The organism is Catellatospora sichuanensis (assembly GCF_007483665.1).
Classification (GTDB): Bacteria; Actinomycetota; Actinomycetes; order Mycobacteriales; family Micromonosporaceae; genus Catellatospora; species Catellatospora sichuanensis.
On sequence record NZ_ML660187.1, the window covers coordinates 269,353 to 326,127 of the forward strand.

At 69.7% G+C, this 56,775-nt stretch carries 49 protein-coding genes, 11 tRNA genes and 2 pseudogenes (1 of these 62 only partly in view); 20 read left to right on the forward strand and 42 right to left on the reverse strand.

The genetic code is table 11. From position 1 onward, the window contains the following. Positions 1 to 85: 85 nt before the first annotated feature. Together FLL47_RS08445 and FLL47_RS08450 are read right to left on the reverse strand one after the other, a co-directional pair. A complete protein-coding gene (locus FLL47_RS08445) occupies positions 86 to 1,978 on the reverse strand; it encodes a hypothetical protein (RefSeq protein ID WP_144119879.1) in 1,893 nt (630 codons plus the stop codon). 94 nt (positions 1,979 to 2,072) lie between these two features. Beyond that, complete coding sequence (locus FLL47_RS08450) at positions 2,073 to 2,846, reverse strand: SGNH/GDSL hydrolase family protein (RefSeq protein WP_144119880.1); 774 nt, start codon at positions 2,844 to 2,846, stop codon at positions 2,073 to 2,075. Positions 2,847 to 2,950: 104 nt separating this feature from the next. Here FLL47_RS08450 and FLL47_RS08455 point away from each other — a divergent pair, with 104 nt between their 5' ends. Then, entirely contained in the window at positions 2,951 to 3,637 is a 687-nt protein-coding gene (locus tag FLL47_RS08455; RefSeq protein ID WP_144119881.1) for a DsbA family oxidoreductase, read from the forward strand. Positions 3,638 to 3,751: 114 nt separating this feature from the next. On the opposite strand, the gene FLL47_RS08460 is transcribed toward FLL47_RS08455, so the two are convergent. Next, positions 3,752 to 4,903 carry a WD40 repeat domain-containing protein gene (locus FLL47_RS08460; protein ID WP_144119882.1) on the reverse strand — a complete coding sequence of 384 codons (1,152 nt, stop codon included), beginning with the start codon at positions 4,901 to 4,903 and terminating at the stop codon, positions 3,752 to 3,754. After that, positions 4,900 to 5,424 carry a SigE family RNA polymerase sigma factor gene (locus FLL47_RS08465; protein WP_144119883.1) on the reverse strand — a complete coding sequence of 175 codons (525 nt, stop codon included), beginning with the start codon at positions 5,422 to 5,424 and terminating at the stop codon, positions 4,900 to 4,902. The genes FLL47_RS08460 and FLL47_RS08465 overlap by 4 nt, the downstream gene beginning before the upstream one ends. 185 nt (positions 5,425 to 5,609) lie before the next feature. Between FLL47_RS08465 and FLL47_RS08470 the strand changes: the two genes are divergently transcribed. After that, positions 5,610 to 6,896, forward strand: coding sequence for an MFS transporter (locus FLL47_RS08470; RefSeq protein WP_246157662.1), 1,287 nt, complete (start codon positions 5,610 to 5,612; stop codon positions 6,894 to 6,896). A 116-nt stretch (positions 6,897 to 7,012) separates the two neighbouring features. Next, the gene (locus FLL47_RS08475; protein WP_144119884.1) at positions 7,013 to 7,870 is read left to right on the forward strand and encodes a PIG-L deacetylase family protein; all 858 of its coding nucleotides are present in this window, start codon (positions 7,013 to 7,015) and stop codon (positions 7,868 to 7,870) included. Between the two features lie 31 nt (positions 7,871 to 7,901). Here the strand turns inward: FLL47_RS08475 and FLL47_RS08480 are convergent, their stop codons facing one another. The 12 genes from FLL47_RS08480 to FLL47_RS08525 form a co-directional block, all read right to left on the reverse strand. Then, entirely contained in the window at positions 7,902 to 8,837 is a 936-nt protein-coding gene (locus FLL47_RS08480) for a threonine/serine dehydratase (protein WP_144119885.1), read from the reverse strand. Positions 8,838 to 8,888: 51 nt separating this feature from the next. Beyond that, positions 8,889 to 8,962, reverse strand: a tRNA-Cys gene (locus tag FLL47_RS42740). 7 nt (positions 8,963 to 8,969) lie between these two features. Beyond that, positions 8,970 to 9,052: transfer RNA gene (locus FLL47_RS42745), tRNA-Tyr, on the reverse strand. An 18-nt stretch (positions 9,053 to 9,070) separates the two neighbouring features. Continuing rightward, positions 9,071 to 9,144: transfer RNA gene (locus FLL47_RS08485), tRNA-Glu, on the reverse strand. Positions 9,145 to 9,154: 10 nt separating this feature from the next. Next, positions 9,155 to 9,230 (reverse strand) — tRNA-Pro (locus FLL47_RS08490). Between the two features lie 7 nt (positions 9,231 to 9,237). Beyond that, a complete protein-coding gene (locus FLL47_RS08495) occupies positions 9,238 to 9,762 on the reverse strand; it encodes a hypothetical protein (RefSeq protein ID WP_144119886.1) in 525 nt (174 codons plus the stop codon). A gap of 68 nt (positions 9,763 to 9,830) precedes the next feature. Then, positions 9,831 to 9,904 (reverse strand) — tRNA-Arg (locus FLL47_RS08500). A gap of 11 nt (positions 9,905 to 9,915) precedes the next feature. Then, positions 9,916 to 9,988 (reverse strand) — tRNA-Ala (locus FLL47_RS08505). Between the two features lie 12 nt (positions 9,989 to 10,000). After that, positions 10,001 to 10,071 (reverse strand) — tRNA-Gln (locus FLL47_RS08510). A 62-nt stretch (positions 10,072 to 10,133) separates the two neighbouring features. Continuing rightward, a complete protein-coding gene (locus FLL47_RS08515) occupies positions 10,134 to 10,577 on the reverse strand; it encodes an HNH endonuclease (protein WP_144119887.1) in 444 nt (147 codons plus the stop codon). 31 nt (positions 10,578 to 10,608) lie between these two features. Then, positions 10,609 to 10,682 (reverse strand) — tRNA-Gly (locus tag FLL47_RS08520). A 17-nt stretch (positions 10,683 to 10,699) separates the two neighbouring features. Then, positions 10,700 to 10,770, reverse strand: a tRNA-Glu gene (locus FLL47_RS08525). Between the two features lie 693 nt (positions 10,771 to 11,463). Here FLL47_RS08525 and FLL47_RS08530 point away from each other — a divergent pair. Beyond that, entirely contained in the window at positions 11,464 to 12,231 is a 768-nt protein-coding gene (locus FLL47_RS08530; protein WP_144119888.1) for a class I SAM-dependent methyltransferase, read from the forward strand. 48 nt (positions 12,232 to 12,279) lie between these two features. On the opposite strand, the gene FLL47_RS08535 is transcribed toward FLL47_RS08530, so the two are convergent. From FLL47_RS08535 to gyrB, 8 genes are all read right to left on the reverse strand, one after another. Then, a complete protein-coding gene (locus tag FLL47_RS08535) occupies positions 12,280 to 12,759 on the reverse strand; it encodes a DUF4259 domain-containing protein (RefSeq protein WP_144119889.1) in 480 nt (159 codons plus the stop codon). 205 nt (positions 12,760 to 12,964) lie between these two features. Further along, positions 12,965 to 13,210, reverse strand: a complete 246-nt coding sequence (locus FLL47_RS08540; protein WP_144119890.1) for a hypothetical protein — start codon at positions 13,208 to 13,210, stop codon at positions 12,965 to 12,967. Positions 13,211 to 13,431: 221 nt separating this feature from the next. Next, positions 13,432 to 13,504: transfer RNA gene (locus FLL47_RS08545), tRNA-Ala, on the reverse strand. Positions 13,505 to 13,529: 25 nt separating this feature from the next. Further along, positions 13,530 to 13,658: a DLW-39 family protein gene (locus FLL47_RS43570; protein ID WP_222106000.1), complete on the reverse strand. Its 129-nt coding sequence runs from the start codon at positions 13,656 to 13,658 to the stop codon at positions 13,530 to 13,532. A gap of 24 nt (positions 13,659 to 13,682) precedes the next feature. After that, positions 13,683 to 13,756 (reverse strand) — tRNA-Ile (locus FLL47_RS08550). Positions 13,757 to 13,998: 242 nt separating this feature from the next. After that, a complete protein-coding gene (locus tag FLL47_RS08555; RefSeq protein WP_144119891.1) occupies positions 13,999 to 14,784 on the reverse strand; it encodes a DUF3566 domain-containing protein in 786 nt (261 codons plus the stop codon). 3 nt (positions 14,785 to 14,787) lie between these two features. Beyond that, positions 14,788 to 17,280, reverse strand: a complete 2,493-nt coding sequence (gyrA, locus tag FLL47_RS08560; protein WP_144119892.1) for a DNA gyrase subunit A — start codon at positions 17,278 to 17,280, stop codon at positions 14,788 to 14,790. 132 nt (positions 17,281 to 17,412) lie between these two features. Beyond that, positions 17,413 to 19,371 carry a DNA topoisomerase (ATP-hydrolyzing) subunit B gene (gyrB, locus tag FLL47_RS08565; RefSeq protein ID WP_246157663.1) on the reverse strand — a complete coding sequence of 653 codons (1,959 nt, stop codon included), beginning with the start codon at positions 19,369 to 19,371 and terminating at the stop codon, positions 17,413 to 17,415. A 450-nt stretch (positions 19,372 to 19,821) separates the two neighbouring features. Here gyrB and FLL47_RS08570 point away from each other — a divergent pair, with 450 nt between their 5' ends. Further along, the gene (locus tag FLL47_RS08570; protein WP_144119894.1) at positions 19,822 to 20,376 is read left to right on the forward strand and encodes a hypothetical protein; all 555 of its coding nucleotides are present in this window, start codon (positions 19,822 to 19,824) and stop codon (positions 20,374 to 20,376) included. Here the strand turns inward: FLL47_RS08570 and FLL47_RS08575 are convergent. From FLL47_RS08575 to dnaN, 5 genes are all read right to left on the reverse strand, one after another. Further along, positions 20,361 to 20,885 carry an EGFR-like transmembrane domain-containing protein gene (locus FLL47_RS08575; protein WP_144119895.1) on the reverse strand — a complete coding sequence of 175 codons (525 nt, stop codon included), beginning with the start codon at positions 20,883 to 20,885 and terminating at the stop codon, positions 20,361 to 20,363. The two genes, FLL47_RS08570 and FLL47_RS08575, sit on opposite strands and share 16 nt — an antisense overlap. 225 nt (positions 20,886 to 21,110) lie before the next feature. Then, the gene (locus tag FLL47_RS08580; protein WP_144119896.1) at positions 21,111 to 21,644 is read right to left on the reverse strand and encodes a DciA family protein; all 534 of its coding nucleotides are present in this window, start codon (positions 21,642 to 21,644) and stop codon (positions 21,111 to 21,113) included. Further along, on the reverse strand, positions 21,637 to 22,743 hold the full coding sequence (recF, locus tag FLL47_RS08585; protein WP_144119897.1) for a DNA replication/repair protein RecF: 1,107 nt from the start codon (positions 22,741 to 22,743) through the stop codon (positions 21,637 to 21,639). Before recF ends, FLL47_RS08580 begins: the two co-directional genes overlap by 8 nt. A 1-nt stretch (position 22,744) precedes the next feature. Further along, complete coding sequence (gene gnd / locus FLL47_RS08590) at positions 22,745 to 23,620, reverse strand: phosphogluconate dehydrogenase (NAD(+)-dependent, decarboxylating) (protein WP_144119898.1); 876 nt, start codon at positions 23,618 to 23,620, stop codon at positions 22,745 to 22,747. A 37-nt stretch (positions 23,621 to 23,657) separates the two neighbouring features. After that, positions 23,658 to 24,806: a DNA polymerase III subunit beta gene (gene dnaN, locus FLL47_RS08595; RefSeq protein ID WP_144119899.1), complete on the reverse strand. Its 1,149-nt coding sequence runs from the start codon at positions 24,804 to 24,806 to the stop codon at positions 23,658 to 23,660. A 647-nt stretch (positions 24,807 to 25,453) separates the two neighbouring features. Between dnaN and FLL47_RS08600 the strand changes: the two genes are divergently transcribed. Next, complete coding sequence (locus tag FLL47_RS08600) at positions 25,454 to 25,987, forward strand: SigE family RNA polymerase sigma factor (RefSeq protein WP_144119900.1); 534 nt, start codon at positions 25,454 to 25,456, stop codon at positions 25,985 to 25,987. Next, the gene (locus FLL47_RS08605; RefSeq protein WP_144119901.1) at positions 25,984 to 26,748 is read left to right on the forward strand and encodes a hypothetical protein; all 765 of its coding nucleotides are present in this window, start codon (positions 25,984 to 25,986) and stop codon (positions 26,746 to 26,748) included. The genes FLL47_RS08600 and FLL47_RS08605 overlap by 4 nt, the downstream gene beginning before the upstream one ends. Here the strand turns inward: FLL47_RS08605 and dnaA are convergent. After that, positions 26,745 to 28,379, reverse strand: coding sequence for a chromosomal replication initiator protein DnaA (gene dnaA / locus FLL47_RS08610; RefSeq protein WP_144119902.1), 1,635 nt, complete (start codon positions 28,377 to 28,379; stop codon positions 26,745 to 26,747). The genes FLL47_RS08605 and dnaA overlap by 4 nt on opposite strands. Positions 28,380 to 29,047: 668 nt before the next feature. Here dnaA and rpmH point away from each other — a divergent pair. The 9 genes from rpmH to FLL47_RS42750 all read left to right on the forward strand — a co-directional run bounded on the left by rpmH (position 29,048) and on the right by FLL47_RS42750 (position 40,940). Beyond that, the gene (gene rpmH, locus FLL47_RS08615) at positions 29,048 to 29,185 is read left to right on the forward strand and encodes a 50S ribosomal protein L34 (protein WP_144119903.1); all 138 of its coding nucleotides are present in this window, start codon (positions 29,048 to 29,050) and stop codon (positions 29,183 to 29,185) included. Positions 29,186 to 29,205: 20 nt separating this feature from the next. Then, the gene (gene rnpA / locus FLL47_RS08620; RefSeq protein ID WP_144119904.1) at positions 29,206 to 29,649 is read left to right on the forward strand and encodes a ribonuclease P protein component; all 444 of its coding nucleotides are present in this window, start codon (positions 29,206 to 29,208) and stop codon (positions 29,647 to 29,649) included. Next, positions 29,646 to 29,930 carry a membrane protein insertion efficiency factor YidD gene (yidD, locus tag FLL47_RS08625; RefSeq protein WP_144119905.1) on the forward strand — a complete coding sequence of 95 codons (285 nt, stop codon included), beginning with the start codon at positions 29,646 to 29,648 and terminating at the stop codon, positions 29,928 to 29,930. The genes rnpA and yidD overlap by 4 nt, the downstream gene beginning before the upstream one ends. Continuing rightward, a complete protein-coding gene (yidC, locus tag FLL47_RS08630) occupies positions 29,927 to 30,802 on the forward strand; it encodes a membrane protein insertase YidC (protein WP_144119906.1) in 876 nt (291 codons plus the stop codon). The genes yidD and yidC overlap by 4 nt, the downstream gene beginning before the upstream one ends. 140 nt (positions 30,803 to 30,942) lie before the next feature. Further along, positions 30,943 to 31,560, forward strand: coding sequence for a Jag family protein (locus FLL47_RS08635; RefSeq protein WP_246157664.1), 618 nt, complete (start codon positions 30,943 to 30,945; stop codon positions 31,558 to 31,560). An 11-nt stretch (positions 31,561 to 31,571) separates the two neighbouring features. Beyond that, entirely contained in the window at positions 31,572 to 32,303 is a 732-nt protein-coding gene (rsmG, locus tag FLL47_RS08640; protein ID WP_144119955.1) for a 16S rRNA (guanine(527)-N(7))-methyltransferase RsmG, read from the forward strand. A 520-nt stretch (positions 32,304 to 32,823) separates the two neighbouring features. Continuing rightward, on the forward strand, positions 32,824 to 34,095 hold the full coding sequence (locus tag FLL47_RS44695; RefSeq protein WP_281286677.1) for a ParA family protein: 1,272 nt from the start codon (positions 32,824 to 32,826) through the stop codon (positions 34,093 to 34,095). Positions 34,096 to 34,135: 40 nt separating this feature from the next. Further along, positions 34,136 to 35,182, forward strand: coding sequence for a ParB/RepB/Spo0J family partition protein (locus FLL47_RS08650; RefSeq protein WP_144119907.1), 1,047 nt, complete (start codon positions 34,136 to 34,138; stop codon positions 35,180 to 35,182). 5,605 nt (positions 35,183 to 40,787) lie between these two features. Continuing rightward, the gene (locus tag FLL47_RS42750; RefSeq protein WP_186315613.1) at positions 40,788 to 40,940 is read left to right on the forward strand and encodes a hypothetical protein; all 153 of its coding nucleotides are present in this window, start codon (positions 40,788 to 40,790) and stop codon (positions 40,938 to 40,940) included. Positions 40,941 to 41,167: 227 nt separating this feature from the next. Here the strand turns inward: FLL47_RS42750 and FLL47_RS08660 are convergent. Then, positions 41,168 to 41,720 (reverse strand): annotated as a pseudogene (locus FLL47_RS08660) (transposase); the annotation flags it as partial. A 165-nt stretch (positions 41,721 to 41,885) separates the two neighbouring features. Between FLL47_RS08660 and FLL47_RS45130 the strand changes: the two are divergent. Continuing rightward, positions 41,886 to 42,290 (forward strand): hypothetical protein, encoded by a 405-nt coding sequence (locus FLL47_RS45130; protein WP_425457664.1) that lies wholly within the window; start codon positions 41,886 to 41,888, stop codon positions 42,288 to 42,290. Here the strand turns inward: FLL47_RS45130 and FLL47_RS43575 are convergent. After that, entirely contained in the window at positions 42,281 to 42,457 is a 177-nt protein-coding gene (locus FLL47_RS43575) for a hypothetical protein (RefSeq protein ID WP_222106001.1), read from the reverse strand. The genes FLL47_RS45130 and FLL47_RS43575 overlap by 10 nt on opposite strands. Positions 42,458 to 43,490: 1,033 nt before the next feature. Here FLL47_RS43575 and FLL47_RS08670 point away from each other — a divergent pair. Continuing rightward, a pseudogene (locus tag FLL47_RS08670) lies at positions 43,491 to 44,084 on the forward strand (hypothetical protein); the annotation flags it as partial. Positions 44,085 to 44,272: 188 nt separating this feature from the next. Here the strand turns inward: FLL47_RS08670 and FLL47_RS08675 are convergent. After that, positions 44,273 to 45,256 (reverse strand): D-alanine--D-alanine ligase family protein, encoded by a 984-nt coding sequence (locus FLL47_RS08675; protein ID WP_144119908.1) that lies wholly within the window; start codon positions 45,254 to 45,256, stop codon positions 44,273 to 44,275. 7 nt (positions 45,257 to 45,263) lie between these two features. Next, the gene (locus FLL47_RS08680) at positions 45,264 to 46,526 is read right to left on the reverse strand and encodes an aminotransferase-like domain-containing protein (RefSeq protein WP_246157682.1); all 1,263 of its coding nucleotides are present in this window, start codon (positions 46,524 to 46,526) and stop codon (positions 45,264 to 45,266) included. A 265-nt stretch (positions 46,527 to 46,791) separates the two neighbouring features. Here FLL47_RS08680 and FLL47_RS08685 point away from each other — a divergent pair, with 265 nt between their 5' ends. Beyond that, positions 46,792 to 47,463, forward strand: a complete 672-nt coding sequence (locus FLL47_RS08685) for a GNAT family N-acetyltransferase (RefSeq protein WP_144119910.1) — start codon at positions 46,792 to 46,794, stop codon at positions 47,461 to 47,463. Between the two features lie 7 nt (positions 47,464 to 47,470). On the opposite strand, the gene FLL47_RS08690 is transcribed toward FLL47_RS08685, so the two are convergent. From FLL47_RS08690 to FLL47_RS08720, 7 genes are all read right to left on the reverse strand, one after another. Next, positions 47,471 to 48,754, reverse strand: a complete 1,284-nt coding sequence (locus FLL47_RS08690) for a DUF2786 domain-containing protein (protein WP_144119911.1) — start codon at positions 48,752 to 48,754, stop codon at positions 47,471 to 47,473. 2 nt (positions 48,755 to 48,756) lie between these two features. Then, on the reverse strand, positions 48,757 to 49,911 hold the full coding sequence (locus FLL47_RS08695; protein ID WP_144119912.1) for an N-acetylmuramoyl-L-alanine amidase: 1,155 nt from the start codon (positions 49,909 to 49,911) through the stop codon (positions 48,757 to 48,759). A 200-nt stretch (positions 49,912 to 50,111) separates the two neighbouring features. Then, complete coding sequence (gene trxA, locus FLL47_RS08700) at positions 50,112 to 50,435, reverse strand: thioredoxin (RefSeq protein WP_144119913.1); 324 nt, start codon at positions 50,433 to 50,435, stop codon at positions 50,112 to 50,114. A 135-nt stretch (positions 50,436 to 50,570) separates the two neighbouring features. Beyond that, the gene (gene trxB / locus FLL47_RS08705) at positions 50,571 to 51,494 is read right to left on the reverse strand and encodes a thioredoxin-disulfide reductase (RefSeq protein WP_144119914.1); all 924 of its coding nucleotides are present in this window, start codon (positions 51,492 to 51,494) and stop codon (positions 50,571 to 50,573) included. Between the two features lie 118 nt (positions 51,495 to 51,612). Next, positions 51,613 to 52,461: a hypothetical protein gene (locus FLL47_RS08710; RefSeq protein ID WP_144119915.1), complete on the reverse strand. Its 849-nt coding sequence runs from the start codon at positions 52,459 to 52,461 to the stop codon at positions 51,613 to 51,615. Continuing rightward, on the reverse strand, positions 52,461 to 53,099 hold the full coding sequence (sigM, locus tag FLL47_RS08715) for an RNA polymerase sigma factor SigM (protein ID WP_144119916.1): 639 nt from the start codon (positions 53,097 to 53,099) through the stop codon (positions 52,461 to 52,463). Before sigM ends, FLL47_RS08710 begins: the two co-directional genes overlap by 1 nt. After that, entirely contained in the window at positions 53,096 to 54,679 is a 1,584-nt protein-coding gene (locus tag FLL47_RS08720) for a protein kinase family protein (protein WP_425457665.1), read from the reverse strand. Before FLL47_RS08720 ends, sigM begins: the two co-directional genes overlap by 4 nt. A gap of 230 nt (positions 54,680 to 54,909) precedes the next feature. Here FLL47_RS08720 and FLL47_RS08725 point away from each other — a divergent pair, with 230 nt between their 5' ends. Further along, on the forward strand, positions 54,910 to 56,430 hold the full coding sequence (locus FLL47_RS08725) for a helicase HerA-like domain-containing protein (RefSeq protein WP_144119918.1): 1,521 nt from the start codon (positions 54,910 to 54,912) through the stop codon (positions 56,428 to 56,430). Between the two features lie 216 nt (positions 56,431 to 56,646). On the opposite strand, the gene murJ is transcribed toward FLL47_RS08725, so the two are convergent. Beyond that, positions 56,647 to 56,775: the end of a murein biosynthesis integral membrane protein MurJ gene (gene murJ, locus FLL47_RS08730; protein WP_144119919.1), read on the reverse strand. It continues 1,611 nt past the right edge of the window; only the last 129 of its 1,740 coding nucleotides appear in the window; the start codon falls outside the window, past its right edge — the gene reads right to left on this strand; it ends in the stop codon at positions 56,647 to 56,649.

A 56,775-nucleotide genomic window follows, 5' to 3' on the forward strand; every position in this document is an offset into this window, starting at 1 on the left:
GGGGCCCTCCACCCCCCCACCCCCCCCCGCTCCCGTGGGTTGGGGGGGCGGGCCGCCCGCCCGCCCCGCCTGCACTGTGCTCCCGTCAGGCGACGATGAAGGAGTGGTACCCGGAGTAGTCGCCCCGGGTGCCGTCGGCGCGCAGTGCGTACACCTCCAGGTTGTAGTACCCGCTGGCCGGCGGCGTCCACGTGATGGAAGCCGAGCCGTCGGCGCCTGCCGCGACGAAGATGGACTCACCGCCGTCGAAGGAGTACTCGTAACCCTTCAGCCCGACCCACTCCGGCCCGGCCGGCCGGGTGAAGGTGAACGTCCCGGGCACGCCGGGGCCGCCACGGGGCTCCCACACGTCGTAGACGTCCGAGGTCACCTCGGGCCAGGGGTAGAAGGTCAGGTCCCACCGCACCTCGTGCGAGATCCAGCCGTTGGCGCTGTGGCTGCGCACGGTCACGTTGTGCCCGTACTCGTTGCCGGCCAGGAACTGGATCGTCGCCGTGCCGTCGGCGGCCGCCGTCACGGTGCGCGGCTCGCCGAAGTCGACCCGGTACTCGTACTCGGTGGTGCCGGAGATGCCCTCACCGGGGCTGAACCGGAGCGTGACCTGCTCGTTCCACTGCGGTTTCGCGCCCACCACCGAGACCACGGGGGCGCCCTGCCAGGGCGCGAAGATCTCGTAGGTGACCTCGGCGGACCGGTTGCCCGCCAGGTCGATGGCCCGCACCCGCAGGGTGTTGTAGGCGCTCCGTTGCGGGCTCAGCAGGACCGTCGCCGAGCCGCCGAGCACGTCGGCGCGCACGATCTGCGAACCCTCGAGCGGGTCGGGGCACTCCAGCTGGCCCACATCGCCGCCGCCGTAGCTGCAACCCGGCACCCCCAGCATGTTCCAGGAGTATTCGAAGCCCGCCACGTCGGTGTTGCCACCGCCCGAGAAGGTGAACTCGCCGGGCTCACCGAGCGGGGTCATCTCACCGGAGTCCGCGTTCGGGTAGTTCGACGACGTGATCACGGGCGCCGACGGCGCTGTGCGGTCGTAGACGAAGTAGCACGTCCGGGACCACGCGGTGGTGTCCGCGCCGTCGCCGACCCGGTACTGCCAGGCGTACGTCCTGCCGTCGACCAGCACTCCGTCCGGCACGGTGCCGCCGCCGACGTAGCCGGCCGGGCCGGCCCGGCCGGCGAACTCGGTCCGCGCCGCCGCGTCGTCCTGCGGCCAGACGGCGAAGTCGTACGTGAGGTGCCGGGTGTCGTACTCGTCGCCGTCGACGCCCAGCGCCTGCAGCGAGTTGCCGAAGTAACCGAGGTGCGGATACGGCTGCGCCTCGACGCACGGGCGGCCGCCGTTGTACATGTGCTGGTCGCGCAGCTCCGGCACGGTGTTGTACTGGACGTTCAGGCTGACGGCCGTGTACCAGTACAGCTTGCGGCCGTAGCTGACGTCGCTCTCGTACTGCTCGGGCACGCGGATCTCGAAGGTGACCCGCGGCTTGTCCTGCGCGACCGCCTGCTGCACCGCGGCCGAGACGTCGAACGTGATGTTCGCCGGGCAGTACTCGTTGGTCAGGATCTCGTCCAGCTTCGACAGCGGATCGGGTGCCTGGTGCCACGAGGGCGTCTTGTTGACCGCCTTGGTGTGCCAGAGCTCGATGGCGCGCTTCGAGCAGTCGGCCACGTCCCGCTCGCGGATCGCCACGGTGCCGCCGAGGATGCGCTTGCCGTGGAACCGGTCGAGGTCGAAGGTCGCGTACACCCGCGACCGGTGGACGGTGCCGTCCTCTGCGGTCCGGGCACCGATCGGCAGGTTGACCTGCCCGCCCGCGTCGAACGCGGTCTTCGGGTCGGCCGAGTCGGTATAGCCGAGCTGGTGCACTTCGGCCCGCTCGTAGTGCGGTGCCGCCGCTGCGGGCGCCGCCGTGCCGAGCACGGCCAGTCCGGCGCCCATCGTGATGGCAAGCGCGGCGGTGAGGCCGCGTCTGCGCATTGATACCACCATTCTTCTGTTGTCCTCCCCGTCTCACCGGACACGGATGTGTCCGGCGCGACGTGAGGGTAAGACAGTTCTCGGGTGCCGTCGTTCAGATTTTCGGCTCGATCGGGCCGAGTTCCGGACGCTTGGCCGTGACAGTGTCACCGGATGATCGGCCGGTGAGGCGGCGCTTGATCCAGGGGGCGAGGTAGCGCCCCGCCCAGGCCAGGTCGTCGGCGCGGGCGGCGGGCCAGGACTTCACCGCCGGCCGGTCCGGCACGTCCCACCAGGTCGGATCCGCCGGCACGCCGAGCGCCGCGAGCACGTGGGCGGCGGTGCGGCGGTGCCCGGCCGCCGACAGGTGCAGCCGGTCGATGCTCCACAGCGCCGGGTTGGCGTACTCGTGGTCGTGCCACAGGTCGACCAGGCGGGCGCCGTTGCGGTCGGCGACCTCGCCGACGGCCTGGTTGAGGTAGCGGATGCGCGGGGCGACCAGGTTGTTGCCGGGCAGCCGGGACATCACGTCCGCGAACCGGAACAGCAGCACGTCGGCGCCGGTGTCCCGGAGCCGTGCCACGGTCGCGTCGAAGCGCGCCATCAGGGTCGGCGGGTCGCACTTGCGGCGCAGCACGTCGTTGGCACCGGCCGCGAAGCTGATCAGATCGGGTTTCATCGCCAGCGCCGGTTCGACCTGCTCGCCGACGATGCCGTCGAACAGCCGCCCGCGGATGGCGAGGTTCGCGTAACCGAACCCGGGCCCGGTCACCTCGGCCAGCCGCCCGGCGACCAGATCCGCCCAGCCCCGGAACACCCCGTCGGCGTACGGGTCGTCCATGCCCTCCGTGAAGCTGTCCCCCAGCGCCACATACCTGCTCCAACTCACCGCGACATCTTGCCACCGCCGGGCCTACCGGCGGGTAGTGCCCTTGCGCACACCCGCGCGTGGTGTGGGGAACAGAACCCGCCGTCGCCGTGTTGGATGAGCACGTGCAGATCGAGATCTACTCCGACGTCGTATGCCCCTGGTGCTGGATCGGCGAGCAGCGCCTGCTGACCGCCCTCGACGGCTTCGACCAGCCGGTGACGCTCACCTGGCGCGCCTTCCAGCTGGACCCGTCGGCCGAGTCCGCACCACTGGTGCAGTGGCTGGGCCGCCGCTACGGCGGCGAGGCCAATGCGCGGCGGATGTTCACCCAGGTCACCGAGGTCGGCCGGGGCGAGGGTCTGACCATGAACTTCGACCGTGCGATCAACGCGAACACGTTCGACGCGCACCGGCTCATCTGGTGGGCCGGGCAGCGCGGCGAGCAGCGTCCGATGGTCGAGGCGTTGCACCGCGCCCACTTCACCGACGGCGTCGACCTCGGTGACCGTGCCGCGCTGGCGACGGTGGCGGCCGGGCTCGGCCACGACGAGCAGGAGATGCGTACGCTGCTCGACTCGACCGAGGGCGTCGGCGAGGTGCAGGGCGAGCTGGCCATGGGCCGCGAGCTCGGCGTCACCGGCGTGCCCATGTTCGTCTTCGCCGGCAAGTACGCCATCAGCGGCGCCCAGGACCCGTCGACGCTGCGCGAGGTGCTCGACGAGGTGACTCGCCGCGAGGGCGGCTCACCACTGACCGTGCTGCCGACACCGCGCGGCGAAGCGTGCGACGACGACTCCTGCAAGATCTGAACGAGGTGCACCCACAAAAAGGCCCCCCGGTGGGGGGCCTTTTTTATCCCATTTGTCGATGTTTCACGTGAAACAAGATCGTCAGTCGTTGATGTGGCATGGTCCCCGCCGCGCTCAGCCGAAGGCGGCCTGGAACGGCAACATCTGGTTCTTGAGTTCGGCCCGGTCAACCGCGATCTCGGCGGCCACCTGCCCGTCCGCGTTTAGGCGGTAGAGCCTGTCGGGGTCGCCCGGCACGCCCACGACCAGCGAGCCGTCCGGCAGGAACCACACCCGGTCGACCTTTCCGACCGGGAACCCGACCGGCCGGCCCGTCGCCATGTCGATGACGGCGGCGACGTGCAGCTGCCGGCTCGGATCACCGCCACCTGTGCTCACCGAGGCGAACCGGCCATCCTGGGACACGGCGAGCACCGCCACGTCCGTGTCGTGCTCGGGCTGGTAGGCGACGGACCGAGGTACGGTGCCGTCCGCCTTGGTGACGGTCAGCCGACCGTCGTGGACCGTCCCCTGGTACGGCCCGGTGGCCAGCGTCTCCGCCTCCTGCCATGCCTTGGGTTCCATGGCACTGAACTTTCCGGTCGCCGCGTCGACCACGCCGACCGTCGCCGTGTTGCTGAGTTTGCCGACATACAGGCGGGTGGAGTCGGGCGTCCACACCAGGGCCCGGGTGCCGCCGCACATCACGCGCGTCCCCCGCTGCTGTGCCGTGCCGCCCTGGATGTCGGCGATCATCAGGTCGCCGCTGACGCCGCTCGGGTCGTCAGCGGTGACCACCCAGGCGACCCGGCGACCGTCGGGTGACACCGTGACCGAGTTCCCCGGGCAGCGCTCGTCGGCCGCATGGGTGATCGTCCGCAGCTTCTCGGTGCGGATGTCCGGTTCGCACTTTCCCGGTTCCGGCGTGCCGCACTCATACCTCTCGCGCAGCACGTAGAGCTCGAGCTTCGTGGCACCGACTTCCCGGTAGAAGTAGTAGTCGCCCGACACCGCCGGTCGTGCAGGCGGGGCCGACGGCGACGGCGGCGCGAGGGACGCCGTGGCCGTCGTAGCGGGATCGGCACCACCTCCACCGCCGCCGGTCATCGCGACTGCGGTGACGCCGGCGCCGCCCAGCAGGACCAGCGACAGCGCGGAGGTCAGTGCCGTGCGCCGCAGGCCGATCCGCCGCGAGGTCCGCAGCGCGCGGTCGCGCAGGTCCACCGCGGCGACGTCGTCGGCCAGGTGCGCCAGGCCGGACCTCAGGTTGTCCATCGGGGCGTTCATCGGGCGGCTCCGTTCGCGGCGTGGAGGTCGGACAGTTCGGGGGCGAGCGCACGCAGCCGGGCGAGCGCCTTGTTGGTCTGGGACTTCACGGTGCCGACCGAGACGCCGAGCACCTCGGCGGCCTCCGCCTCCGTGCGGTCCTCGAAGAAGCGGAGCACCAGCACCGCGCGCTGCTTGTCGGACAGCTTCAGCAGCGCGGCCCGCAGGCTGAGCTTGAGCGCCGCCGCGCCGGAGTGATCGCCACCCCGGCCGCGTTCGGGCAGCTCACCGGGCAGGACCTCGGCGACCTTGCCGCGGCGCCACCAGGCGACCTGCAGGTGATACATGACCTTGCGGGTGTACGCCTCGGCATTGCCGCTGTCGTGCAGCCGCCGCCAGGACCGGTGAGTCCGGGCGAGCGCGGACTGCACCAGGTCTTCGGCCAGATGCTGGTCGCCGGTGAGCAGGTAGGCGGCGCGGAGCAGCGCCGGTGAGCGGTGCCTCACGAAGCTCTCGAACTCCGCGGCAAACGAGTCGACCACGTATGCCCCCGTTGTTGAGGAGTGGCGGCAGGCGAGGTGTTCCTGCCGTAGTGACTTGGTGACGACATGCAAGATGTGTGCTCCGCGAAGAAGGTTGCCGCCGTCCTCGGAAACTTCTCCGCGGACCGGTTGCCTCGGTCACCAGCCCTGGTCCACAGATCGTTTGCTCGGCTAAGGTTCCCCGCGTGAGCGAGGTAGCCGAGAAGCAGGCCGAACCCGGCACGGCCGTTCCCGCGCCGCGCCGACGGTTCTTCATGGACACCCGGCCACTGCGGCACCGGCCGTACCGCCGGCTCTGGACCTCGACCATCGTGACCGCCCTGGGCAGCCAGCTGACCGCGGTCGCGGTGCCCAAGCAGATCTACGACATGACCGGGTCCTCGGTCTGGGTCGGCATCGCCAGTATCGCCGGGCTCGCCCCGCTGGTCGCGTTCGCGCTGTGGGGCGGCGCGATCGCCGACACCGTCGACCGCCGCCGGATGCTGCTGTTCACCAACTCCGGCATCGCCCTGCTGTGCATGCTCTTCTGGCTGCAGGCGGCGCTGGACGTGCAGTCCATCCCGCTGCTGCTGGTGCTGGTCGCCGTGCAGCAGGCACTGTTCGGCATGAACATGCCCGCGCGTACCGCCTCGGTAGCCCGGCTGGTGCCCGCCGCGGAGCTGCCCGCGGCCGGGGCGCTCAACTCGACCGTGATGCAGGGCGGGCAGATCGCCGGACCGATGCTGGCCGGCGCACTGATCCCGCTGCTCGGCCTGCCCTTGCTGTACCTGCTCGACGCCATCGCGCTGTGCGCCGCGCTGTACGCCGTGTGGCGGCTGCCGTCGCTACCCCCGCTCAGCGGCGTCGCCCGCCGGGCCGGGCTGGCCGACATCCTGGCGGGCTTCCGCTACCTGGCCACCCACCGGCTGCTGATGGTCTCCATGGCCGCGGACGTCGTCGCCATGGTCTTCGGCATGCCGCGGGCACTGTTCCCGCAGCTGGCCGACACCGCCTTCCCCGGGGTGGACGAGAACTTCGCGCTGGGCATGCTCTACGCCGCGGTGCCGATCGGCGCCCTGCTGGGCGGCCTGCTGTCCGGCGTCTTCTCGCACGTACGCCGGCACGGCCTGATGGTGGTCATCGCGGTCTGCGCCTGGGGCGCGGCGATCGCGGGCTTCGGCCTGAGCAGCTCACTGTGGCTGGCCGTGGTGTTCCTCGGCATCGCCGGCGTCGCCGACATGGTCTCCATGGTGTTCCGCGGCGCGATCCTGCAGGCCGCGGCGACCGACGAGATGCGCGGCCGGATGCAGGGCATGCACACCGTCGTGGTGGCGGGTGGACCCCGGCTGGCGGACCTGCTGCACGGCGTGGCCGTGCCCGTGGCCGGCGCGAGCGCGGCGGTGGCCGGCGGTGGCGTGCTCGTGATCGTCGCCATGACCGCGCTCGCCCTGGCCGTGCCCGCGCTCCTGCGCTACCGCGGACCGGCCCGCTGACGAGGGAGTCTGAACACCGATTAAGGTGGTCCGACCGGAGCAGGCCTGGTCCTGGCGTGGTGGGTTCACCGCGCCGCGAGGGCGGTTCCGCCCGCCCCCTCGGAACGGAACAGCACATGCGCGTCACCCGGCGAAACAAGATCCTCCTGTCGGTGCTGGCATGCGTGCTGGTCCTGCCGGTGGTCACGGTCTTCGGCCTCAACCGGTACGTCAACGACACCTCCGTGCCGCTGACCGACAGCCTTTTCCCGGAAAGCGCGCCCAAGCGGCTGCTGGCGATCTTCGCGCACCCCGACGACGAGATCACCGTGGCGGGCTCGCTGCGCCGGATGAGCGAAGAGGCCGACGCCGAGATCACCATCGCGTATCTCACCCGGGGCGAAGCGGCGGACGTACCCAAGGTCTCCCTGTCCGACCTCGCGGAGCGGCGCACGGTCGAGGCGAACAACGCCGGCAAGGTGCTCGGGGCCGACAACGTCGAGCTGTTCGACTTCCGTGACAGCGAGCTGCCCAAGGCCGACGCCGCCAAGGCGCAGGAGACCATCTCGGCCCTGATCGACGAGTACCGGCCCAGCGTCGTGATCAGCTTCGACGACCGGGTCGGCTTCTACGGGCACCCCGACCACGCGCAGGTCGGGGTCTGGGTCAAGACCGTGCTGAACACCCGGCGGCACGCGCCCGACTTCCCGGTCAAGCACTTCTACCAGGCCACCCTGCCCGAGTCGATGATCTCGGTGGCGAAGGACCTGTCCCCCACCTTCCGGGACATGTACCCGAGCGACCCCGCGCAGGGCCTGCCCGAGCCGACGGTCGCCATGACCGTCGACAGCGTGGCGAGCGAGAAACGAGCAGCCCTCGACGCGCACGTAAGCCAGGTCACCGTCCTACAAGCGGTCCAACCCGCCTACGACAAACTCCCGTCCTGGATCTACTTCCGCATCCTCAGCCGCGAATACTTCACCCAGATCTTCTGACCGCCCCCGCCTCACCTGCTGGGCGCGGGCGTCAGAGGTCGGCGGGGTCGGTGTTGGCGCCGCAGGCGATGACGACGACCCGCTCGCCGTCGGCGGGGCGGTAGGCGCCGCTGCTCAGGGCGGCGAGTGCGGCGGCGGCCCCGTGTTCGAGCACGATGCGCCGGTCGGCCCACAGCGCGCGGCGGGCGGCCACGATGTCGTCGTCGGTGACCAGCACGCTGCGTACCCCGTCACGTACCGCGACCCCGTACCCGATCTCGCCGACGCGGCGGGCACCCAGCGAGTCGGCCGCCACCCCGGACACCGCGACGTCCACCGGATGCCCGGCGGCCAGCGCGGCGTGCAGGCTCGGCGCGAGTTCGGGCTCGACGCCGACCACCCGGGCCTGGCCGGCCAGCGCCGTGGCGACCCCGCCCATCAGCCCGCCGCCGCCGACCGCGACCAGCACGGTGTCGAAGCCACCGGGAATGTCGGACAGCAGTTCCAGCCCGATGGTCCCGGCCCCGGCGACCATCTCCGCCTGGTCGTACGCGTGGCAGTAGACCGCGCCCGCGTCGGCGGCGTGCTTCACGGCGGCCTCGTACGCCATCGCGTACTCGGTGCCGTGCTGCTCGACCCGCGCGCCGAGGCCGCGCAGCTTGTCGACCTTGAACGCCGGTGCCGTCGCGGGCACGTAGATCGTCGCGGGCACCCCGCAGGCACGGGCCGCGTACGCGACCGCCAGGCCCGCGTTGCCACCGGACGCGGCGACGACGCCCACCGCCGGGTCCAGTTCACCGGCCTGCTGCGCCGCGAGCACCCGGTTGAGCGCACCGCGCGCCTTGAAACTGCCGGTGTGCTGCATGTACTCGCACTTGAGCCAGGTCGTGCCGAACAGCCCGCCCGGCTCGATCGCGGCCAGCGGCGTACGCCGGAAACGCCCGGCGATGCGCGCGGCCGCGTCGGCCACGTCGACTTTCGTGATCATTCGGGCACCATAACCGACCCGGAGGCACCCACAGTGGATGGCGTCGCGAAGAGGCCTCGCCGGGAGTCGAACCCGAGTTCATCCGTTTTGCAGACGGAGCGCCCCACCCGGGACGTCACGAAGCCGAGAACGTGCGGATGGGGAGATTCGAACTCCCTGAGCACAAGGCACCCGGGTTACAGCCGGGCCCGACTCTCCATCGTCGGCGCATCCGCGTGGTGTTGCCTTTCGAGTAGCGCGGACGGGATTCGAACCCGCAACACTCCTGCTTGAAAGGCAGGTGACTCTTCCGTTCGTCCACCGCGCCGTGGACCTGCTGGTCGGGATGGCCGGACTCGAACCGGCGACCTCTCGCCCCCCAGACGAGCGCGCCACCGACTGCGCCACATCCCGCAAGGAATTACTGCTCGACCTCCTTGATGTATTTGTCCCGCCGCTGGGATTCGTGCGTCATCAGCTTCTCCCGGTGCAGTCGGTCCGCCCAGTCGTCCGACGCCCAGGTGTCCGACTCCGACACCGCGGCCTTGAACGAGCCCGGCGGTTCGGCGGGCATGGCCGCGAACTGCTCCCGCATCGACCGGCGGCTGAGCAGGCCGGCCATGACCGCGGTCAACACTCCGTACGCGAGGAACTGCGCACGGATCAAGGGCGGCAACGTGGCCGAGGTCGCGGCAAGGATGAGCAGCATCAGTGTCAACAGCCCGGTGTTCAGGCCCAGCCGGCGGTAGGCCCGGGCGTCGGCCGCCTCGGTCCGGATCGCGTAGTGAACCAGGAACGCGGCGCTGCTGATGCAGACGAACACCCGGAACGCCACCGTCAGGTCGACGATGCCCGCGGTCACCACGTCGATGCCGTAGGCCGCACCGAACCCGAGGTTCACGGCCAACGCGAGGTACGCCAGATGTGTGATCCGAATCGACTTCATGCGACCGACCATAGATCATCTCCCCGGTTCGCCGGGGTCCCGCACGGTGGCCCTCACGTGAGCTGCCGTGCCCTGAGCAGGATTCGAACCTGCAACCCCCGGCTTCGTAGACCGGTGCGCTGTCCAGTTGCGCCATCAGGGCGGGTGGAACCGTGGACCCAGCCGGACTTGAACCGGCCGCCTCCGCTTTGCAAGAGCGGTGCTCTACCAGATGAGCTATAGGCCCGTATGTACTGCGCTCGCGGGCGAGGATTCGAACCTCGATTCCCTGATCCAAAATCAGGTGTCCTGCCCTTGGACGACCCGCGAAAGTGGCTGCGGACCCCCACCCGCAGCCCGGAGCTGCGGGCCCCGTGGCCCCGCAGCTCGTGTCAGCGCCTGGCCAGCACCGTCCAGGAGGGTGCCGACGGGTTGAACCGCAGCGGCATCCGCGCCTCGGCGGGCGTGCGGTCACCCTTGCGCTGATTGCAGCCGCCACAGGCGGCCACCGTGTTGAGCCAGGTGTTGCGCCCGCCCCGGGAGCTGGGCAGGACATGGTCGATGGTGTACGCCGGACCGCCGCAGTAGGCGCACCGGTGCTGGTCACGGGCGAGCACGCCGCGCCGCGACCAGGCCGGCCCGCCGTGGTAGCGCCAGCGGGTCACCACGTAGCTGACCAGGCGCACCACCTTGGGCATCGGCCAGACACCGATCGCCTGGTCGGGTTCCGCCTCGTGCACCACCGCGACCTGCCGCCACAGCATGCGCAGGGCGTGACGCAGGCTGACCCGGTGGAGCGGGCCGAGATCGGCGTTGAGGACGAGTACTGCGTTCATCGGGTCACCTCCTGGGAATGCGTGATGGATGTGGAGCGGTAGCCGGGAATCGAACCCGGATCTCTGCCATGGCGAGGCAGCGCACTGCCGTTGTGCGACAACCGCGAGCTTCTTTTCTTGCGTGGTCGATGCGGGACTCGAACCCGCTTTCCCGCGTCGAGAGCGCGGAGGCCTACCCATAGCCGAATCGACCGCTGCGCCGCGCAACGCGACGCGCTTTCTCTTACGCCATCCACTGTGGAGTTCTCAAGGTGCGACACCGCCGACGGGGGTCAGGGCTTCGTGCTGTCTTCGCTGATCACAGGTGCCGGACAAAAGAAACGCCGCCCGCTTCCGAGTCCGGAGGCGGGCGGCGAAAGCCGCTTGTCATGGCGCTTGCTCAGCACCATCCGCCTCGTCCGGGGACGAGTTCCCAGCCATAACCCTCACCGCGTCGGGCGGCGGCGGGCATGGCGCTCTCGACGCACGGCGTCAGCCGCTGCATCGCATACGAGAAGCTGCTCATGTCTGTCTCCGGTCCGTATTCTCGCGGTGTCGTTCTTGGTGTGGGCATACCGTATTGGCCGCCGTATCGGCGAGGCAACCTCATTTTTCGCGGCTGATGTGTGCGCAGTTCACGGCCGATTCCGGCCCTCGGCCGCACGGGTTCCTGACCGTTCACCCCCTGGCGCACCGGCTGCACGCCACCGGCGACCAGCTCCGCCGCGCCTACCCGGGCTGGGACGCCGCGATGGCCGCCAAATCCCGGATAGATCCCCATCCGGTCTTCCGCAACACCCTCTTCGACACGTATCGCCCCAGGTCCTGACCTCGACCGCAGCTCCATCGCACGACCCGGTGAGCCCGGCGCCCTGGGCGAGGTCGCGATCCGGTCTAGGCTCCGGCGATGAGTTCGACGCCGTCAGCCCACGCCATCAGCCAGTACGCGAGCACGACCGGCAACCTCACCGCCCGCATCGCCCTGCACGCCTACGGCACCAACCCGCAGGGCTGGTTCGCCTGGCTCGACGAGCGGCTTCCCCTCAGCGGAAAGGTGCTCGAAGTCGGGGCCGGCACCGGCAAGCTCTGGACCCACGTCGACCACGCCGGACGAGGGCTCGACCTCACCCTGACCGACTTCTCCCCCGCCATGTGCGCGCAGCTGCGTACCATCCCGGGCGCGCAGGTCCGGCAGTGCGATGCGACCCAGCTGCCGTTCGCCGACGCGAGCTTCGACACCGTCGTGGCCAACCACATGCTGTATCACCTCGACGACCCGGCCGCGGCACTGCGCGAGTTCCGGCGCGTACTCCGCCCGGGCGGAAGGGTCGCCGTCGCCGTCAACGGCAGCGACCACCTCGACGAGCTCAACGCGATCGGGCCCGTCATCGGACGCCCCGAGCTCGCACTCCATGCCACCCAGAACGACTTCACCGCGGAGACCGGCCCCGCGTACCTGGCCCGCCATTTCACCGAGGTCACCGTCGAGCGCTACCACTGCGACCTCGACGTCCCGACCACCGAGCCGGTGCTCGCCTACCTTGCCAGCATGGCGAACGAACCGCTCACGCCGGAACAGCGCTCGGCCGCCCATGCCCTGGTCCAGGCTCGGGTCGACACCGAAGGCGGCTTCCGCGTCCGCAAGCACACCGTCCTGATCACCGCTTCGCGCTGATCCCCTTGGAGTGCACGCCGGAAGGGCGCCCCACCGGAGCCTCCCGGGTCAGCGGCGGTCCGGTGCCGACTGCAGTACATCCGCGATCAGGTCCACGTAACCCAGCGCTGCGGCACGGTCCTCATCGAGGAACCAGCTCGATTGCCACCAGCCTCCGGGTGCGGTGACGATCCGGAGCGCCCGCAGCGCCGAGAGGATCAGTTCAGGGGAAGGTGCCGGCAGGACCGCCGACCTCCAGTCGTCCTCGTCCTCGTCCTCGTCCTCGTCCTCGTCCTCGTCCTCGTCGTCCTCACCGGCACCGGTGCCGTACTCCGCGACGACGGCGCCACCGGGCAGCGCCAGCGCGATCAGCCCAGCGCCCACCATGGCATCCACCGGCCAGGACGCCTTGTCCACCGAAGTGGCGATCACATCCTCGAAGATCTCTCGGAGGCGGTCCGCCTTCTGCCCGTCGTTCAGCTCGGCCAGCTCGGCAAAGAGGTCCCAAGCGTGGTCGTTCTCGAACGGGTGAGGTCCCCAGGTGCCCATAGGTGCTCCCGATTCGGTCTGCCGATGACCTACCAGACGCTGCGGATCCACGCCGGCCAGGGCCGGAAACCGGACGGTTTCAGAAACCGCCGCTCAAACTTCCGGCGGTCCGATCAGACCGCCTTGACCAGCTTCGGATCTCCGGCGGCGAGGAAGTCCGCGAACTGTTCCTGCTCGACCTGGCTCAATACCCGCTTGGGGATGATCAGACTGACGCGGTTGGCGACTGCAAGGGTCCAGCATTCCGCAGAGCTGACAACCCGAGGAGGAGGAAGACGACTCCGAGCACCACGAAGAACGCGCCTAGCCCTGCCGTCCCGACGCCGATCTGGAACAGCCCGGCCGCCAGCATCGTCACCGTGCCGAAGATGATCCTCGCGCGGGGGCCACGGCTGTTGGCGCGTATCGCGCCCTCGGCGACGGTCGGCTCATAGGTGACGGTGACATCCATGCCGCGACTCCCTCGGGTGGGCTGACGGCGGAGATCATGTCCCATCGCGCCGAGCCGCACAAGGCCTGATCTTGTGGAGGCGTTGACCTTGCCGACGGCGTTGCAGTCCGGCGGCGCGGCGAAGCGGAGCCGCCACCGATGATGAGCCGCCGCAGGCGACCTTCGAAAAACAAAACTGGCCACTCGCCGAAGGACGGCGGTGACCAGCGTGGGCAAATGAGTGGAGCCTAGGAGAATCGAACTCCTAACCCCCGCCTTGCAAAGGCGGTGCTCTGCCAATTGAGCTAAGGCCCCGAGGGACGGGCTCGGCCCGTCTGACTCAGCGAAGATCCGGTGCGGTGGTGGCCTCGTGCCACAACGCCCGCTCGTCGTTGGCCGCCCGCAGCTTCTTGGCGACCAGTGCGACCGCAACGCCGACTCCGGCGACGATCAGCAGCTTCTTCCACATGATGAGCACCTTAACGCTCGGGAGTGGGGCTAGCTGGAATCGAACCAGCGACCTCAGAGTTATCAGCTCTGCGCTCTAACCGACTGAGCTATAGCCCCGCGCGACAACGAACCTTACCGCACCGCTGACGCCTCTTCCAAACCGGTATCCCCTCCCGCGTGGCGTGTCCCGTCGCGGGTGCCGGGCGACTGTGAAGATCGTCGTTTCATGCCGGAACCTGCGGTCCGGCCCTGGGTTCTGACACGAAACAGCGATCTTGCCAGTGGGCTGCGGACGCGCCGTGCGGGCACGCCACAGCGGTCCGTGGGCGAGCCGCGGACCGCTGTGGGTGTGGCGTGAATCAGTCGCGCTCGGCGAGCGTGATCTCGACGCCGCCGACCAGGTCGGCGCAGACGTTGTAGATGAACGCGCCCAGGGTCATCAGCGCGGTGAAGAGCACCACGTTGATCGCACCCAGGATGGCCGACGTCCCGATCACCGCGCTGGCGCTGATGCGGAAGTCGCCAGCGCTGCCGTTCGAGGCGAACAGGTCGGCCAGGGTCGTGTTCAACGAGTTGAACACGCCCATCGCGTCCAGTGCCAGGTACAGCACCGAGGTGGCGACCACGATGACGACCAGGAGCACGAAGGACACGGCGAAGGAGAACTTCATCACCGACCACGGGTCGATGCGCTTGATGCTCAGCCGGGCCCGGCGCGGGCCGCGCGAAGCGGCCGAGCCGGCGCTGGTACGCGCCGCGCGCACGGCTTCGGTGACACGCACCGCGCCGGCGCTGGCACTGCTGACCACAGAGCGCAGCGTCGAGGAGCCGGCCGCGGCCCGCCCGGTGGCCGTCGCCGGCCGCTCGGAGGTCGCGATGGCGCCCGTGGGCTCCGAATCCGGGACGGGCATGCCCGCCGGCCGGGTGAAGGTGCCGGTGGTGGTCGTGGCGGCAGCGGCGGTGCTGCCGGCCGACTCGTCACCCCCGGTCGCGGACCGGGCCGGGGTCGGCTCGGACTGATCAGCGGGGACTGTCGCGCGGCCTACGGCCGCCCGGCCGGTCGACGAGGCGGCGTCGCCGCCGTCCTTCTCGACCGGACTCGCCGGAGCCCCCGCGGTCTCCGACATCGCCTGTGTCTCCGTCATGCACTAGTCCTGTTCGTCCGGCTCATCGGCATTGCGGGCAATGGCGACGAGGGTTACGCCTTCTGGGAGGTCCATCAGCTTGACACCCATTGTGTTCCGATCGCGCGTCCGCCGCACGGGCTTCACCGGAGTTCGGATAACTCCGCCGTTGCTCGTGATAGCGAAGAGCTCGTCTTCCGGGCTGATAACGACCGCACCCACCAGTCCGCCACGGCGTTCGGTGATCTTTGCGGTCAGTACGCCCTTTCCACCCCGGCCCTGGACCGGGTACTCGTCGATCGGAGTGCGCTTGGCATAGCCGCCGTTGGTCGCCACGAGGACGTCCATGCCATCCCGGACCACCTCCATGGCCAGCAGTTCGTCGCCGTCGCCGAAGCGCATGCCGATGACGCCTGACGTGGCGCGGCCCATGGGGCGCAGCGCGTCGTCGGTGGCGTTGAAGCGGATGGCCTGTGCCTGCTTGCTGACGAGCAGCAGGTCGTCCTCCGCGGCGATCAGCGCCGCGCCGACGAGCTCGTCGTCGTCGCGCAGGTTGATCGCGATGATGCCACCGCTGCGGTTGGAGTCGAACTCCCCCAGCGCGGTCTTCTTGACCAGGCCGTTCTTCGTGGCCAGCACCAGGTAGGGCGCGACCTCGTAGTTCTGGATCTCGATGACCTGGGCGATCTGCTCGTCCGGCTGGAAGGCCAGCAGGTTCGCCACGTGCTGGCCCTTCGCGATGCGCGACGCCTCGGGGAACTCGTACGCCTTGGCGCGGTAGACCCGGCCCTTGTTCGTGAAGAACAGGATCCAGTCGTGCGTGGAACAGACGAAGAAGTGGCTGACGATGTCGTCCTGGCGCAGCGTGGCCCCGGAGACGCCCTTGCCGCCCCGCTTCTGCGAGCGGTACAGGTCAACCTTTGTCCGTTTGGCGTACCCGGTACGGGTGATGGTCACCACGACGTCCTCGCGCGCGATGAGGTCCTCCATGGAGACCTCGCCGTCGAACGGGATGATCTTCGTGCGCCGGTCGTCGCCCCACTTGGCCACGATCTCGCCGAGCTCGTCGGAGATGATCTTCCGCTGCCGCTCGGGCTTGGCGAGGATGTCCTTGAGGTCGGCGATCTCGATCTCGATCCGGGCCAGCTCGTCGATGATCTTCTGACGCTCCAGCGCGGCCAGCCGGCGCAGCTGCATGTCGAGGATCGCGGTCGCCTGGATCTCGTCGACGTCGAGCAGCGCCATGAGGCCGGTCTTCGACTCCTCCGCGCTCGGCGCGCGGCGGATGAGCGCGATGACCTCGTCCAGCATGTCCAGCGCCTTGACCAGACCGCGCAGGATGTGGGCCCGCTCCTCGGCCTTGCGCAGGCGGAAGGCCGTCCGTCGCTGGATGACCTCCATCTGGTGGCTGACGTAGTACATCAGGAACTGGGCGAGGTTCAGCGTGCGCGGCACGCCGTCGACCAGCGCCAGCATGTTCGCGCCGAAGGTCTCCTGCAGCTGGGTGTGCTTGTAGAGGTTGTTCAGCACCACCTTGGCCACGGCGTCGCGCTTGAGCACGAGCACCAGGCGCATGCCGGTGCGGCCGGACGACTCCTCGCGGATGTCCGCGATGCCGCCCAGCTTGCCCTCCTTGACCAGCTCGGCCACCCGCTCGGCGAGGTTGTCCGGGTTGACCTGGTACGGCAGCTCGGTGACGACGAGGCAGGCGCGCCCCTTCTTGTCCTCCTCGACCTCGACCACGGCCCGCATGCGGATCGAGCCGCGACCGGTGCGGTACGCCTCCTCGATCGTGCCGGTGCCGACGATCAGACCGCGGGTCGGGAAGTCCGGGCCCTTGACGATGCGGAGGGCGGCCTCGAGGACCTCGGCCTCGTCGGCCTCCGGGTTGTCCAGGCACCACTGCACGGCCTGGCCGATCTCGCGCAGGTTGTGCGGCGGGATCTTGGTGGCCATACCGACGGCGATGCCCTCGGAGCCGTTGACCAGCAGGTTCGGGAACCGGGCCGGCAGGATCGTCGGCTCCTGGTTACGCCCGTCGTAGTTCGGGATGAAGTCGACGGTGTCCTCGTCGATGTCGCGCAGCAGCTCCATCGCGAGCGGGAACAGCCGGCACTCGGTGTATCGCATGGCCGCGGCGGGGTCGTTGCCCGGCGAGCCGAAGTTGCCGTTGCCGTCGATCAGCGGGTAGCGCAGCGACCACGGCTGCGCCATGCGCACCAGGGAGTCGTAGATCGCGGTGTCGCCGTGCGGGTGGTAGTTACCCATCACCTCGCCGACGACGCGGGCGCACTTGAAGTAGCCGCGGTCGGGGCGGAAGCCGCCGTCGTACATCGCGTACAGGATCTTGCGGTGTACCGGCTTGAGGCCGTCGCGCACGTCCGGCAGCGCCCGGCCGACGATGACGCTCATGGCGTAGTCGAGGTACGAGCGCTGCATCTCCACCTCGAGCCCGACGGGCTCGATGCGGCCGTGCACGCCAACCTCTTCCGGCTGAGTGTCAGGAGTCTCGCTCACTGTTTAGAACTCTTTCCTGCGTATGAAGCTGAGGAAGCTGTGGATAACGCTGTGGATCAGGGCCCGACCTGTGGATAAACAGTGTGTCTATCCACAGGTCGGCACGTTCCAGGACTAGTTGCCCAACCTCGACTAGATGTCGAGGAAGCGGACATCCTTCGCGTTGCGCTGGATGAACGAGCGGCGTGCCTCAACGTCCTCGCCCATCAGCACGCTGAAGAGTTCGTCCGCGGTTGCCGCGTCGTCCAAGGTCACCTGACGCAATGTCCGGGTACCCGGGTTCATCGTGGTTTCCCACAGCTCCGGGTAGTTCATCTCGCCCAGACCCTTGAACCGCTGAATGTCGTCCGGCTTGGCGTTCGGCTTGGTCTCCTGACGCAGCCGGATCAGGCCGTCGCGCTCGCGGTCGGAGTACGCGTACTGCGCGTCGTCGCCCTTCTTGTTCCACTTGATCTTGAACAGTGGCGGCGACGCGAGGTACACGTGCCCCAGCTCGACCAGCGGGCGCATGAAGCGGAACAGCAGCGTCAGCAGCAGCGTCTGGATGTGCTGGCCGTCGACGTCGGCGTCGGCCATCAGCACGACCTTGTGGTACCGCAGCTTCTCGATGTCGAAGTCGTCGTGGATGCCGGTGCCCAACGCGGTGATCAGCGCCTGGACCTCGTTGTTGCGCAGCACCTTGTCGATGCGCGCCTTCTCCACGTTCAAGATCTTGCCGCGGATCGGCAGGATCGCCTGCACCCGCGGGTCACGGCCCTGCTTGGCCGAGCCGCCGGCCGAGTCGCCCTCGACGATGAACAGCTCGCACATCTTCGGGTCGGTCGACTGGCAGTCGGCCAGCTTGCCCGGCATGGAACCGGACTCCAGCAGCGACTTGCGCCGGGCCAGCTTGCGCGCCTGTGCGGCGGCGATTCGGGCCCGCGCGGCCTGCGAGGCCTTCGTGATGATCATCTTGGCTTCGGTGGGGTTGCGCTCCAGCCAGTCCGCCATCCACTCGTTGCAGACCTTCTGCACGAAGCTCTTGACCTCGGTGTTGCCCAGCTTGGTCTTGGTCTGGCCCTCGAACTGCGGGTTGGCCAGCTTCACCGAGATGATCGCGGCGAGACCCTCGCGGATGTCCTCACCGGAGAGCTTCTCGTCACCCTTGAGGATCTTCTTGTCGGCGCCGTACTTGTTGACGATGGTCGTCAGCGCCGCACGGAAGCCCTCCTCGTGGGTGCCGCCCTCGTGCGTGTTGATCGTGTTCGCGAAGGTGTAGACCGACTCCCCGTAGGACTCGTTCCACTGCATCGCGATCTCGAGCGACATGTTCTCGCCCTCGGCGCCGAACTCGACCACCGACTTGTGGATGGGGCTCTTGGTGTTGTTCAGGTGCCGCACGAAGTCGGCGATGCCGCCCTTGTAGCAGAAGGTCACCTCGCGGACCTCGGCGTCCTCGCCGTCGGTGGCCAGCGCGCGCTCGTCGCGCAGCGCGATGGTCAGGCCCCGGTTGAGGAACGCCATCTCCTGAACTCGACGGTAGATCGTCTCGAAGTTGAACTCGACCGTCTCGAAGATCTGCGGATCCGGCCAGAAGGTGGTGGTCGTGCCGGTGCGGTTGGTCGGCTCGCCCTTCTCCAGCGGGCCGGGCTTGGAGTGGTCGTAGCGCTGGCGCCAGACGAACCCGTCCTTGTGGATCTCCAGGTCGATGCGCGTCGACAGGGCGTTCACCACGGAGATGCCGACGCCGTGCAGACCGCCGGAGACCGCGTACGCCTTGCCGTCGAACTTGCCGCCCGCGTGCAGCACGGTCATCACGACCTCGACGGTCGGCCGCTTCTCCACGGGGTGGATGTCGACCGGAATGCCGCGGCCGTTGTCGGCGACCCGCACCCCGCCGTCGGCCGTCAGCGTGATGGAGATGAGGTCGCACACCCCCGCGAGCGCCTCGTCGACGGAGTTGTCGACCACCTCCCACACGAGGTGGTGCAGGCCCCGCTCACCGGTGGAGCCGATGTACATGCCGGGACGCTTGCGAACCGCGTCCAGGCCCTCCAGAACGGTGATCGACGATGCGTTGTAGTCGCTGTTCTGCTGCTTCGGCGCTGCCACTCTCAATCCCTCCTCCGCCGCCCGAGGCGACGGGGACGACAACCAGTCCTGCCTGCCGTGTCCGCATACCCGCGCACCCGGGACAGGCTTCGCCGGGATCGGCATACGCGGGGCGGGGGTGACACACGGCGCAACACAGGGCGGACCTGCGGTGTGCGGGACAACCCACCGGTGTCGCGTACACGGTCCACCCAGTGTTCTGCTCTCGCCCTCGATCCTACTGTGTCGTGCTGACATTCGCCGCACGCGGCACCCACAGAACGTCGTTTCAAGGCCCTGGCAGCCCCGTAGCCGCCCGAAAGCCTCCGGTCGCAACTCCCCCCACGGACACGATGCTCCCGAGGGCCGGTGGCGAGCGGGCCCAGAAGCACCGGTTCAGAGGGTCGCGCAATGTCCCCGGTATGCCGTAAGTTGCGCACGGCCTGGAACTCAAGCGCTCGAGAGGCTGACATGGGTCTGGACAACGTCGCGGTGCAGTGGCCGGCCACGGGCCGCTTCTACGACCCGGTGGCGCCCGCGGAATTCGTCGACTTCGCCGAGCTGGCCGAACAGCCGAGCACCGCCGCGCCGACCGCCGCGCTGGCAGGTCACATCGCCCGTACCGGCACGGTCCGCGCGACGGCGTACACCGAGGTCGTCGATCTGCTGCTCGGGCTCAAAGGTGTGCTCTACGCCACCGAGGCCGCCGAGGAGGACGAGGACCCGGTCATCGACCCCGACGGCTGCGCCTGGATCGCCGGCGGCCTGGAGAAGTTCGTCGCGGGACACGCACCGCACGGCGACGCCGTCACGTTCGACAGCGTCGCCGCGGTGCTTCGTGCCGCGCTGACCGATTCCCGACTTCCCGAGCAGCAGCTGCGCTGGCTCGAACAGCGCCTGGACTCGCTGCGCGAGGAGACCGACGGCGACCCGCAGTGGAGCTTCCCGCTGTCGGAGTTCGCGGTGCTCGCCCAGTTCTACCGCCGCTGCGCCGACCGCGGGTTCGCCGTCTACGCCGAATCCTGACCGTCCGGCCCGGCTTCGGCCGGGCCGGCGTCCGCAGGTCCGCTGCCGTGCCGTGCCGACTGCCGGCGGCGCAGCACCCACCACAGCACGATCGCGGCGATCAGCACGACCGCGCCGCCGCCGACCAGCACCGCGACGGGCATGTCGCCTTCCAGTTCCACCTCGGGAGCCGCGCCGAGCAGCTGGTTGCCGGAGCACAGGCTGGTCTGGCCCTCCCGGCTGTAGATCAGGTAGCGGTTGCCCTCGACGAAGTCGAAGCCGCAGCTCGGCCCCTCCATCGCCGTCTTCACCTCGACGTGACCAGCCGCGTTGCCCTTGCGGACCTGCTCGACGGTGAGCCGGGCGGTCATCAGATCCGCGGTCGACGTGCTGAACACCGGACGGTCGACGTCGACGACCACGCCGACGAACACCAGGTCGGCCCACTCCGCGTTCTTCACCGGGTCCGGCTCGGCGCAACTGCACGCGCACGCCGTCCCCGCCGGCCCGATCACCAGCGCGGCCGTCATCACCAGAAGTGCCGCAAGAGATCCCCACAGTTTCCGCATGGCCCTCAGATGCCCTACCGGCCACCCGGGTTCCGAAGATCCGGACCCGCACCGCGGCGCACCGCCAAGACCACTCGACTTGCCGGGCAGGTGTGCGAAAGCGCGGTCAAGATACACACAGGTGCCGGGCAAGTCGGGCGATCTTGGGACGCCGGCGGCCCGGCCGGCGGAAGGGCGGGGCCGGGCTCAGCCGTAGGTGTCGCCGGGGCCGGTGCCGCGGACGCGTTTGCGGCCGTGGGACCAGGAAGGGGCGGCGGGGCCGTGGATGTGGAGCTTGGTCACGACGTTGTTGCCGACGGTGCCGGCGATGCGGGTGAGGATGGTGCGGGCCAGCAGGCGCAGCTGGGTCGCCCAGGCCGTGGACTCGGCCTCGACGGTCAACTCGCCGTTCTCCAGCTTCACCGGGCGGCTGTGCGCGGCGATGTCCGGGCCGACGCACTTCTCCCACTCGCCGAACACGGTCGCCTCGGCCGTCGGCCGCTGCCAGCCGCGCGCCTTCATCAGCCGGGACAGCACGTCGCCGAGCTTCGCGGGGTCGCGTGGATCGGGCCCGGGGCCGGAGTAGCCGCGCGGCCGGTAGCGCGTGCCGGGGCTCTCCCCCTTGGCCCGCGACTCCGCGGCGGCCTGGTGTCGCGCCGCGCGCTTCTTGAGCGCCGCGTCGAGCGCGGCCCGCGCCAGTTCCGGACCGTTCTGCTCCCCCGGGGGTACGGCGTCAGCCACGGCTCACCTCTCCGGGTGTCACGAAGTATCGGGCTCCCCGCAGCGCGGTCGGCACGTCGGCCTCCACCGCGCACGTGATGATCACCTGAGCGGCGTCTCCGATGAGCTGCGCCAGCCGCTCGCGCCGACCGGTGTCCAGCTCGGCGAAGACGTCGTCGAGGATCAGCACCGGCTCGATGCCGTCCGCGCGAAGCAGGCTGTAGCCGGCCAGGCGCAGCGCGAGGGCGTACGACCACGATTCGCCGTGGCTGGCGTACCCCTTCACGGGCAGGTCGCCGAGCCGCAGCACCAGGTCGTCGCGGTGCGGCCCGGCCAGCGTGGTGCCCCGGGCGATCTCGTCGGCGCGCACCTCGGCCAGCGCGGCGATCATCGCCTCCGGCGTCGGCTCGGGCACCGAGGCGCGATACTCCGCGACCGCCTTGCCGACTCCGGCGCTGACCTGCTGGTAGGCGTCCTCCAGGAACGGCGAGAGCTGTTCGACGAGGCTCAGCCGGGCCCGCAGCAGCTGCGCCCCGTGCTCGGCGAGGTGGGTGTCCCACACTTCGAGGGTGCTGAGGTCGCCGCCGCGCGCGCCGCCGACCTTGCGGCTGAGGTACGCGGTGCGCAGCAGGGCGTTGCGCTGCTTGAGCACCCGGTCGTAGTCGGCCCGCACCGCGGCGAACCGGGGCTGCCGGGCCGTGAGCAGGTCGTCGAGGTAGCGCCGCCGCTGGTCGGGCTCGCCGCGGACCAGGGCCAGGTCCTCGGGCGCGAACAGCACCAGCCGCAGCGCGCCGAGGATGTCGCGGGGCCGCCGCGCCGGGGAGCGGCCGAGCCGGGCGCGGTTGGCCTTGCCCGGCACGATCTCCAGCTCGACCAGCAGCTCGCGGCTCTCATGCACGATCGCGCACCGGATCACGCCGGTGCTCGCGCCGACGCGCACCAGCGGGGCGTCGGTGGAGACCCGGTGGCTGGCCAGGGTGGCGACATAGCCCAGCGCCTCGACCAGGTTGGTCTTGCCCACCCCGTTCGGGCCGATCAGCACGTTCGGCCCCGGCTCGAGGTCGACGCCCACCCGTGGGTACGAGCGGACGTCGACGAGTTCGAGCCTTCTGACGTACAACTCAGCCGGCCTGCTGCACGGCGTGCCCACCGAACTGGTTGCGCAGTGCGGCGATCGCCTTCATGGCCGGCGAGTCGTCCTGGCGGGACTCGAAGCGGGCGAACAGCGATGCGGCGATCACGTGCATGGGCACGGCGAGGCGGATGGCCTCCTCGACGGTCCAGCGGCCTTCGCCGGTGTCGTCGGCGTAGCCCTTCAGCTTCTCCAGGTGCGCGTCGTCGGTGAGCGCGAGGTCCATCAGGTCGAGCAGCCAGGACCGGATGACGGTGCCCTCCCGCCACGACCGGAACACCCCCGGCACGTTGGTGACCAGCTCGGAGGCCTCGAGCAGCTCGAAGCCCTCGGCGTAGGCGTGCATGAGGCCGTACTCGATGCCGTTGTGCACCATCTTGGCGTAGTGGCCGGCGCCGACCGGGCCGGCGTGCACGAAGCCGAACTCGCCCTCGGGCTTGAGCGTCTCGAAGATCGGCATGAGCCGGCCGACGTTCTCGTCCGAGCCGCCGACCATCAGGCCGTATCCGTTCTCCTTGCCCCACACGCCACCGGACACGCCGCAGTCCACGTAGCCGATGCCGAGCTTGCCCAGCCGCTCGGCCCGCGGACCGTCGGAGGAGAAGCGCGAGTTGCCGCCGTCGATGACGATGTCGCCCGCGCTCAGCAGCGGGGCGAGCTGGTCGATGGTGGCCTCGGTGACGCCGGCAGGCACCATCACCCACACCGCGCGGGGCGCCTCCAGCTTGGCCACGAGGTCGGCCAGGTTCTCGGCGTCGGAGAGCTCCGGGTTGCGGTCATAACCGACTACCTCGTGACCCGCCTCGCGCAGGCGGTCACGCATGTTGCCGCCCATCTTGCCGAGTCCGACCAGACCGAGCTGCATGTCTTCCCCCTTGGTGCGTTGGAGCCTGGCCGCTGTGTCAGCGGCCCACCCTGATCGGCATGATCAGGTAGCGGAACCCGGGGATCGCCGCACCGTCGGCGTCGGCGGGGGTGATCACCGCGGGCTTGAACGGGTCGTTGAACGAGAACACCGCGGTCGGTGCGCCGAGCGCGCCCAGGCCCTCGATGAGGTACTGCGGGTTGAACGCGATCGTCATCGACTCACCGGTGAAGGTGGCGTCCATCGCCTCGCTCGCCCGCGCCTCCTCGGTGCCGCCGGCCTCGACCACGAGACCGTCCTCGCTGAAGCTCAACCGCACCGGTGTGGCCTTCTCGGCCACCAGCGAGACACGCTTGACGACCTCGACCAGCGCCGACACGGTGACCCGGGCCTCGGAGGCATAGCTGGGCGCGAACAGCGAGCGCACCGGCGGGTACGACTGGCCGTCGAGCAGGCGGCTGGTGGTCCGGCGGGAGCCGCCGACCTTCGAGCCGCCCAGGAAGCCGATCATGCCCTCACCCGCTCCGCCGCCGGCCAGCGCGATGGTGACCTCGCCGCCGATCGGGCCGAGCGTCTTGGCGGTGTCGGCCAGGGTGCGCGCCGGAACCAGGGCGTTGACGCTGATCTCCGGGTCGTCCGGCGTCCAGGAGATCTCCCGGATGGCCAGCCGGTAGCGGTCGGTGGCGAGCAGGGCCAGGGTGTCCCCGGACAGCTCCATCCGCACGCCGGTCATCATCGGCAGCGTCTCGTCACGTCCGGCCGCGATGGCGACCTGGGACACGGCCGAGGCGAACACCGCCGCGTCGACGCGGCCGGCGCTGGCGGGCAGCTCCGGCAGGGTCGGGTAGTCCTCGACCGGCATCGTCGGCAGGGTGAACCGGGCACTGCCGCAAACCAGCTCCAGGTGCGCGCCGACAGCGGCGATCTCCACCGGCTTGGCCGGGAGCGCTTTGGTGATCTCGGCGAGCAGGCGGCCGGAGACCAGGGTCGCGCCGTCCGCGTCGGCCTGCACCTCCACGTCCACCTGGTTGGAGACCTCGTAGTCGAAGCCCGATACGTGCAGGCGGCCGTCGGCGACCCGCAGCATCACGCCCGCCAGAACCGGCACCGAGGGCCGGCTCGGAAGGCTCTTGGCGGTCCAGGCCACGGCGTCGGCGAGCGCGTCACGCTCTACCCGAAACTTCATCTTCAGCCCTCCTGTGGTCACGTCGATGCTGCCAAGCTGACCACTGAAACCTTAGGACCTCCGAGCGATCTCCCCTCGGCGACCCCTGTGGATCGGCGGCGGCCGAGCATCCACAACTTCCCGAGCCCCGAAGATTTCTTGATTTCTCTCTTAGAGATAACTCCCGTCTTCATCATCGGTGCTGTGGAAACTGTGGATTAACGCCGTTGCCGCTGCTCAGCAGGCTTGTGGGGGTGTGGAGGAGCGGTGGACGAGCGGTGGATAACCGGCCTGGTTCTCCACAGCCGGAGCTTCGTCCACCGGTTGTCCACCGACGTCCACAGGTTATCCACCGGCAATCCCCAGAGGTTCTCCCCAAACTGTGGACACAGCCCATCCACGTTCTCCACAGCGATATCCACCGATCATGGCCCGCTGTCCACGGATCAAGGGCTCCATCCACACGGGCGTCCACACTCTTTCCACAGCAAGATTTTTGGCGGAATCTCTGTCCACATCCGTCCACAGGGGATCCACAGGCAATCCACCGGGTTATCCACCGACTTATCCACGATCACTGTGGACAACGGGCAACCTTTCGTCGCCGCGGGCCACTTACTGGCGGCGTATCCGGCACCGGACACCCTCTACCCACAAGGCGGATCCCGATGGACGCATCGCGCGCCGAAGAGTTCGAGGCTTACGTACGGGCACGGACGCCGGCGCTGCTGCGGGCGGCGTATCTGCTCACCGGCGACCAGCATCTGGCCGAGGATCTCGTCAACGACGCGTTGATCCGTACCCATCAGGTGTGGCACCGGCTCTGGGACGGCAGCCCCGAGGCGTACACCCGCAAGATCATGTATCACCTGCAGATCTCGTGGTGGCGTCGCCGCAAACGCACCCCGGAGCGGCTGACCGACGTCCCACCCGAACCGGGCGTGAACTCCTACCCCGTCGACGAGCAGGCGCGGTCGGTGACCCGGCTCGCCCTGCAGGACGCGCTCAGCCTGCTCGGCGCCCGGCAGCGGGCGGTGCTCGTGCTGCGCTACTTCGAGGATCTGTCCGAGGCAGAGGTCGCCGAGCTGCTCGGAGTGACGGTCGGCACGGTCAAGTCGCAGTCCGCCAAGGCGCTGGCGAGGCTGCGCATCATCGCGCCGCATCTGCTCGACTCCCCGACCAGCGACAGGAAGCTGCGATGAACGACTTCTTCCGCGCCCAGCTCGCCGACCTCGCCGCGCAGGCGGTTCCGGCCGACCTCTACCCCCGGGTGCTCACCGGCTCCCGCCGTCGATCCCGGCGCAGGACGGCGGCCGTGCTCGCCGCGGCAGTGGTGCTGTCGGGCGGGTTCGCCACCACGGTGCTGGTCGGCAGGTCCTTGCCGCCTCCGGTGACCACGCCCTCCGGATCGGCTGGCCCGGTGACCACGCCGCCGACTCTCAGCGGATCGCCCTCCGCCGAAGTTTCTTCCGAACCGGTGGTGGATGTGCGCAACGCGTCCTACGACGTTCCGGCGATCGCCGTGTGCGCGGCGGGCCGCCGGACGTTCGTCGACGGCACGGAGCGGGACGGCCCCTACAACCACCTGACCGTGGCCGAGCCGTCCCCACCGGTCCGCGCGGACCTCGACGGGGTCCCGGGGGACGAGATGATCGTGCTCGTCAGCTGCCGGGTCGAGGGGATCTTCACGCGCAAGCAGCTGCTCGCGTTGACCGTCGCCGACGGCACGCTCCGCCCGCTCGGCCTCGTGCTCGACTCCCGGACGTTCGACTTCTTCCCCTGGATCGACCCGGCGCTGGTGTCGGTGCGCGGGGACGTGGTCACGGTGCGGATCGAGGGGTACGGCAACGACGACGGGGCAGCGCGCATCGCTCCCGAGGAGCGCGGGTTCGCGTACCGCGACGGCGCTTTCGTTCAGGTCAGTGGACCGACGGCGCGTCCGTCGCCGTTGCCGGCGAGCTAGATCTGCTTGATCCGGTTGGTGAGTTCGGCGATCTGGTTGTAGAGGGATCGCCGCTCCGCCATCTGCTGCCGGATCTTGCGGTCGGCGTGCATGACCGTGGTGTGGTCGCGGCCGCCGAACGCCTGCCCGATCCGGGGCAGGGAGAGATCGGTCAGTTCGCGGCACAGATACATGGCCACCTGCCGCGCGTTGACCAGCACCCGGGAGCGGGAGTGACCGCGCAGGTCCTCCAGGCTGACGCCGAAGTACTCCGACGTCGACAGCATGATCTGGTCGGCGGTGATCTCCGGTGCCGCGTCGTCGGGGATGAAGTCGCGCAGCACCTCCTCCGCGATCGACAGCTTGACCTGCTCGCGGCTGAGGTTGGCGTACGCGGTGACGCGGATCAGCGCGCCCTCGAGTTCGCGGATCGAGTTCGACACCCGGGAGGCGATGAACTCCAGCACGTCGGCGGGCGCGTGCAGGCGCTCCTGGGCGGCCTTCTTCTGCAGGATAGCGATGCGGGTCTCGAGGTCCGGCGGCTGGATGTCGGCCAGCAGGCCCCACTCGAACCGGGTGCGCAGCCGGTCCTCCAGCGTCGACAGCGCCTTGGGCGAGCGGTCCGACGTGATGACGATCTGCTTGTTCGCGTTGTGCAGGGTGTTGAAGGTGTGGAAGAACTCCTCCTGGGTCCGGTCGCGCTTCTCCAGGAACTGGATGTCGTCGATCAGGAGGATGTCCACGTCGCGATAGCGCCGCTGGAACGCGCTGGCCTTGTCGTCGCGGATCGAGTTGATGAAGTCGTTGGTGAACTCCTCGGTCGACACGTACCGGACGCTGCGGGCGTGGCCGAGCTCCTGGGCGTAGTGGCCGATCGCGTGGAGCAGGTGAGTCTTGCCCAGCCCCGAGCCGCCGTAGATGAACAGCGGGTTGTACGCCTTCGCCGGGGACTCGGCGACCGCCACCGACGCGGCGTGCGCGAAGCGGTTGGACGAGCCGATGACGAACGTCTCGAAGCGGTACTTCGGGTTCAGCCTGTTGCCGCCGCCGGCGTCGCCTGCCGCTGAGCCGGGCGTGGCGCCGGGACGGCGCTCCCGCTCCTCGCGTACCGCCGCGAGCGGGTGCGGCACGGCACGGCTGTCCATCGGGCCGGTGCCCCGGCCGGGGCCGGAGTCGGAGGGTCCGTCGCGGTGGTCGGAGGTGCGCAGCGAGGCGGCGCGCACCGGGGCGACCTCTGGGTGCCGCGGCACCGGAACGGCGAACAGCGCGTCCTCGCCGTCGGCGGCGGGCGCCACGACGGGATGCTCGATCGGCGGCGGGGTATAGACAGGCGCGGTGTATGCGACCGGGGCGTACTCGGCGGGCGGCGGAGGCGGGGGCGTCGGGCGGGCCGCAGACTCGTCCGGGGGCCGCACCTTCACGGCCACCTGCACCGGCCGCCCCATGATCCGGGACAGCGTGTCGGTGATGGCGGTGCGCAGCTTCGTCTCGATGATGTCGCGGATGAACGCGTCCGGCACGCTCAGCAGCACGAGGTCGTCGACCACCGCGAGGGCCTGGGTCAGCCGCAGGTACGCGCGGTGCTGCGCCGAGACGATCTCGTCAGCGAGCTCGTCGGTGGCAGCCAGCCACACGGCGTTGAGGTCGCTCACCTGTCAGCCTCGTTCATGCGCTCGACCCTTCGATTCCGTGTAGCGGGGCTCGGTTGAAGCACCGGGCTGCCCGTCAGCTCCCGCACGACGGCTCCGATCGATGACGGTGTCATCACGGTCCGTGGTTTTCCCCCGGGTTATCCCCCGAATCAACGAGGTTCTCCACAAGTTATCCACAGGCTGTGTGTCGATCGGTATCCGGGGTCCGGCTGGTATGGGTCGCCCTATCCGGCGCACGAGCGCCTGCAACACGGCCCACCGTGCCGAACGAGCCACCTTATTGCCCGGTTTTGCGGTAACCGCCACAATTAACGGGCAGTCCCGTCAGTCGGGCACTCCGGCACGCTAACAGGGTTATCCACAGGCGTCCACCTGTTGTCCACAGCTTCACTCTCGGTGAGTGTTGATAACGACACTGTCGGTTGCCGTCGAGCGCTCGCTGTTGACACGATGAGTGAGCTGCGAAGAGTTCTTGGCGGACATCGACGGCACGTGTACCCTGGAGCGGTTGCTCCATCACCCTCTGCTAGGGTGTCGGTTGCGGCGTCCGCCCTGACTCAGACAAGATCGAGATTCTTGGTCCCGATCCTGCCGTCAACCGGGCGGTGCATCCGCGAGAAGCTAGAACTTCCCCGCTCGACGGCGGGGCGATCCCCAGGAGACCTGACGTGAGCAAGCGCACGTACCAGCCGAACAACCGTCGGCGCGCGAAGACCCACGGCTTCCGGCTGCGCATGCGTACCCGCGCCGGGCGCGCGGTGCTGTCGCAGCGCCGGGGCAAGGGCCGCGCCCGCCTGGCGGTCTGAGACCCCGGGACGGGCCTCGGATGCTGCCGGCTGCGCACAGGTTGAGGCGAAGCGCTGACTTCGCCGCCGCCGTGCGGGCGGGCCGCCGAGCCGGTCGTGGCGCCGTGGTGGTGCACCTGACGGTGCCCGTGACGGTTACCGAACATGAGACGGCGTGGCAGGGAGACGATCCCGGCCACGCCGTTGTCGTGCCCGGGCAGGTATCACAGGCGGGATTCGTGGTCTCCAAGGCGGTGGGGAACGCGGTGATCCGCAACACGGTGAAGCGCCGGCTGCGCCATCTGGCAGCCGACCGGCTGGGCGGGCTGCCCGCCGGAGCCACCGTGGTGGTGCGCGCGCTGCCGCAGGCGGCGTCCGCCTCGTACGAACAGCTGGGCCGGGACCTCGACGGCGCGCTCGCCGCGGCGCTCAAGCGTGACCCCGGCCAGACCTCGCGCCGCAGGTCAACCGGGGGTAAGCCATGACGCAGCCGTCGCGACCCACGACACTCGCCGGGCGCGTGCTGGCCCTACCCATCATCGCGTACCGTCGTTGGGTGAGTCCGGGCCTGCCAGCCCGTTGCCGGTTCTACCCGTCCTGCAGCGCGTACGCGCTGGAGGCCATCGCGCGTCACGGCGCGGCCAGGGGGTTCTGGCTGACGGTCAAACGGCTCGGTCGCTGCCATCCCTTTCACCCGGGCGGATATGACCCAGTGCCACCCAACACCCGCCGCAGTACTGATGTGACTGGAGCAACACCCTCATGATGGACTGGATCTACACGATCGTCTCGAAGGTCCTGCTGCTATGGCACAGCCTCTTCGACAAGCTCTGGGGCGACGGCACCTGGCTCGCCACCAACTGGGACTGGGTCCTGGCGATCGTCTTCCTCGTGCTGACCGTCCGTGTGATCCTGTTCCCGCTGTTCATCAAGCAGATCCGGTCGCAGCGGGCCATGCAGACGCTCCAGCCGCAGCTCAAGGCGCTGCAGGAGAAGCACAAGGGTGACAAGGAAACGCTCCAGCGCGAGATGATGGAGCTCTACCGGCGGGAGAAGGCCAACCCGCTGATGGGCTGCCTCCCGCTGCTGATCCAGATGCCCATCTTCTTCGGCGTCTTCCACGTCATCAAGCGCCTGGGCACCGGCACCAGCGACGAGACCCTCTACGGCTGGACCGCGGCGCAGTTCCAGAGCGGCATGGCCGCCGACCTGTTCGGCGTCTCCATCGGCGCGACGTTCACCAACGGCGGCCTGGCTGCCGTGCTCTGCGGCATCCTCGGCATCGTCATGATCATCACGACGTACCTGACCAGCCGCCAGATGATCCTGAAGACCGGTTGGTCCGAGGACCCCACCCAGAAGATGATGCAGAAGCTGATGCTGTACGGCATCCCGGCGACGCTGATCATCTCCGCGGTGGCCTTCCCGCTGGGTCTGATCATCTACTGGACCACGACGAACCTCTTCACGCTCGGCCAGCAGATGTGGGTGCTGAAGAAGTACCCGCCGCCGAAGATGGGCGGCAAGCCGGAGCCGAAGATCGTCGACCCGGAGGTCGCCAAGGCGCTCGCGCCGAAGGTGGGCGCCAAGCCGACCACCAACGCCAAGCGCAAGACGGTGAAGAAGAACGTCGGCTGAGCGGTGACATGGTCGCCTGCCACCGCGGGCCGACCCGCCGGCTGACTGCCACCCCCACACAGACCTGCTCGTGATCCCCGCGCCGTGAGGCGCGGGGCCGATCACGGGGTTTTGATCGGACCGAACACCCGGAGAAGAACGTGACCGACCAGACTGAGCTGGACGACGTGGCAGTCGAAGACCTCGCCGAGGCCGAGGAAGGCGCGGCCGAGACCAAGGGCCACGCAGCCGAGAACGGCGCGGCGGAGACCGAAGAGGGCGCCGACGAGGCCGCCGCTCCCAAGCGCAAGACCGCCAGCGACGCCGACCTGTTCCGCCAGAGCGAGATCGCGGCGGACTACATCGAGGGCCTGCTGGACATCCTGGACGCCGATGGCGACATCGACGAACTGGTCTCCGGCGGCCGCCCGGTGGTCGAGGTGGTCGGCAGCCGCCTGCAGTCCCTCGTCGGCCCGCGCGGGGCGACGTTGGAGGCACTGCAGGAGCTGACCCGCCTGGCGATCTTCAAGCAGACCGGCGAGCCGAGCCGGCTGCTGCTGGACGTCGGCGGCTACCGAGACCAGCGCCGCAAGGAGCTGGGCGCGCTGGCCAAGAACGCGGTGGAGAAGGTCAAGCAGCACGGCGAGGCCGTCAAGCTGGAGCCGATGTCGGCCTTCGAACGCAAGTGTGTGCACGACGTGGTCAACGCTGCGGCGGGGGTGCAGAGCGAGTCCGAGGGTGTCGAGCCCAACCGCCGGATCGTGGTACGTCCCGCGTGAGTTCCGATGACATGACGGAGCCGGTCATCCCTGACGGGGTGACCGGCTCCGTGCTCTCCCCAGACCTCCGCCCGGCCGCCGAGGCGCTGTTCGGCGACCGGCTCGACACCGCCACGCGGTACGTCGAGCTGCTGGCCACCGACGGCGTGGTGCGCGGCCTGATCGGCCCGCGCGAGGCCCCCCGGCTGTGGGACCGGCACCTGCTGAACTGTGCCGCCGTGGCCGAGCTGATTTCTCCCTCCGCCACGGTCGTCGACGTGGGCTCTGGAGCCGGTCTGCCCGGTATCGTGCTCGCAGTGGCTAGACCGGATATTTCGGTCATTCTGGTTGAACCACTGGCACGTCGGACCGCCTTTCTGGAAGAGGCGGTGGCGGCCCTCGGCCTGACCGGCCAGGTCACCGTGGTACGCGGCCGCGCGGAGGAGCAGATCGGCCAACTCAGCGCGGACGTGGTCACCGCTCGCGCGGTGGCGCCTCTGGACCGGCTGGCGGGCTGGTGCCTGCCGCTGGCCTCGCTGGGAGGTCGCCTGCTGGCGCTCAAGGGGATGTCGGCCGCCGAGGAGATCGTGGAGCACGGCGACGCCGTCGCCCGGCTCGGCGGCGGGACGGCCGTGATCCACCAGTGCGGCGTCGGGCTGATCGACCCGCCCACCACCGTGGTGGAGATCGTCCGGGAGCGCGAGGTCGTGCCGAAGACTGCCAAGCCGTCCCGGCGGGCAGGGCGCGGAGGACGCCGGCGCTGAGCGGTGCGCCCTCCGCTCACGGAGAGGGCGCACGACGATGGGTGTCCTACAAACCAACGGTGCCGGCATGTCCGCCTCGGCCGATGTGCCGCGCCCCCGTACCTATGCCGGCGCGTTTCCCGGTGCCGGTGCGGCCATCCGCTCACCCCTGTCCGGCGCGGTGCTGGCGACCGGTGCGCCACCGGCCCGGCGGGTCATGCGCGCCGCCCCCGTCGCCCCCGTCGCAGCCGGTTGGCCCGGCGCTTGCGCCGCCCGTCGACAGCTTGGATGTCGCATGTCACTGGTGCCGGGATTCTTGGTGTATGTCCAGCCAGAAGGCGGTCTCGAGCGTGCCCAACCGGACGACTGTGGTAGCTTCCGTCGCCCGACCGCCGTAGGCTGGCCGCGCGTCGATAATGTGGACCCGACTGTCGCGGGTGCGGTCGTTGCACCGCCGGCAGAGACGCCAGCGCGCGCCGGACCGGCCGGCGCAGCCATCCGATCCGATGCGGGCAGGGATGACACGGTGCAGGAATACGGCATGAGCCTCCCCCAGGGCTCTTACGGCGTTGTTTCACGTGAAACATCAACCCCGGCGCAGCGAGGCGCCGCCAACCCGGGCTCCGGAATGAGGCCGACCGTCGCGAACACGTACTCGTCGAGCGCGGCAGGTTCACACCCGGTGTCCAGTGGTCCGGCGAGTCCTGACGCGACCGGTTTCCGCGCGACGGCTTCGGTGCCGCCACCGGGGAGCAGTGTGCCGCCCGCGGAGTTCTCATCGGCTCCGCACGGCGCCACCGGCTACGTGCCGGTGTCCGCTCCCCCGGCGAACCGGCCGCCGTCGCCCCGCCCTCAACCCAGTTCTACGCATGTCGCGGGTGAGGATCAGAGTGCGACCGCGTACGGTGCTTCTGACGCGAACACGACAGCGTCCGGTAGTTCGGAGGACCCACCGTTGGCCATGGAAGCGATGCGCGCCGTACAGATCCTGAACCCGAGCGGCGAGGTGACTATGCCTCGCCCGACCCGGCAGCGCGTCATGTGCGTCGCCAACCAGAAGGGCGGCGTGGGCAAGACCACCACGACGGTGAACCTTGCGGTGGCCCTGGCCCTGCACGGCAACCGGGTCCTGGTGGTCGACCTCGACCCGCAGGGCAACGCCTCGACCGGACTCAACGTGCCGCACCACGCGGGCGTGCCGGACGTCTACGACTGTCTGATCGACCAGGTGCCGATGGAAGAGGTGGCGCAGGCGGTCGAGGGCATCCCGAACCTCTACTGCGTACCGGCCACCATCGACCTCGCCGGTGCCGAGATCGAGCTCGTCTCCGTGGTCGCCCGTGAGTCGCGGCTGGGCCGTGCGATCCAGGGCTTCCCGATGGAGTTCGACTACGTCTTCATCGACTGTCCCCCGTCGCTGGGCCTGCTCACGGTCAACGCGCTGTGCGCCGCCCAGGAGGTGCTCATTCCGATCCAGTGCGAGTACTACGCGCTGGAGGGCCTCAACCAGCTCCTGAACAACATCAACCTGGTGAAGGCCCACCTCAACCCGAACCTGGACGTGTCCACGATCCTGCTGACCATGTACGACCGGCGCACCCGCCTCGCGGACGCGGTCGAGCAGGACGTGCGCAACCACTTCGGGGAGAAGGTGCTGACCTCCGTCATCCCCCGCAACGTGCGCGTCTCCGAGGCACCGAGCTACGGCCAGTCGGTCATGACTTATGATCCCGGTTCGCGCGGAGCCACCAGTTACTTCGAGGCCGCGCAGGAGATCGCCGAGCGCGGCGCGAAGATCGGAGTTGCGGCATGACCACGCGGAACAGCATCACTGCGGAAGGCGAGGCGCCGGTATGACCCCGCCCCCCGTTCGTAAGGGAGGCCTGGGCCGCGGTCTCGGCGCGCTGATCCCGACGACCCCGATCGCACCTGCGGCCCCTGTGGCGGCCCCGGTGCCGGCGCAGGCCGCTCCGGTCGAGGTTGCACCGGTCTCCGCTCCCCCGGCCGTCACGGCTGCCGTGGAGGCTCCGCAAGCGCCTCAGATCGTGGAGATGCCTCCCCCGGCGCAAGTCACGGACCTGGCACCTGTGCCGGGCGCGCGGTTCGCCGAGATCCCGGTCGGCTCGATCGTGCCGAACGCCAAGCAGCCTCGGCAGATCTTCGACGACGAGATGCTCGACGAACTGAAGATCTCCATCCAGGAGGTCGGCTTCCTGCAGCCGATCGTCGTTCGCGAGCTCGGCCAGGACAAGTACGAACTCGTCATGGGCGAGCGGCGCTGGCGTGCCGCTCAGGCCGTCGGCAAGGAGATGATCCCGGCGATCATCCGGGACACCCGCGACGACGCCATGCTGCGCGACGCCCTGCTGGAGAACATCCACCGGGCCCAGCTGAACCCCCTGGAAGAGGCTGCGGCATACCAGCAGCTGCTGGAGGAGTTCGGCGCCACGCACGACGAGCTGGCCAAGAAGATCGGCCGCAGCCGGCCGCAGATCTCCAACACCATCCGCCTGCTGAACCTGCCCCCGCAGGTGCAGAAGCGGGTTGCGGCCGGAGTGCTGTCCGCGGGCCACGCACGGGCGCTGCTCAGCCTCGACCAGGCCGACGCCCAGGACAAGTTGGCGACCCGCATCGTGGCCGAAGGCCTTTCCGTGCGGGCCACCGAGGAGTTGGTGACCCTCGCCAACGCGGAGGGCGAAGCGAAGCAGCCCGCTGCCAAGCGGCGCGCCAAGCCACACGCCCCTGCCCTGGTCGACCTGGCCGACCGGCTGTCGGACCGGTTCGACACCAAGGTGAAGGTGGACATCGGGCGGAGCAAGGGCAAGATCACGATAGAGTTCGCGACGGTTGACGACCTGGAGCGGATCGTCGGAATCATCGGCGTGGAGAATCAAGAATAGACTAGGTTGATGAAGCGGGGCCGCCTTGATCAGGCGGCCCGCTTCTTTTTGTCCCAGACCGACCCTGTGACCGTACTGCCGGGCCATTGGCCGAGTTGCCGGGCTCGCGGCTGCAGCATCGCCGGTAGGTGTCGATGTCGGTGGGTCGCCGGCGATCCGGGACGGCAGTGCCGGCCGCCCGCGGTGCAGTACCCGGTCCCCCGGCCCCGGCTGAGGGGCGGTTGGCTGAAGTCTCGGGCGATGGTGGGGCATGCCGACATGCGGGTTGCCGGTTGTGCCTCGAGTGGTGATCCGCATGTGAACCAGGACGTCGCTGGCCGGGCGTTGCCGGACTCCGTCATACGCGCTCACGGTCCGACGGTTTCGGGCCCTTGACCCTCCGCCAGTCCTTCAGGCTGTCGTGTTGGCATCCGACCGGCGTTGGAGCGGGCGTTGGGCCGGATCGGACTTGGAGCCCGTTCGTGCCGGTGCCGGTGCCGGTGCCGGTGCAGCTGCCGGTGTCAGTGTCGGGCGGGTGGCAGCTGACTGCCCAGGGCCGCGCACGACGTTGGGTGGGTCCGATGCTCGATAGAGGCTGCTCCGTTGGCGATCTCTTCTGCTCCTCGAACCGGGCACCCTGGTCCGTCGCCTCGGCAGGGCGGTGCATGCCATCGATGCGGGAGCCGACTGCAGCGCAGCGAGGCCTCCTGTGGCATTGCCAGGCTGGGCTTGTGCCCCCTCAGACGTACCCATCGTTCTCGTAGGAGCTACCCGAGGTTCTTTTCTAGCCCCGGGCAGCCCTCCGGCCTCCGCCCACATGTGGATCGGCCCTGCCCGGCCCTGCCCGGCCCTGCCCGGCCCTGCCGGGCCCTGCCCGGCCCTGCCGGGCCCTGCCCGGCCCTGCCGGGCCCTGCCCGGCCCTGCCGGGCCCTGCCCGGCCTGTTCCATATTCCCGTCGGCCCGGCTGCCCCGGCACACGACCTCCCACCGGCATATAGCCCGAGGCCCGCACAAGGACGGACCACAGGCGGGCCCATCCCCCACCCCTTCATGGACCTGTTCCGGCACTCCTCGTACACGGGAACCCTGGGTTCGCCGTGCTGGACGAGGTGCACGCTTCCGGGGGAGGTGGCCAGGGTGCGTTACCCGACCTCGCTTTACATCAGCTCGATCCAGGCGCGTTGAGCGACGACATTGCCGCCTGCCCAGCGCTCGTTCAGGCTTCCGCGACGGGATGTTCAGAGGTACCGCTCCTGCTGCTTCCGATGGCGGCCTGGGTAACGCCGCCCGTGTCATCGCACGGTCGGTGATCAGCAATTGGTCGGGCCTGCTCGCGGGGACGGGGTACGGGGTACGGGGTACGGCAGATCGAACGGTTCCAAGGCTGCAGCTGGCGAACGTTCATACTCCGCCGGCGGCCGCCTCTGGGGTTGGCCCCTGGGCAAGGGGTTGCCTAGGCGCCGGGCACTCAACTGACATACCGGCCCGTGTCGGAACGGCCGGTCCGTCGCGTCGCGGGGCAAGCATCTGCGCCCCCGGAGACGGGCGAAGCGTTGGACAGCCGCCTCTGGGGAATGGCCTCGCCTCCCCGTGGCGCACGGTGGCGATCTCCGAGTGTGCGCGGGAACTCTCCCGCCGGGTGCGGCTGACTCGCGACCGTGCGGCTATGACGGGGCCGTGGTCCGACTTTTGCGCGGAGTGTGCCGGCGCAGGATACGTGAGGCGGGCGCGGCGGGGTGCATGCACCGCGCACAGGGCGGAGCGATGTTTCACGTGAAACCGAGAGATCGTCTTCGGGCTCGGGGCCAAGGCCGCATTCAGGCGACTCCATCGGCGTTGTGGCAACTGCCGTGGCGCAACCCATGTGAGCCGAGGCCGGTGCGTACGACATCGGGCTGCCAGGCGGTGCGCGCTCCGACCTTCGGTTGACGTCCGGCGCGGCCGCGTATCACGGGACCTCGGCGATGCTCGCGTATTCCTTGCGGGCTGGACGAGGCCGGGACGGCGAGTTGCGGCCGACAGCAGTTGGTCGGACCGAGGCGCCTGTACGGTCTCCGGCCCGATTGGCCATGCGCGCATCGGAGCGAGGACACAGGCCGTCTGGCCGACCGGGCGGCGGCCGAGCGGCGACCACGCGGCCGAGCGGCGATCGGGCGGCCGAGCGGCGACCGGGCGGCCGAGCGGCGACCGGGCGGCCGAGCGGCGACCGGGCGGCCGAGCGCCGACCGCGTGGATGGGGAGCGGCGTTGTGCGCGCGGACAGCGGCCTGCAGCGGCGGGCAACGTGACTCGATCGCGGGTGTCGGTGCGCCAGGGCCGCCGCCTGACGGCCCGTCGTCTCGGCGGCCCGGTCGCCTTAGGGGACGCGCATCGCGGGGACGGAAGGCGAACTCCTGGCGGTGTACTTCGATCCTGGGGGTGTTGGAGCGACCCGATGCCAGGCTGCTTGCGAGTCGTCCGGTACTCGTGGCCTTCGGCCATAGGGTGCCGTAGACCAGAGGCTGCTGGCGGGCGAGGAGAGTCGACCAGCGTGGCGTTGGGCTTCCTGAGTCGCGAAACCGGTGAGGCTGGCGGCGATCTTCTGGTTTCACGTGAAACCTCCACCTCGCGACTTGTGCTCTACGGTGCATCAGTGGCCGCGTTGCACGCTTTCGCCGACGCTGGTGCCGCCAGGTGGTTCGTGCCGGCCCGCCGAACTCGGACAGTCCAGTCCTGTCCCGCTAGACGGCAGACGCCTATCCGGAACCGTCGGTCGGCCACCCAAGTGGGTGAAGCCATTCGGCATCGGGCGCGATGCCACCCGATGACGGAGTGCGGTCCTCGCGTGTCAGCGGCGAGCGGCCTTGGCCACGGTGCCTGCGGATGACTCCCCAAGCCGGTTCGTCGCGGAACGAATGCCTCGGCAGTCGAGTGACAGGGTCGCCCCTGGTACCAGGGGCGACCAGGTGCCGATGCGACAGCCAGCGTCAGGGACTCCCCGGGGTTGGCCAATCGGTAGTTGCCGGGCTGCTGGGGCACCTCTTCGGCGTGATGGGCCACATCGCCCCACGTCGCCCTGACAGGCCATGTCCAGCGCCGGTGCACGAGGTCCGTGTCGCCTGGCGCGCCAGCGTGCATCGGGGTCGCCGACTTGGCGAGAGTGGGCACCACGCCACAGTTGGCGACTGCGTCGGTGGCGCCCGACAACCAGTGGCGAGGTCTCCAAGATCCGGGTAATTCGCGTGCAGGCCCGGTCCGGCTCATGACGGGTTGCGCGGGCGGGTACTCAGGCACTCAGATCGGCGGTGCCCATCCGTGCAGCCACCAATGTGAGGACAGGACTGAGATCCGCTATGCCGAAGCGACGCGGGCCGGTTGTGCCGCACTGCCCTCATGAAAGGGACCCGTGTGCGACTTCGGTGGTCCTGTGCGGGACGTCGGTCGGGTGCGCCGTGAGCCAACCGTCCGCCTGACGCCCGCGAGGCGCTGGTTCGCGGGATGGCCTCAGGACGAGGTGTGGGTTCGTCCGACCCCGCCGGCACAACGCGGGAGGCCGAAAGGTGTCGGTGACCGAGAACGGGCGACTGCTTACGGAGCTGGCCCGTGGCTGTCTCCGAATGGTCGACAGGCTCGGCTGACATCACCAGCACCGTGCCGGGTGAGGTCGGGGACGACGGAGGTCGTGTCCACGGGCGGCGCGGTTTCGTCGACCCGGTCGTGGGCCAACTACGGACGGGCCGACTCTGTCTCCCCGGTTCCAGGGAACGCTATGGCTCAGGGGAACGCCAGCGAGATGAGAACTCCAGCGATAGCTGCCTGGGCGTCTGCCGGAGTCCAGGCCATTGGTCCTACCGGCCCGATTGTTGGGTGCGGAGCAGGCGGCCGCGGTTACGCCATCCCACACCGGGCCGGACGCGTTAAGGGCGGGCGAACGCGCCCGTGCCGTGGCGGCCGGGCTGTGCGGCGGGTCCTGCAGTACGGAGCCCTAATCGGGCGTCCGCCACAATGTCGGCACCACGAGACAAGGGTGATCGGGCCGGCGAGGTGGCGGCCGCCGGTCTCACTCCCCCACCGCGACCGCCCGTCCAAGTTCTGGAGGGCCGCAGGCGGCGCGGGCATAAGCGGTGCGCTTGGCAGGCCGCGTTCGCAAGCCGTCAGGTCGAGGCGCAGCCCGGCGTATGCGGCGTCCACCGCGGTCAACACTCGACCCGCGCGAATCGACCGTGACAGCCAGGTTCCCCTATTCCGGCCCCCGTGTACCGCGCCCGTGTCGGCAGGTGAGCTCGGCGGCCGTCAGCGTTCGGTTGCAGGCGTGCATTGTCAGCGAGCCCTTGGCGATGGGAGGAGGCCCTGAGGGAGTCAAGCAGGTGTTCGCGTCATAGCCAACGAACCGGCGCCCGCGATCGCACCGAACACGGTCCCGCCCGCCGAGCTGCTCCGATCGCCGGGCGCTCGAACTCTGCCCGTGGGCTGAGTCTGAGAACAGAAGGGAGCGGAGTACGGGCCCCCCATAACGAGCTTTGCATGGTCTGCGGAGGCTCTCGCGAGGTTCGCCGGGCACAGGTACGGCACGGGTTGGCGGTAGGTGATGCGCGGCGGTGGTGTCGGAGCAGAGGCGAGGGTATGAAGGCAGGGCGCAGCCAACTCCGGGTCGCCGGTTTGTGGGAGTGGCGCGGCATCGGTGGAATTTCGGAGGGCTGGCGGCGCGGTCGGCCGAGCACTTCCGGTCCTATGCCGTTGCGTGCACTGTTTCACGTGAAACACGATGATCGAGTTTGTGATCGCTGGCGTTTTGGGTAACCAGCCGCGCTGGCCCCCAGTGGTTTGACGCAGATGTCTCTCGCTCCCATCCGAGCAGAACGCGGGAGCAACGCGGCGAAGGGCCTTGGGCGCAGGTGCTCCAGTGAACGTTCGGTCCGGACTGTGGCCGTGTTGTCGCCGCGCGCCGAAGTTCTACGCATGCCGCCCTTCGGTGTGGACACCGTGCGGGCGCGGTGCGACGCCTGCGGAAGTGTCCGGGGCAACTCGCGGGATGTCGGGACTTGCACACCGCCGCTCAAGACTGCTGACCGCGCTGTGCGCCGGTGCACAGCGCGCAGGTGGGCACGGTGGGCCAGCCCGACTACACGGCGGACCTTCGGCTGCGCGCCGCTACGAGGCCATGGGCTACGAACCGATGCTGGCACGAGCGCCCGTTTCGCGGTCGCCAAGTGTCGTCCACCCAGGAAGCGGACGAGGGAGGCATCCGGTCGACGGTTGGGTGGCGCCTTCGGTGTGGGCGGCGCACGAAGGCCATCCCGAAGTGGCGAATACCCCCAGGCGGTCGGATGAAGGGCAACGGCACCGCGACGGATCGAAACGACGTTGTACGTGCACTCCCTCAGAACAGTGCGCCGCACGCCCGTCTGCCGACGGGCCACGTGATGCGTCAGCGTCGACGCGACAGACAAGGCACAGCGTGCGAAGGTCTGCCCACGGGGTCGGGCGCGGCGGTATAGCGGCATGGCACACGATCCCTCACGGAGGCTCGCTCGTGCCGTGACCGCATACCTTCGCCGGCGGTCGATGACCACGGCGCTGCGACGTGTCGCCGCAAAGGCGGGGAAAGGTAGGCGCGTCCCGACTGGCCTTCACTGGATACTCTTCCGATGGAGATCCAGAGTCCCGATCTGGTGCGTTACTGGTTCGTCTTCGACCTTGCCGACCACGGGCCCCCGCCGCTGGAACCGGGCGAGGTTCGCCTCGATGGAGGGACACGCCTGTACCGGATTCTCGAGCGGGGGGCAGGTGTGACTGGCTAGGACGAGCAGGACTGCCTGCGTCTGCTTGAGTGCTGTGCTGGTGAACATCTGCCGCCCGTCCAGCGTGCCCTACGCAACCCGCCCGTTGATCCAGCGTGGCGTGGACCTCTGGGCAACCCGGCATGGCGGGGAGTCTGGTACCCAGTCGCCAACATGAGCGGGCCCGTGATCGGGTCAGCGGGAGTCCGTCAGTAGCCGAATAGCGTTGCGGATCGGGTCACCGCAGGTCAGGCCGCGGCAGGTAGAGGGCGTCCACCCAGCGGATGCTCTTCTCGCTGCGGACGCGAACGCGCTCACGGCGCTGGGCTGCCAGGGCGTCGGGGTGGCGGGCGTTGGCGTTGCACCAGCGCAGGTAGGCGTGTACGGCCCGGATCTGAGCTGTGTGGTTGGGGCGGTTTGGAGCCGGCGATGCTGAACTGCCGCAGCGGGCCGAAGCGGGCCTCGATCGGGTTGGCCCACGAGGCGTAGGTAGGGGTGAAGCAGAGTTCGACCCGGCGCTTGGCCGCCCAGTGCCGGATCTGGGCGCTCTTGTGCGCGGACAGGTTGTCCAGGATCACGTAGATCGGGGCGCCGTCCGGGCGGGCGGCGCGGATCGACTTCAGCGCGGCAAGGGTGATCGCAGGCCCTTCCTGCGGGGGTTCACACCCCACAGCATGTCGTTGCCGACCAAGTCGCAGCCGTGGAAGTACCGGACACCGTGGAGGCGGCGTAGGTGGCCGGTAGCCGCTGCAGGTGTCCCTGCTCTGCCCAGCCCGCCCCGGTAGTGGGTCGGATCCCTCGCTGACCGGATCGGTTGGCTCGTGGTTTCACGTGAAACCACGAGCCAACGGTGGCGCTCCAGAAGGCGATGGGACGCGGGTTCCCGCACCGGCAAGCCCTCTGCGTTCTGCCAGCGACACGTGCTTGCCGGCGTGTGCACGACACCGGTGTTGACAGACAACATTCGTGACCGCCACCAACCTCACTCGTTGGGTCACGCCCGACGCCCGACGCCCGACGCCCGACGCCCGACGCCCGACGCCCGACGCCCGACGCCCGACGCCCGACGCCCGACGCCCGACGCCCGACGCCCGACGCCCGACGCCCGACGCCCGACGCCCGACGCCCGACGCCCGACGCCCGACGCCCGACGCCCGACGCCCGACGCCCGACGCCCGACGCCCGACGCCCGACGCCCGACGCCCGACGCCCGACGCCCGACGCCCGACGCCCGACGCCCGACGCGTTGTGGTCGGCGCAGCGACAACCAGTGGAACGACCTCGCCGACGTGGAACTCCACAATCCATCGGCACTCGACAGGCCAGCCCTTGGTGTCGCCCTGGCGGAGGAGGCCACGGAATCACAGGTAGGCGGGGTGACGTTCGGTGGACAGTGCGGCGTGGCACGACGGCTTGGGAGCAGCGATGCGGAAGGGCGAGGTCTCGCCGACGTGCCCCAGACCGACCGCACCGAACAGGACCCAGGTAGATGTCGGCGTGCGGAGACCGAGACCGTGGGTACGGCTGTACTCGCTCACAGCCGCCTCGCTTGAACCCCGCCGCCGCCGACCCCATCGCCCGAAGCGGCCTGCGGATATCACCGTGTTGTGGAGAGGAACGTTCGCGGGTGGTGCCATGCGGACACGCTGACAAGCCGGCCGTGTGGGCTCCCCCAGCGCCACCACCAAGGCAACGCCCGAGCGCGTCACCGCGACCGGAGCCGATCAGCGGCCCTCCGGCTCGACGCGGTGATGCCCCGCTTCAGCCGGCCCTGCCAGCCTTTCGAAGTGGGGCGAGTGCGTCGGTGTCGCCCGGCAACCAGTGGTGAGGCTGGCAACCAGGATCACTGCACAGTGGCGCGGTATCAGGGCCAGGCGCCTCTCACCTCGCTCCGGCATTGGCGAGGGCCGCCTCACTCGGATGTGACAGCGTCGGCCGTGCCGTGCTCCAGGTCGGCGCGGTCCCTGGTCTTCAAAAGGGCGACGGGTCCGGACTCGCCTGCAGTGTCCAGCAACCCGGCCCGCCGAGGCGTGGACTCGACCACGGCCTCCAGCAGTCAGGCCTCGGCCCTCGTCGCCGAACCCGACTGCGGGCTGCCAGATTCGCTGTATCCGACAAGGGCGCCGCCCCGTTCAGGGGCACCGGGTCGGGCACAGGCGGCCGTACACAGGTCCGCGGAAGTTATCCACAACCCGCATGCCCAAGGTCAACGATCTCCAGCGGCCTGCCCAAGTGCGAGGAAGGTCACGTATTCGCTGTCCACAGCCCTGCACCGTCCGATGTCCACAGCCGGAAGCAAGTTATCCACAGGCTATGTTTCACGTGAAACCAGCGATACGGGCGAGCTGAATCCGTGTACTGCCAACGGGATCAGCACGTGAACAGATGTGACGCCGGTCTGCACGTCGACGGAGTAACCGGGGTCACGGTGCCACATTCCACAGGCCGACCCCCACCTATCCACAAAGTTATCCACAGGCACCCTGTGGGCTGTGGTTTCACGTGAAACCGACCCTCGGGAATCCACAGCCGGGGGGAGACAGGACCGCCTGGCTGGGCTAGATTCTGCAGGTGGCCGATACCCCCATGCCCCTTCCCGGCTTCACTGCGTGGCCCTCGTTTCCGTTCGAGGGCGACTTCAAGATCAAGCATCTTGACCCGCCGGTAGCGACCGAGCCTGCCCGCAAGGGTGAGGACTCGGCCGACTGCACGGCGTGCACCGCACCTGACGACGCCTACATCTGGGTGAACGAGCGCTGGCGCGTACGCACCATGGACCGGCCTACGGGTCTGCCGATGGTGCTCATGCTGGAGCCTCGGTCCCACCTCGATCTGGGTGACCTGCCGAACCTTCTGGCTGCCGAACTCGGCGTGATGACGGTGCGGCTTGAACGGGCCATCCGTTCGCTGGACGACGTGGCACGGGTCCACGTCTACCGCTGGGGCGACGGGGCTGCGCATCTCCATGTGTGGTTCATGGCTCGCCCGGTCGGGCAGTTGCAGCTGCGCGGCACCTTCCTGCCGCTGTGGGACGACATCCTGCCGCCGATCGCCGAGGACCAGTGGCGAGAGAGTCTGGCCCACGTCGCGGCGTGGTTGGCGGAGTTCGGCGGCACGCCGCTGGCACAGCCACCGCGCATCGACTGGCAGGCACCCGCGAAGTTGACCGACTCCTGACGTTCTCCACGGCGGCACGCCCCAGAGAGTCCTGCCGCGCCAGGTTCGTCAGGGCCGGTGTGGTCTAGGCCTGACGAGGACTGGCGTCGGCAGACAGCGACATAGAGCGAAGCGCCCGGGTTCCACGGAACCCGGGCGCTTCGACGTACAGCGGTGGAGTGGAAGGCCGGCGCCGGTCAGCCGGCGGGGCGGTCGGCCGCCTGCATCACCAGGCGGGCGATCACGTCGCCCAGGTCGAGCCCGCCGGCCTGCACCGCCATTGGCAGGAGGGACGTCTCGGTCATACCCGGGGAGACGTTGACCTCGAGGACGGTGCACTCCCCCGACGGGGCCACGATCAGGTCGACCCGGGACATGTCGCGCAGGCCCAGTGCCTGGTGCGCAGCCAGGGCCGTCTTGACCACCTCGGCGCTCGTCTCCGCCGACAGCCGGGCCGGCGTGTGCCAGGTGGTGAGGCCCGCGGTGTACCGGGCGGCGTAGTCGTACACCCCGTTGCTGGGCACGATCTCGACGGGCGGTAGCGCGAACGGTCCTTCGCCGAGGTCGAGGACGGAGACAGCTACATCGACTCCCTCGACATAGCGTTCCACCAGGGCGGTCTGGTCGTACGCGAAGCACCCGACCATCGCGGCCGGCAGCGCGGAGGCGTCGCGGACCACCGCGGCGCCAAGCCCGGACCCGCCCTGGGCCGGCTTGACCATCAGCGGCAGACCGAGCCGGTCGACGATGCGCTCCAGCACCGCGACGGCGCCGAGTTCGGAGAACCGGTCGTGCGGCAGGGCGACCCACTCGGGGGTGGCGATGCCGTACTCGACGAACACGGCCTTCGCGGAGGGTTTGTCCCAGGCGAGCCGGGCCGAGCGGGCGTCGGGGCCGACGTAGGGCACACCGCACAGGTCGAGCACGCCGCGCAGTGAGCCGTCCTCGCCGGTGGAGCCGTGCAGGGCGATGAACACGGCGTCCGGGGGGTCGGCCTTCAACGAGGGCAGCAGCGCCACGTCGGCGTCGAGCATCTCCGCCTCGACGCCGACGGCACGCAGGGCGTCCAGCACCCTGCGACCCGAACGCAGCGAGACGTCTCGCTCGTAGGAAAGGCCGCCCGCCAGCACCAGGCAGCGGAGATCGGCTCGGACGACAGGCGCGGTGGACGGTGCGGTCACCCTCGAATCATGCCAAGTCGGGACCGGGCGCGTGCGCGCCGGGCCGCGGCAGCGCGGTCACCACGTCCAGCGTCCCGGTGTCGCCGAAGACGGCGCGCGTGGCCAGCTCCTGCTCGACCACGCCGGCCAGGCGACGCACACCCTCCCGGATGCGCTCCGGCGGCGGGAACGAGAAGTTCAGCCGCAGGTGCTGCTGTCCGGTGCCGTCGGCGTAGAAGCCGGTGCCGGGCACGTACGCGACGCGCGCGGCGATGGCGCGGGGCACCATGGCCTTGGAGTTGAGGCCGGCGGGCAGGGTCACCCAGACGAACAGGCCACCCGCGGGGCGGGTCCAGGTGGTGCCCTCGGGCATCAGGTCGGACAGCGCCGTCAGCAGCGCGTCGCGGCGCTCCGCGTAGATCTGCTGATACGTCTTGAGCTGCTGGCGCCAGGGCATGGTGGACAGGTAGGTGCTCACCACGGACTGGGCGAAGTTGCTCGGGCACAGGATGTTCGCCTCGGTGGCGATCACCAACTTGTCGCGTACCGCGTGGGGGGCGAGGATCCAGCCCACCCGCAGGCCGGGCGCGAAGGTCTTGGAGAACGTGCTGAGGTAGAACACCCCGTCGCGGCGGCGGGCACGCAGCGGGCGCGGCGCCTCGCCCTCGAAGCCGAGCCGGCCGTACGGGTCGTCCTCGACGACCAGCAGCCCTGCTCGCTCGCAGATGTCGAGGACCTGCTCGCGGCGCTCCTCGGACAGGGTGACGCCGGCCGGGTTCTGGTACGTCGGGATGGTGTAGAGGAACTTGACGCGCCTGCCGAGTCGGCGCTGCTCCTCGATCGCGACCTCCAGCGCGGCCGGGATGAGGCCGTCGTGGTCCATCGGCACGTGCACGACCTGGGCCTGCGCCGCCTGGAAGACACCGAGCGCGCCGACGTAGGTGGGGCCCTCGGCGAGCACGACGTCGCCGGGGTCGAGGAAGAGCCGGGCGATCAGGTCCAAAGCCTGCTGGCCGCCGATGGTGACGACGACGTCGTCGGGCGAGGCGCCGACCGAGGCGTCGATGCCGACGTCGGCCATCATCGCGCAGATCTGCTCGCGCAACTCGGGCATGCCCTGGCCGAGGCCGTACTGCAGGGCGCTGCTGCCCTGCTTGGCGACGAGGTCGCCGATGGCCTCACCGACCGCGTCCAGCGGCAGAGCGGCGATGTACGGCATACCTCCGGCGAGTGACACCACCTCGGGGCGGTTGGCCACGGCGAAGAGAGCTCGAATCTCCGAAGCGGTCATCCCGATGATGCGCTGTGCATACCGATCGGTGTAGTCGTCGAGCGTGGTGCCCGTCTCCGACACGGTCCCTCCCCGGCAAGACAAACAGTTGGCCATCGAATCGTACGCTGGGTCAGGTAGGCCTCGAACCGACATTCGGTCGAATCCATCCAACGGGATAGGGTGCACCAAGGCCTTAATCGGGCGTAAAGTCAGTTAGTTGGCTCGGCGACGGGTCAGAAATCGGCGATCGCGGCTGCGCCGCGGTAAGAGCACGGAGCTGCTCATGTCACGCAGAGTGGTGAATCTGACGCTGGACACCCTGGAGGACCTGCCGAAGGGGTGTCGTAACTGCGTGTTCTGGGAACTGGATCCGGTTTCCGGGGAGCGCGCCTGCGCCGCGGGTGACCCAGGCCTGGAGAAGGAGGCTTGGGTCTCGCAGACCCTGCTGGAGTGGGGCTCCTGCGGCAAGATCGCCTACGTCGACGGGATGCCGGCCGGGTTCGTGCTCTACGCCCCGCCGATGTACGTCCCGCGGGGCAACGCCTTCCCCACCTCGCCGGTCTCCCCCGACGCGGTGCAGCTGATGACGGCACACGTGGTCGCCGCCTTCGCGGGTGGCGGGCTGGGCCGGGTGCTGATCCAGTCCGTGGCACGCGACCTCACCAAGCGCGGCATCCGCGCCATCGAGGCGTTCGGCGACGCGAAGTTCGGCGACCACGCTGAGGAGGAGGACGCCAAGCAGTACAGCTGCCTCGCCCCGGCGGAATTCTTCCTCGCCGTCGGTTTCAAGACGGTGCGCCCGCACCCCCGCTTCCCGAGGCTGCGCATGGAACTGCGCACCGCACTGTCGTGGAAGTCCGACGTGGAGTACGCGCTGGAGAAGCTGCTGGGCTCGATGAGCCCGGAGTTGCTGCGCCCAGGTGTGCGGCCGGCGGTGCGCAGCACCACCAACTGAAGCGCTGCTATCGCTCGGTTGCCGCGGGCAGCGGGCTGCGGACCGCCAGTTCAGCGCGATCCGCGGCGGCGCGGCCGGAGGCCCAGCCCGCGGCGTTGGCGACCCGCGAGGTCCGGCTGACGCGGTGTGGGAACAGGTCCTCGAACGCGGTGTCGACGGCCTCGGTCCGGGCGGCCAGCACGGGTACCAGGTCGGTGCCCAGGGACGCTGCCGCGTCGACCTCCTCGCGGACCTCGGTGAGCCGTTCCCCGATGCGGTGGGCGTACGCGCTGAGGAACGCCTGCCGGAACGAGCGCACGTCGTTGCGGCCGTACCGGTCGGCGCGCTGGTTCGCGGTGGTCATCGCGTGGATCGCCTGGACGAGCAGCGAGGTGTAGAGCATCTCGACGGCGTCGAGGTCGGGGCCGAAGCCGACGATGGTGCTCAGGCCGAGGTCCTTGAAGTTGAGCGCACGGCAGCGGTTGGCCTCGGCCACCACCTGCAGCAGCATCGCTTTCGGCCCCTCGTAGGGGTTGGCGATGACGATGCGGCGGCTCTCGGGACCGTCGCTGATTCCGGCGGCGGCATCGACCAGCGCGTGGTCGATGCTGTGCCGGGCCATCAGCTGCTGGGCCTTGGTGGTGAACGCTTCGGCTTCCTCCGGGAAGTCAGTCGACTCCGCTTTGGCCAGCAATGCCCTGATCCGGTCAAGCATGCGCTTATCTGCGTACTCTGTCGCATCGGACGCAGCACGGCGCGGTCGGACCGGTGAGCCCGGCGCGTGCCCGGCGTGCTCCAAGGGTGGCAGCTCCTGGTAGAGCCAGCGCATCAGCTCGAACGCACCGCCGAGCACCTTGAGCCGGTCCAGTGAGTGCCTGGCGCCGAACTGGGCCAGCTGGCCGGCGTCGCCGTGCCACCACACGGTCGCGTCGATCGCCGCCAGCTCGGCCGCCCAACGACGGTCGACGGTCGCCGGGTCGTGAGCCCGCATCCGGCTCGCCGTCACGTCGGCGAGCAGCTGTGCCATCCAGCTGCCGGCGGACTTCGGGGCTCCCGCGCGCACGGCGAAGCGGCGCAGCGTGTGGTCCAGCTCGACGGGCCGCCAGTTGCTGTTCCAGGTGTGCTGCACCGCCTGTTCGAGCGCGTGCGACACGGCCCCGTCGACGGCCTGCGGGTCGAGGGTGCTGGCGTACACCTGGTCGCACACGACGCGGTAGCGCCGGTGGTCGCGCTGTAGGAGCGCGGCGGCGATCTCGACCAGCATCCGGTCGGCGTAGCGGCGCGCCTGCTCCGCAGTGGGGGTGGTCGGCACGGTCAGCTCGGCAGGGCGAGGCGGAGCGCGCTCACGTCGATGGTGCCGGTCTTCACGTCGATCTCGACCGGGTAGTACATCCGCTGCACGGCGGCGACGATGGCCTCCACCACGCGCTCGCGGAACATCGGATCGATCAGCTGTGCGCGGTCCTTCGGAGAGGTCAGGTAGCCCACGTCCACGCGCACCGCGGGCATGCGGGTGTAGCGCAGCAACTCCCAGGTCTTGGCGTGGGTGTGGCAGTTGCGCAGGCCGGTGCGCACCACGATCTCGCGCTGGACCAGGCCGGCCAGTCGCTCCCCCATCGTCGAGGTGACGCCGTTCGAGGTGCCGTAGTGGTAGGTGGCCACGCCGTCGGCCTGCGGGTTGTGGTGGCCGTCGATGTGCAGCGAGATCAGCAGGTCCGCGGCGAGGTCGTTGGCGAGTTGCGCGCGGTCCAGGTCGCTGGGCGCCTCGATCGGCAGCGGGCCGCGGGTCAGGTGCACCCGCATGCCGGCCGCGGCGAGCCGGCCCTCCAGCCGGGTGGCGAGGTCGTAGGCCAGGTCGGACTCGGTCCAGCGCAGCGGGCCGTCGGGCACCACCACGCCCGGATCGGAGCCGCCGTGCCCCGGGTCGACGATGATCTGCCGCCCGACCAGGCTCGGGCCGGTCTGCCGGAAGGTGACCTCCTCGCGCAGCTTCAGCGGGGAGCCGCCGACCACCTTGCGCCCGAGCCGGCGCAGCATGTGCAGGGTCTGCGGGCCGCAGGTGCCGTCCGGGGTGAGGCCCATCTCGCGCTGGAAGGCCGACAGGCCCCGCGCGGTGCGCGGCCCGTAGACGCCGTCCGTGCGGCCGACGTCGTAGCCCATCTCCAGCAGGCGCTCCTGCAACTGGCGCACGTCGTCGCCGCGCAGTGGGTCGGAGACGCTGAAGTAGAGCGTCCGGGCGCCCAGGGTCCACCGGGCCGCGTCCAGGGCACGCCAGGTCTCCGCACCCACCTCGCCGTCCACGGACAGCCCACGGTCCTGCTGGAAGGCGCGCACGGCCCGTTCCACGCCCATGTTGAAGTGGTCCGCCTCGGCCGGGTCGACCGGGGCTTCCAACAGCCCCAGCGCGACCAGGATCGACCGGATCTCGGTGACGGCCGGGCCGCGCTCACCGCGCTTGATGGCTCGCACAGCGGACCTCCTGGTAAACCTCACAAATGCCACCGGAGCCTATCGCGCCGCGCGGGCCGGTAGGGATCTCGAACCTGTAGTCGTTCCGACGCGCCGTCCCGGTGCGTTCCACCGGACCCCGACCATGTTCCACGGTCCGGCCCCGGACAAACCCGTGGGGCCCGGAGCCGTAGCTCAGAGCCCCACGGGGTGATACAGCGTCAGAGTGCCGACTCGATGAGCCGGACGATGTCGCCCTTGGGCTTGGCGCCCGCCACCGACTGCACCGGCTGCCCGCCCTTGAACAGGGTCAGCGTCGGCACGGACATGACGCGGTAGGCCCGCGCGGTCTCCGGGTTGGCGTCGATGTCCAGCTTGACGATGGTGACCTGGTCGCCCATCTCGGTGGCGATCTCCTCGAGCACCGGCGCGACCTTGCGGCACGGCCCGCACCACTCGGCCCAGAAGTCCACCAGCACCGGCTTGTCGGACTGCAGTACGTCACTGACGAACGTCGCGTCGGTGACCGCCTTCGCGGATCCCATTCGGGTCTCTCCTATCTCAGAATCTTGCCGTCTTGGTGTCCAGCGGCCGGTTCGCACCGGTTCAAAGCTTGCGCGGGTGCCGGGCCGTGGGCCTGTCACCGGTGCGCCAGACTGTGCTGGCTGTTCTTGGCGCAACTAGTGCGCCAGGAAGCGCTCCGCGTCGAGCGCCGCGGTGCAGCCCGTGCCGGCCGCGGTGATGGCCTGGCGGTAGGTGTGGTCGACCAGATCACCCGCGGCGAAGACGCCGGGGATGTCGGTACGGGTGCTCGGTGCGTCGACCTTCACGTAGCCCTCGTCGTCGAGCTCGACCTGGCCGCGGAACATCTCGCTGCGCGGGTCGTGGCCGATGGCGACGAACACGCCGGTCGCGGCGAGTTCACGGGACTCGCCGGTGATGACGTTGTGCACGCGGACGCCGGAGACCTTGCCGTCGGTGCCGAGGACCTCGTCGATGACGGTGTTCCACTCGACGGAGATCTTCTCGTTGGCCAGCGCGCGCTCCGCCATGATCTTGCTGGCACGGAACTCGTCGCGGCGGTGGATGATCGTGACGTGCTCGGCGAAGCGGGTGAGGAACGTCGCCTCCTCCATGGCCGAGTCGCCGCCGCCGACGACCACGATGCGCTGGCCCTTGAAGAAGAAGCCGTCACAGGTGGCACAGGAGGACACGCCGTGGCCGAGCAGTTCCTGCTCGCCCGGCACGCCCATCGGGCGCCAGGCCGAACCGGTGGTCAGCACGACCGCACGGGCGCGGTACTCCCGGTCGCCGACCCATACGCTCTTGACGTCGCCGGCCAGCTCGACGCGGGTGGCGTTGTCGGTGATGAACTCGGTGCCGAAGCGCTCGGCCTGCTTGCGCATCTGGTCCATCAGCTCGGGACCCATGACCCCGTCCGGGAAGCCGGGGAAGTTCTCCACCTCGGTGGTGGTCATCAGCGCTCCGCCCGACTCGACGCCCTCGATGAGCAGGGGCTTCAAGTTGGCCCGAGCAGCGTAGACGGCGGCGGTGTACCCGGCCGGACCCGAGCCGACAATGATCAGGTTTCGGACGTTCTCCACGAGACGCGCTCCCTTGGGTCGACACGAACTGTTCGCGCCGTACTTGTCGCTGGCTGAAACGCCATCGTACGGAGCGAGCATTCCATTACGGCCCCAGCGGTGGGTCAGCTCACTGTGTCTAGTTACGGGGGCTGCGGAACAGCTCGTCAGCGCCGTTCTCGCCGCACTGCGGACCGGCCACGAACCACCAGGCACCGCTGGTCGTGTCGACCGTCACGACGACCGCCGGACGCCCCTCGAAGCGGGCGAAGTCAGCCCAGGTGACCGTGCCGGGCAGGGCCGTCTGGATCGCGTTCAGGCAGTTCGCGAGCGCGACGGGGGATTCGGTCAGCCGGTTCAGGTCGCCGGCCGCGGAAAGCGTGTTCTCGCCGGTTCCGGCGGCCGCGGAACTCGGGGTGGTCTTCCGAGTCATGAGGTTCTGGTCGCTCAGCATCTCGGGGCGGTAGTCGGTGCCGCTGGCGTCGACCGGCACGCGGACGTCCGCCCCCGCCGCAGCGGGTGCCGCTCCGTCCTCCGCGCTGAAGCCGGTGGTCGCCTCCTGCACCGTCGTGGCGAGCGGGCCGAGGGGCAGCACGATGCCGGCCAGCGCGAGTGCGCCGACGGCGACGGCGACCGGGGTGGCCCAGCGTCGCCAACCGCGCCGGGACGGGCGCGGGCTGCGGAAGTCCCGGTTGAGCGTCCGCTCGCCCACCGCTGCCCGGGGTGGGCTCGTCGGGGACGCGGTGAACTCCGGGGACGCCAGCAGGATGTCGAAGCGCGCGGCGATGTCGTCGGGCATCGGCTCGGCGGCGGCGGCCAGGGCAGCCAGGTCGGCGTCGACCAGCAGGAGCGCCGAGCGCAGGTCGGTGGCGGCGGAGCGCCAGGCGGGATCGTCGGCGACGAGCCGGGCGATCCGGTCGTGCTCCGGGGTGCCGTCCAGCGCACCGCCGACGTAGTCGGCCAGCAGGTCGAGATCGACTGCGCTCATCAGGGCCCCCCTCCCGGTGTGACGTCCTGCGGTTGTGTCCCTCCGACGTCGGTGGAGTCGCTGAGGTTGCGCAGGTGCCCCAACATCACAGCGAGCCGGGCGCGGCCCCGTGAGCAGCGGCTTTTGATCGTGCCTTCGGCCACCCCCATCAATTGCGCGACCTCTGCCACCGAGTAGCCCTGCAGGTCCACGAGCACGAGCGCGGCACGCTGGTCGTACGGCAGCCCGGCCAGCGCGGCCCGGACCACCATCGCGGTGTCGTGGTCGGTGCTGGGCGCGGCGGGTTCGTTGCGTGCCGGGGCGTGCCGGTCCTCGTCGTCCGCGCCGGCCTGCCCGGGCAGCGGCACGGTGGGGTGGGCCTGGCGGCGGCGCAGCCGGTCCACGCAGGCGTTCACCACGATGCGGTGCAGCCACGTGGTGACCGCCGCCTCGCCCCGGAACCTGGCCGCGGCGCGGTGCGCCGACAGCATCGCCTCCTGCAGCGCGTCGGCGGCGTCCTCGCGGTCGTTGGTGGTCCGGAGCGCGACCGCCCAGAGCCGGTCCCGGTGGCGGCGGAAGAGCACCCCGAAGGCATCGGGCTCGCCGGCGGCGTGTGCGGCCAGCAGCTCCTCGTCCGTTCGGGGGTCCTGCCCGGTCACTGCACCTCTACCACGATCTCCTGCACGCCGACGCGGTAGGGAAATTCGGTCTCGGTGGGGTCCTGCGGCAGATCGGTGATCCAGACCATCAGGTACTGGTACGGCGTCGAGGCGTCGGTGGAGAACACCATGGTGGTGCCCGAGTCCTTGCCGAAGGCCTGGGACCCGGCGACCTGCTTGAAGGTGTCGACGATGGTCCTGTCGCCGGCCCTGGAGTCCGGCGCACCCGCGGAGCCGCCCATCAGCGCCGCCGAGGCGCCGGGCGTGGAGAGCTGGATCGTCACGCTGGACACCAACTGCGGTTTGTCCAGCGAGATCAGGATGCCGATGCCCTTTTTGTCGGTGTTGCCGAAGTTCGACCTCTTGTAGCCGGTCGTCTTCCACAGCGTCTTCGCGTCGCCGTCGACCATGTTCGGCGCCTGGGTCGCGTTGTCCCTGTCCCCGAACGGGGCGATGATGCGTACCTGGTTCGCGGTCAGGTTGAGCGCCTTGGGCTGCGGCGCGGCGCTGGCACTGGCCTCTACCGCGACGTTGCCGGACGGCCGGGCCGAGGGCGGCTCGGTCGCATCGGCGTTGAGCGCACGGACCGCCAGGACCAGGCCGGAGACCACCAGTGCGAGTGCGACGCCGCCGGCGACCAGCAGCCGCGGGGTGGCCGCGCGGGGGGCGGGCTCCGCCGGGGCGGTCTCGTCGGCGAACCGCAGGGTGCCGTTGCCGCCGAAGAGCAGGCGCTCGCCGGTGTCCAGCCGCGCCAGCTCGCCGGTGAGCACCTGCGCCGTGGGCAGCGCCAGCTTCGCGTCGAGCAGGTCCATGACCAGGTCGTCGAGGTAGGTGGGCACGCCGGCGCGCACCTGGCGCGGGGCGACCAGGGCGCCGGTGCTGTCGCGGCGGCCGTCGGCCAGCGCGGTGGTCCGGCCCGCCTCGGCGCGCGGCCAGTGGCCGGTGAGCATGAAGTAGGCCAGCGCGCCGAGGCTGCGCACGTCGGCCTCGTTGCTGGTGGTCGAGTCGACCCGGGCGTCGGCCAGCACGACCCGCCCGTCGGCGGCGACCAGGACCGTGCCGGGGTGTACGTTGCCGTGCGCCATGCCGCTGGCGTGCAGCGCGGACACCGCGTCGGCGACCGCATGCAGCACCGAGGTGGTGCGCTCGGCGTCGAACGGGCCCTCCTCGGCGACCAGGTCACGCAGGGCGGTGCCGTCGATCCACTCGCGGATCACGTAGGCCCGCTCGCCCTCGTCGATCGCGTCGTAGACGCCGATCAGGTTGCCGTGCACGACGCGGCTGGCGGTCACCGCGGCGGAGAGCATCTCCTCGGCCGAGGCTCCACCCGGCGTACGCAGCACCAGGGCGACCGGACGGCGCAACACGATGTCGACTCCGCGCCAGACCTGGCGGCCGGCGCTGTCATCGTTGATGTGCTCCTCAAGGCGGTAGCGCTCGGCGAGCACGTCGCCCACCGCAAGCCCACCCAGCGATCCGGCAGCGGACCCGGCCGCTTGACCCTCGCCGACCTGGGTCACCCCGTCCTCCCTCATCAAGCAGTCGCTCTCTATCAGCTCGGCTCGGATTCGATCAGCCATCTGGCGCGTGTCGAAGCCGTCGCATTGTTGTCCGCTATCTAGAGAGCCTAGGCGCTCCGCTCGGTTGCCGAGTGCGACCTTACAGCTATCCGACGAATCGGCGCACCGGCAAGGGGCAGGTTCCCGGACTCGAACGTATATCAGTCGTCGGTCCGGATACTTCGTGCGCGTGACCCAAAATAGCTACGCTTCCTCCATATCGGGCAAAATATGGCAAGGGGACGTATCTCATGGTGGACGCGGCGACGACAAGGACGGGGTACACCTTCGACGGCCCGGCACTCGACCTCGGCGCACTCGTGGGCGACGGCGGCAAGGCCGACCCCGACTGCCCGATCCGGGTCCCGCTGGCCATGCTGAACCGGCACGGCCTGGTGGCCGGGGCCACCGGCACCGGCAAGACCAAGACGCTGCAGGTGATGGCCGAGCAGCTGTCCGCGGCCGGCGTGCCGGTCTTCCTCGCCGACATCAAGGGCGACGTCAGCGGTATGGCCGCCCCGGCCGTGCCCAGCGAACGGATCACCGAGCGCATGGCCGAACTCGGCCAGCCGTGGATCCCGACCGCATACCCCTGCGAGTTCCTCACCCTCGGCGGCAAGGGCGTCGGCGTGCCCGTGCGTGCCAGCATCACCGACTTCGGGCCCCTGCTGCTGGCCAAGGTCATGGACCTGACCGAGGTACAGACGTCCTCGCTCAACCTGGTCTTCCACTTCGCCGACGCCAAAGGGCTGCCGCTCGTCGACGTCAAGGACCTGCGGGCGGTGATCCAGTACCTGGTCTCCGACGAGGGCTCGGCCGAGCTGAAAAGCCTGGGCGGGCTGTCCAAGCAGACCGCCGGGGTGCTGCTGCGCGAGCTGATCGCGTTCAGCGACGCCGGAGCGGACGCATTCTTCGGCGAACCCGAGTTCGCCACCACCGACCTGCTCCGCAACGCCCCCGACGGGCGGGGCATGGTCACCATCCTGGAGCTGCCCGGCGTGGTCGCCCAGCCCGCGCTGTTCTCCTCATTCCTGATGTGGCTGCTCGCCGACCTCTACCAGGAGCTGCCGGAGGTCGGCGATCCCGACAAACCCAGGCTCGTGTTCTTCTTCGACGAGGCGCACCTGCTGTTCCGGGACGCCTCCAAGGCCTTCCTGGAGTCGATCACCCAGACGGTTCGGCTGATCCGGTCCAAGGGTGTCGGGGTCTTCTTCGTCACGCAGACCCCCAAGGACGTACACGCCGACGTGCTCGCCCAGCTCGGCAGCCGGGTCCAGCACGCGCTGCGGGCGTACACCCCCGACGACGCGAAGGCGCTGAGAGCGACCGTCTCGACGTTCCCGAAGTCGGACTACGACCTGGAGGAGGTGCTCACCCAGCTCGGCACCGGCGAGGCGATCGTGACCGTGCTGAACGAGAAGGGAGCCCCGACGCCGGTCGCCTGGACCCGGCTGCGGGCGCCCCAGTCGTTGATGGCAGCCGTCGAGCCTGCGGTGATGGCGGCGCTGGTCGCCGGTTCGCCGCTCGGCGCGAAGTACAGCCAGCCGGTGGACCGGGAGTCGGCGTACGAGATGCTGGCCGCCCGGCTCGCGCCGCCGACGCAGGCCGCGCCCGTGCCGACGCAGGCGCCCGCTCCCCCGCCGGCCAGGGCCGAGCCGAACCTCGCCGAGCAGATCCTCGGCTCCAAGACCACCAAGCGCCTGCTCACCACGGCAGCCGCCGCGGCCGGCACCGCCATCATCCGCTCCATCTTCGGCACCCGCCGCCGCTGACCGCCCAACCGCCCGCGCAACGTGGCCCGCTCCAGTCCCTGAGGCTGCACTTTCGGGGAAACTGCGCCTTCGAGTTCGCCCGGGATCGACACTTTCCCCGAAACTGCAGCACATACGTCGTGGGGCGGGCGGAATCACGGATACGGGAGGTCGGCATGCAGCGAGGCCGCGGTTTCCGGGAAACCGCGGCCTCACTGAACGAGTGGTCGAGCCGGGTCAGCGGCCGATCTTGCGGCGGACCATGCCGACGACGTCCTGGACCTCGGTGACCTTGAGGGCGAGGGCGGACGCGCCGTAGACGCCGCAGATCACGATGCCGCCCGCGATCAGCGTCACCCAGCTGGT

Bases quoted from the DNA above. Each gene is read 5' to 3' on its own strand.
- FLL47_RS43570 (WP_222106000.1), bottom strand. From the start codon at position 13,658: ATGTGGAAGAAGCTGCTGATCGTCGCCGGAGTCGGCGTTGCGGTCGCA.
- FLL47_RS08710 (WP_144119915.1), bottom strand. From the start codon at position 52,461: ATGAGCGCAGTCGATCTCGACCTGCTGGCCGACTACGTCGGCGGTGCG.
- FLL47_RS08495 (WP_144119886.1), bottom strand. From the start codon at position 9,762: ATGAAGTCGATTCGGATCACACATCTGGCGTACCTCGCGTTGGCCGTG.
- FLL47_RS08555 (WP_144119891.1), bottom strand. From the start codon at position 14,784: ATGACGGAGACACAGGCGATGTCGGAGACCGCGGGGGCTCCGGCGAGT.
- FLL47_RS44695 (WP_281286677.1), top strand. From the start codon at position 32,824: ATGAGCCTCCCCCAGGGCTCTTACGGCGTTGTTTCACGTGAAACATCA.
- FLL47_RS08515 (WP_144119887.1), bottom strand. From the start codon at position 10,577: ATGAACGCAGTACTCGTCCTCAACGCCGATCTCGGCCCGCTCCACCGG.
- FLL47_RS08600 (WP_144119900.1), top strand. From the start codon at position 25,454: ATGGACGCATCGCGCGCCGAAGAGTTCGAGGCTTACGTACGGGCACGG.
- dnaN (WP_144119899.1), bottom strand. From the start codon at position 24,806: ATGAAGTTTCGGGTAGAGCGTGACGCGCTCGCCGACGCCGTGGCCTGG.
- FLL47_RS08575 (WP_144119895.1), bottom strand. From the start codon at position 20,885: ATGACGGCCGCGCTGGTGATCGGGCCGGCGGGGACGGCGTGCGCGTGC.
- yidD (WP_144119905.1), top strand. From the start codon at position 29,646: ATGACGCAGCCGTCGCGACCCACGACACTCGCCGGGCGCGTGCTGGCC.
- trxA (WP_144119913.1), bottom strand. From the start codon at position 50,435: ATGGGATCCGCGAAGGCGGTCACCGACGCGACGTTCGTCAGTGACGTA.
- rnpA (WP_144119904.1), top strand. From the start codon at position 29,206: ATGCTGCCGGCTGCGCACAGGTTGAGGCGAAGCGCTGACTTCGCCGCC.
- FLL47_RS08475 (WP_144119884.1), top strand. From the start codon at position 7,013: ATGCGCGTCACCCGGCGAAACAAGATCCTCCTGTCGGTGCTGGCATGC.
- FLL47_RS08685 (WP_144119910.1), top strand. From the start codon at position 46,792: ATGTCACGCAGAGTGGTGAATCTGACGCTGGACACCCTGGAGGACCTG.
- FLL47_RS08530 (WP_144119888.1), top strand. From the start codon at position 11,464: ATGAGTTCGACGCCGTCAGCCCACGCCATCAGCCAGTACGCGAGCACG.
- rsmG (WP_144119955.1), top strand. From the start codon at position 31,572: ATGACGGAGCCGGTCATCCCTGACGGGGTGACCGGCTCCGTGCTCTCC.
- yidC (WP_144119906.1), top strand. From the start codon at position 29,927: ATGATGGACTGGATCTACACGATCGTCTCGAAGGTCCTGCTGCTATGG.
- FLL47_RS08445 (WP_144119879.1), bottom strand. From the start codon at position 1,978: ATGCGCAGACGCGGCCTCACCGCCGCGCTTGCCATCACGATGGGCGCC.
- FLL47_RS08535 (WP_144119889.1), bottom strand. From the start codon at position 12,759: ATGGGCACCTGGGGACCTCACCCGTTCGAGAACGACCACGCTTGGGAC.
- FLL47_RS08540 (WP_144119890.1), bottom strand. From the start codon at position 13,210: ATGGATGTCACCGTCACCTATGAGCCGACCGTCGCCGAGGGCGCGATA.
- FLL47_RS08725 (WP_144119918.1), top strand. From the start codon at position 54,910: ATGGTGGACGCGGCGACGACAAGGACGGGGTACACCTTCGACGGCCCG.
- FLL47_RS08570 (WP_144119894.1), top strand. From the start codon at position 19,822: ATGGGTCTGGACAACGTCGCGGTGCAGTGGCCGGCCACGGGCCGCTTC.
- gnd (WP_144119898.1), bottom strand. From the start codon at position 23,620: ATGCAGCTCGGTCTGGTCGGACTCGGCAAGATGGGCGGCAACATGCGT.
- FLL47_RS08650 (WP_144119907.1), top strand. From the start codon at position 34,136: ATGACCCCGCCCCCCGTTCGTAAGGGAGGCCTGGGCCGCGGTCTCGGC.
- FLL47_RS42750 (WP_186315613.1), top strand. From the start codon at position 40,788: ATGGAGATCCAGAGTCCCGATCTGGTGCGTTACTGGTTCGTCTTCGAC.
- FLL47_RS08720 (WP_425457665.1), bottom strand. From the start codon at position 54,679: ATGGCTGATCGAATCCGAGCCGAGCTGATAGAGAGCGACTGCTTGATG.
- FLL47_RS08680 (WP_246157682.1), bottom strand. From the start codon at position 46,526: ATGACCGCTTCGGAGATTCGAGCTCTCTTCGCCGTGGCCAACCGCCCC.
- FLL47_RS08605 (WP_144119901.1), top strand. From the start codon at position 25,984: ATGAACGACTTCTTCCGCGCCCAGCTCGCCGACCTCGCCGCGCAGGCG.
- FLL47_RS08460 (WP_144119882.1), bottom strand. From the start codon at position 4,903: ATGAACGCCCCGATGGACAACCTGAGGTCCGGCCTGGCGCACCTGGCC.
- FLL47_RS08480 (WP_144119885.1), bottom strand. From the start codon at position 8,837: ATGATCACGAAAGTCGACGTGGCCGACGCGGCCGCGCGCATCGCCGGG.